A 57,671-nucleotide genomic window follows, 5' to 3' on the forward strand; every position below is an offset into this window, starting at 1 on the left:
AAGATGACTGAAAAGAAACAAGGCAGAAGAAGCGCAAAAGACGCTGAAGAGACGAGATTTTTGATCATGGGTGTTGCCGCGGATATGTTCTGTGAGCATGGTTATGATAGCGTTTCGCTTCGTAACATCAGTGAAAAAGCAGGCGTATCGCATAGCCTTATTCGCCACCACTTTGGCAGCAAAGAAAAAATTTGGCATGCGATAAGTGATTGTTTACACGCTTATTTTCAGTCTTATATTGCTAAGATAGTGGAAGAGTTACCAAAAGGCGTCGCACCAAACATTACTATCTATTTATTTAGTATGCGCCTCTTTAGCAACATGATTCACTCACGAAAACCGATGCAACTTATCACTGACTCTGTTCGTCAAAAAGACAACTTGGTCGATTACTTTATCGACAATGTTGGCGATGTCGAAAAAGAAATCAACATGTTAGCTGAACAATATAACGATGCGAATCCAAAGAACTTGATCAACATTTATGAGATTAAATGGCAAATGATCATGTATGCGCACGGAGCGGTATGCCTAACTCCCTTCATGGAAAGCACTTGGAATGAAGGCGATATGGTCACCTCGCCCGAAGATGCCCTACTTAAGCATTGGCAACTATTCAACTCACAAATGGTAAGTAAGTTTAGAATCGAAGACCAATGGGTGCTAAACCCAATTAGCCTAGATGAGCTAATTTATGAAGTGCCCTGTGTATGGAAGTGCAATCAAGAACATCATTAATCCAGTGTTTTATTTTCCTTGGTCATAAATTGATTTACTTGAAACAAAAATGCGCCGTTACAGAACCAACTGTAACGGCGCATTTTTATATCTATAGATCTTTAAACTGGAGCTTTGTCCAGCTTGTTAGCGACGTGCTTTACCGCGATTTTGGTGAATCTTAAGCTTCGCTTTCATCTTACGTTTTTCTGATGAACGACTTTTACTGCGACCACCGCGATCAGGGGCTACATCTTTTTCTAGGCTTGGTTCAAAGCCCTCTAACCACTCTTGAGGCAAGCGAGTATCAAGTAAGCGTTCAATGTCACCCAATAGGTACGCTTCATCCTGACTCATCAAAGAAATCGCTAAGCCAGTATTACCTGCGCGGCCAGTACGTCCGATTCGGTGAACGTAATCTTCAGCTTTAAATGGCATGTCATAGTTCACAACTTGTTCTAGCTGCTGGATATCAATACCACGAGCTGCCACGTCGGTTGCAATCAACGCTCTCACCTTGCCTGATTTGAAATCATCCAGTGCTTTTTGGCGCGCACCTTGGCTCTTATCACCATTGATTGATGCCGCTTTGATGCCGTCTAACTTAAGCTCTTTAACTAGAGCATCAGTGCCCTGCTTAGTTTTCGTGAACACCAACACTTGTTGCCAGTTTTTTGAGCCAATCAAATAGGCCAACAGTTCACTTTTACGCGATTTATCAACCGGATAAACCATCTGGGTAACGGTGTCAGCGGTGCTGTTTTTTGGCGTAACTTGAATTTCGCTTGGTGACTGCATCATTCGATGTGCAAGCGCTTTAATTTTATTGTCGAACGTCGCAGAGAAGAACAGCGTCTGACGTACGTCGTTCATGCGAGAAAGAATGCGTTTGATGTCAGGCATGAAGCCCATATCTAGCATGCGGTCTGCTTCGTCTAATACCAACACTTCCGTTTGGCTCAACATGATGTTCTTGGTGAACATATGGTCAATAAGACGACCAGGCGTCGCTACAAGAATGTCGGCACCTCCACGTAAGTTATCGGTTTGAACCTTCATGCTAACGCCCCCGTAAGCCACCACAACTTTAATATCGGTGCCTTTCGCATAACTCGTTACGTTATCAAACACCTGTTGTGCCAATTCACGCGTTGGCACTAACACAAGTGCACGAACGAGCTTAGGGTTCGGAATAACATTGTCTTTAGTCTCGATTAACCTTTGAATAATCGGCAAACCAAATGCCGCGGTTTTACCGGTACCCGTTTGCGCACCAGCCAGTACATCTTTGCCTTCCAGTACCAATGGAATAGCTTGTTCTTGAACACTAGTCGGAGCCGTAAAGTTTAGCTCTGATAGCGTTGTAAGAAGTTGCTCAGACAATCCTAGTTGGTTAAAAGATTGGGTAGATTCAGACATAGTATGATGCTCAAAGATTAAATAGGCGCGGATTGTAGCAAACCTGCATTACGCTGTTTACCTTTCCTTGTGATTTTTCTTCATTTGAAGTGCATTAAACTGCTTCGCTTCTTCTAAAACGTTGGGATACAGTTCATTAAAGTGACACTGCAACGTATCATAATGACGTTCGAGGTCGCCGTAACAATTTTTGAGCATCCCTAGCTTGGGCCTTCTCAACGCCATACGTTGCAATACCACCTCTATGGAAGACATGTCTTGATAGCTTTCGAGCCAACGTTGTTCTGCCATCTTTTGATGAATAGTAATGAAGTTCTCAGGCCAGTGAGGCTCTTGATGTTCAAAGATCTGTTGATGACTATCGAAACAAAAATGCTCTAACGTCTGCCGCGAGAACTGAGTCCAATGATTGGCTAAGCAGTGATCCCAAAATACATCCAGTGCAATAGGTGCAAAGCGACGCGTTTGGTCTAAAAAAAGCGATTTTGCCGATCGGGATACATCGTGGCGGTCTGTGTAACTATCCACGAATCGATGAAGTCTTATTCCGTCTGAAAGCGAGGTTGAATAGTGTTTATTAGGGTCGCCTTTAACGAAGTCACCTAACAGATTACCAGCTAAGTTACTTTTACAGTGTTGAGCGATGTGGAGGTGTGCGAGAAAGTTCATTGAACCTCATTAAAGTATCGAGAACTAAGTAACATGGTAAACGTACTCGTTTATCTTCGCGAACTTTAATGAGGATAGTTTTGTTATGACGTGTGAGCGAATGAGATTTGCTCAGTTTAAGAATTGTCTAATTTGAGAACGTTGAACTACAGAAACCTTTAGTTCAGGTAAAACCTAGTTCGAAGACTTAAAAAGTTCTTCTGCTAATTGTTTAACCGCCTGCTCGTAGTCAGATAAATCAATGCCAATTTCCATGGCATCTAACAACTCAAGACTTTCGTCATTAAAAGATTGGTCACTCATAGTGCCCCCTCTATTCCTTGATGCGGACATGATGTCCGATTAACTAGTGCACCATCTTGGACTTATATTATGTCACTTTGATGAACGCACTCTACTCTACCCATTCCATATTTATAGCTTGAAGCTACTCGCGATCATTAGCGCTTGTTTACGCTAAAGGGGTATACGCGAACGACATATGTACTGTCACCTTACACCAAGTACAACAAATTACTCTACAAATTTTGAAGCAGATCATGGTCAAACGTTTGCTTCGGGCATTTGAGTGCTTCCAACCCACCAGTCGTAAAATAAAGTTTACAGTGGGTATTTTTAATTACATTAGACATTGCATTTGGAATTAAACTCAATCAGAATACTTAAAAATCGAGATATTCTTTGGGTTTATGCGCTTAAGCTAGAAGAATTACAATGAAAACACACCCTAACGTAAAGAATTATATACAATGAATAAATCAAAGGTTTTTGGTAGTACTTTGATCATTGCAGGCACCACTATTGGTGCTGGCATGCTCGCTCTTCCACTTGCTTCAGCAGGTATTGGCTTTTCAACCTCACTTTTTCTAATGCTTGGCTTATGGGCTCTAATGGCCTTTACTGCATTGTTAATGGTAGAACTACATCAATTCGCTGATTCTGACGCAACCCTACATACGCTAGCTGACAAAATTTTAGGGACAAAAGGTAAGTGGATCGCTAGCTTTGCAGTTATGTTCCTTTTCTACGCTCTGTGTTCGGCTTATATCGCAGGCGGTGGTGCGCAGTTTAATCAACGTATCTCGGATATTTCAGGCATTGAGCTTAATGGCCAAATCACTACCCTTCTATTCACACTGTTAGTTGCTGGCGTTGTGACGATTGGTACGCACAGTGTTGATAAAGTTAACCGCGTTTTATTCGGACTTAAACTGATTGCGATGGTACTGGTACTCAGCTTCCTAGCACCGAACATCACCTCTCAATACCTAATGAGCATGCCTTTACAGCAAGGGCTGATTGTTGCAGCAATCCCAGTTGTGTTTACCTCTTTTGGCTTCCACGGCAGCATCCCTTCAATTGTTCGATACTTAGATGGTGACGTTCGATCTCTACGTAAGGTCATGATTATTGGCTCTGCACTGCCTTTGGTCATCTATGTTTTCTGGCAGAGTGTGACTCTAGGTGTGATCAGCCAAGAGCAGCTTTTGTCGGATACAAGCTTAGGCGCACTATTAGTCTCATTGTCACAAACCGTTCATCAATCAAACCTTAGCGTGATCGTTGGCGTATTCGCAGACCTTGCACTGCTGACTTCTTTTATTGGTGTGAGCTTGGGGTTATTTGAATTCATGGGGGATTCACTGAGCAAGAAACTAGGCAGTGCAAAACGTGTTAAAACGGCCGCTATCACTTTCTTACCGCCATTAGGTTTTGCCTTGTTTTACCCACAGGGATTCATTACAGCTCTGGGTTACGCAGCCATAGCGCTTTCAGTGCTCGCAATTTTGCTGCCGACAGTGATGGTATACAAGATTCGTTACACGGATTTCTCTGTAGAACCTCAAGGCACAGAAGCGACTTACCAAGTGCTCGGTGGAAGTAAAGCGTTGTTTTTAGTTGGCAGCGTAGGCGTTTTTATCATTGCGATTCAAATCCTTATTTCAGTAGGGCTATTGCCTTCTCTAGGCTAATAAACCCATAGAGAACAAAAATACTTGATAGATATCTCATAAACGATATGTTGGTATCATTAATTTTCACAATTAGTCGATTGGCATCACATTTTTATTGAGGTCGGTTATTTAGAGTCCACGGTAAAGGATTTACCGTGGAGTTTTTATGAAAGAAGTACAATTTCGAACGATAGATAAACTGTTTATTAAAATGTCTATCAACGACAAGTTTTGGGTCATTTTCTTAATCTTTTTTGCCGCTGTGGCAAGCCTCGCTGGCCTCAACTACGTCAACAATATGGAACAAATTGACGCGAGTGCAAAACAGCAGGTTGAATATCAATTGCAAGGCATCTTATCAGCGTCAGATTCCCCAGCTTCCGTTCGTTCAGTTAGCCAACAAACACGTCCTCAAGAAACAACCATATTAAAGAATGGTGCAGTTACAGCAACAGCCATTGCACAAGATGGTAACTACTACTCTCTTACCGTTTCAAATCTTGATACGCAGAATCAAAAGCAGCAAGCACTGTACTCTTTATTACTCAGTTTTTTGTGGTGTGTGCCTTTTGGTCTTTTCTGTTACTGGGTGGCGACTTTTCTAGGCGGTGCACTGTGGGTGCTTTACTCAACTACTCAAAAAATTGGTGATGGCGACTTAACATCACGCCTTGGTTTCCACCCAGGACGTGATGAGTTCGGTACGATTGGTTGTGCACTTGACCGTTCAATGGACACGCTTAGTGAGCTAGTCAACAACGTAAACCACAGTGCCGCGACACTAAGCGAAACATCGGCTTCTTTCGAAGCAGAGATGAAGCGCAGTGAAACACAAATCATGAGCCAGAATGCGTCTCTAGACTCTGTTGCTACTGCCATGGATCAAATGACCGCTTCAGCCAATGAAGTCTCTAACATTTCAGCACGCTCAACAGAACAAACTGAACAAGACGCGCAGCAAATCAACGACAGCCATACGAAAGTTCAACAAGCTATCTCAGAAATCACTACCCTTTCTTCTTTGATTGAGCAAACCTCATCTTCAGTTACTAGCTTGAATGTGAACACTAGCCAAATTAATGAAGTGATCACGACGATCAACGCTATTTCAGAGCAAACTAACTTGCTTGCTTTGAATGCCGCGATTGAAGCCGCTCGTGCGGGCGAACAAGGCCGTGGTTTCGCAGTTGTTGCGGATGAAGTAAGAACATTGGCAAGTCGCACTCAGTCGGCTACGGTTGAAATCCAAGCGATGATTGAACGCTTACAGCAAGAGAGCCAAAATATCGCTAAGATCACCGAGCAAACGGTCGACCAAGCGCAAACAAGCAGCCAACTAATTTCAAACATTGGGGACGATGTAAACTCGATTGCTGACTCAGCTCAAGCGCTAATGGATATGAGTATTCAGATTGCAACCTCAGCGGACGAGCAAAGCAACGTAGCGAACACCATCGCAGCTGAACTTAACGATATTCGCAGTCAATCCGATGTGATTAAAGAAGTGGCTCAAAACTCTTCAAATGGCGTGTCGACACTGACAGACGCATCAGTTTCTTTGTCTAAAACTTTGGCAAGATACCGCACTTAGATTTGAGTGTTCACTTACTGACCAAGTTAAATTAAGCGAAACTAAAAAGGACTCATCATGAGTCCTTTTTTATCGACGTCCGTTAATAGCAACTTTCACTAATAACAACTTCCGTTAATAACAGCTTCCTTTAATAACAACTCCCCTTAATAACAACAAGAAACACATGGTCTTTAACGATGAGATTATCATTACCATGAAGCAAGTCGCAAAGGCGAGATTATCAAGTGTCAAAACTGTCTAATATTCGAGCTTAGGGGTAATCTAATTAAACGGGTCTTTTTTCGCTTACCCTCTTGCTGCAGGTGACACATAATGAATAAAACAGAAACACCAAACACCGACGACATTACATGCCCTTTATGCCAACACGACGAATATCTACTCTCAGAAAGTGGAGAAAAGTTTACTTGTGCATCTTGCGGTTTTCACACTAAACAATTTAGTAAGGTAGTCAGCCTTCAGCTAGGCTCTACCCCACCAAAGCTGCAGGGTTCGGTATTCCACCACTTGAGCAGTGTTTGCCATTAATCCAAACCGAAATCTCTTCCAAACTGTAGATATCCTGAGCCGCTACCTCTGATGAGTCGGCTTCGGGATCTACGACTGATTCATTGATATTTGGGCGCAATCGGAACGATTGAATACCCGCACGAACACCCGCTTCAATTCCTTTTAAAGTATCGTCCACATAGATACACTCATTGGGTAAAAAGCCCATATTCATGGCTGTATACATAATCAGGTCAGGTTCTGGCTTCCAGCTGTTGGCATCAAAAGCTGAAAACACTTTACCTTTAAAGTCATCAAGCATTCCTGTCATGGCCAATGAAGATTCAACCCGAGACTTAGGCGCATTAGAAGCGATACAAAATTCGATATCCTGTCGCTTTAGAAATTCAATGAGCTCGATAGCACCATCCATCGGCTTTAAATGACGTTGGAACAAGGCTTCTAATTCAATACGATATAACGGCTCAAGCGTATCAATCGAGATAGATAGCCCTAAACGTTCTTGTGTATTCATTAAGATGTCGGCTAGCTTTCCACCTTGAAAGTGCGCATAGCAGTCGTTAACGTTTAGCTCCGCCCCAAAGCCGGTGAATACATTCACCAAGGCTTGGCAACAAAGCTTTTCGCTATCGATGAGTGTTCCATCACAATCGAAAATTACACATTTAGTCTGTTCTAACCGCATAGCTCTCTCACTCGCATTGAATTCAAGTTTTATCCTATAGTGTTCTTTCAATGCGTGGGATGATTAAGATAACAGTTTACGGACGCAGGCTTATTTCTCTTCGCGAAATATAGACTTGATCACCTTATGGCTCGACATAAGCAACAGCTTTCATTAAATTAACCCAGAATCTGCCAAACCAAATACTGCAAGGTTTACATAAACGACTTAATTTCAGTGGAAAATATAAATTGCCACGTCCTAGTCGGATTATGGCGAATTGATAAAGAAACCAAGACTTATAGACTATTCAGATAGAGCGAGAGTTAGCTAACAACCGACTCTTCTAATACCTTAACTTCAATCGAAGGTACAGACGCATATTCTACAGTTCCAGTATCGGGATACGAATCTCGGATGGCGACAAACTCGGGCAAGTGTTTCAGTAGCAGTTTGGTTAGTTTAGGGTCAAATTGATAGCCACACTCTCTATCGAACAAATCGACGACCATCTCTAATGGCCATGGCTCTTTGTAGCAGCGGGCACTAAGCAATGCGTCAAATACATCGGCTACCGCAGTAATGCGAGCAAACAAATGAATTTGTTCACCTACCTTACCATTAGGGTATCCAGTGCCATCCCAACGCTCATGATGTTCGTTAGCAATGATTGCTGCGAGGTTGGTAATATCACCCGCTCCGCTCTTCAGTAAATTGTAGCCCGCAGTGGTGTGAAGTTTCATTACATCCCACTCTTGGTCTGTCAATTTACCTGGTTTATCCAAGATAGATTCCGGAACCGAAATCTTACCTACATCATGCATCGGGCTTATGATCTCAATCATCTCGACCTCGCGATGGCTCAAGCCACGATACTTGGCAAGCAATGCGGATAACTTGGCTACACGCTTAACGTGATTACCCGTCTCGCCAGAGCGAGTTTCAATGGCTTCACCCAACACATGAATCATGTCCTTTTGAACATTCAAAGTTTGTTTCTGTAGAGCAAGGATTCGCTTGTTCTTTTTTGCCAACTCTTTCTTTTGGCGCAGGGTAATAAATTGCATCACGATAATCACGCTCAGCCCTGTAATGACCATGATTAAGCCCAACAACAATTGAAAGTTCTTTTGTAAAAAGGAGGAAGGCTCGTTAACAATCACAGATCCTGTCGGCAGTACATTATCACCAATACCAAACTTTTTAAGCGCCGGATAATTGAAAACAAAACGCTTGTTGTCACCGGGAACTAAAGGTGTAGAAAAATTAAGAGGCACATACTTATCCAATGCACTAACGGCCTCTTCGCCCATACTTCGCGAGTGGTTTACATAACCTCCGAGTACATCACCGACTATATTAAACTGCCATAACGCAAACACTGGTGCGGCGCTCGATGCAGATAAGGTTTCCGCGACCTCTTGATAGGTATGATATACACCTTGATCTAACTCAGTATTGTAGTGGCTCAGTAAGACCGCATCGTCAACAGAGACCCCTTTCAAGAACTCACTTGTTTGCTTGAGCGACAAATCGCGTATTTCTACCAAATTAACCGATGGAAAGTCTGCCATAATATGGCTTATATCTTTACGGATTAGTTCAGAAGTGACACTGTAATCATTGATGAAATAGAGGTTCTTTAGATTAGGTCTTAGTTTAGAGATCAGCTTAATATTGACGTCTATCTGATCGTTCTCATAAAGCACAGTCGCTCTATCAGACACCGCATACATATCGGTGCTTATGTCATTGATACCCGCCGCAACAATAGGTGTCGCACGGTCAATCAACGCACTCAGTGATTCAAGGAAATTAGCCGCATTATCGTCAGTCGCAATAACACCATCAAATTTATAACCTGCGTATTTGGCTTGTAAGTAATCGGTGAGAGAGTGGTAGTACTCAGAGCTATGGACGCGCTTTGTATCCAAATACTCGATTGAGAGTTTAACTTCGGTTTGAGATTGGCTGAACGCACTGCCTATCCCTTTCTGAAAGTCAGCAGTCCATTGGTAAGAAGGTTCGTATGAGTGTAAAACTAGGATGCGTTTGATATCCCAGTCGGTAGCAAAACTGACTGTAGAAAAAGCGCTAACACACAATACAGCGATTGATATCAATAGCTTGTACATACAAAACCCTTTATAAAAGATGGGGTATTGTACTTAGATTAACGCTTTCTCAAAGAATCTTTAGTTCTCGACCCACACTTTATCGTGAGAAGCATGATCTTGTGCCCAAAAATCATGTAACTGCTTAGCAAAGCCGTTGATATCTTGACCGTTTTCAATAATCACGTCGGAGATCAACAGAGAGTCTTCCACTTCTGTGACAATAGCACTCGCCACAACATCACCACTTTGAGTACCAATGTATAAAACATGCTCATCAGACAACATAATCTGACTCAAGAACTCGAGCATATGTGCCCTTTCGGTTTCATCGTGATAAACACTGGCTTGGTTAAGTGAAAAAAGTACCGTCAGTTTATGGAAATCGACTTTATGAAGTTCATCAATTTGGGAAGGAATTTGATCTTGAGCGAGGAGTTGGTAATTCTTGGATGGGAGTCTGCTTTGATAAAGTTCTCGACCTAGCAAGCTCTCCTTTGCGGGATAAGCAATGTCGAGTTGGCTAAACAGCCATTGGTTTTTCTTATGCGCGCTTTCAGGTATTTCGTTATTCATTCTTTTAGTACCTAAGATTAGTAACCCCAAATATCACAGTTATTTGGAAGACATATGGTCGGCGTAGGTGCCGAGCTACATGCAGAAAGGATACAGAGCATAACTAACACCAACAAGTACTTTAAATGCTTCATATTTTTCATTCTCTCATAACATCCTTTAAGAACTCGGTGAAAAGCTCTACACTCGTATTCAAGCTTTCAATATCCTTATAGTAAACAGAACTATATAAATAAAAAGGACTTCTTATGAAAAAAGCCTTAATAGCAGCAGGTATCATCACAATGTTAGCAGGCTGTTCGGACAACGAGGTTGGCGACGTCTCTTTGGGATTCTTCACAATGAAGGATATCAAAATGTCATCTTTAGATGATGATAAGATCGAAGGTGTGACTTGTCACATTGCATCAATCGAAGCAAATCTTAGCCTTTCTGATCCAAGCGATAGCTCTATCTCTTGTCGTCAAACGGGCGAAATCACTCCAGAAATGATTGCTAAAATAGACAAAAGTAAATCAGGTGAAGTGGTATTCAAGCAGTCGAAAAGTATCTTCTTTAAAACGATGAAGGTTCGTCGTATCTACGATGCTGAGAATCAATCGCTGCTTTACTTGTCTTACACAACCAAAGAAACAGAAGGCAGTTTCAAACATAGCCTTTCAACCGTTCCGCTATGGGGTACAAAGGCTTACGTAGATCCGGCAACACTCGTTCCAGCCGAATAGTCTCACACGAATGGTCTGAAGCAAGAGTAAGCTGAATCACCTGTACAGACATTGCGCAGGTGATTCAAAATGTAATAAAAATGAAAGAAACAGAAACAAAATGTGATATCATGCGGCAAAATTTTTTCACTGTATTTGTCATATGAAATTTCCTGGACAGCGTAAATCTAAGCACTACTTTCCAACTCACGCCCGTGATCCGTTGGTCAACCAAATTCAACAAACACCTAAGCTTCACCGCGCAACAATTGTCGGTGTGGGTCAAACTATTGTTGATATCGAGGCCCGTGTTGACAACGCGTTCCTAGAAAAATACGAGCTGAGTAAAGGTCACTCACTAGTATTGGAAGAAAGTAAAGCAGATGCGCTGTATGAAGAATTAGTTCAACGCGGTTTGATCACGCATCAATACCCTGGCGATACTATCGGCAATACATTGCACAACTATTCCGTACTTGCAGACAGTAAATCTGTCCTGCTTGGCGTAATGTCTAAGAAGATTGAAGTTGGCTCATTTGGTTACCGCTACCTTTGCCGCACTTCTTCTCGTATGAACTTAAACCACCTACAAACCGTTGATGGTCCAATTGGTCGTTGTTACACGCTCATTACCGAAGATGGCGAACGTACGTTTGCGATCAACGAAGGACACATGAACCAACTACTCCCTGAAAGTATTCCTGAACAGATTTTTGAAAAAGCGTCTGCATTGGTTGTGTCTTCATACTTAATGCGCGGTAAGCCTGAAGATCCGATGCCAAAAGCGGTACAAAAAGCGATTGAATACGCGAAAGCGCACAATGTGCCAGTTGTACTGACGCTTGGTACGAAGTACGTGATCGAAGGTAACGCTGAATGGTGGCAAGAATACCTGAAAGAGAACGTAACCATCGTCGCAATGAACGAAGATGAAGGTGAAGCATTAACGGGTGAAAAAGATCCTTTGCTCGCGGCGAACAAAGCGCTTGAGTGGGTTGACCTAGTTCTCTGCACTGCAGGCCCTGTCGGCTTATACATGGCAGGCTACACTGACGAGCCAGCGAAACGCGAAACAACACTACCGTTATTACCGGGTAACATTCCTGAATTTAACAAATACGAATTCAGCCGTGCGATGCGTAAGCAAGACTGTAAAGACCCAGTCAAAGTGTACTCTCACATCGGCCCTTACTTAGGTGGCCCACTTGAGATTAAAAACACAAACGGTGCTGGTGATGGCGCGCTTTCGGCACTTCTACATGACATGGCAGCGAACAGTTACCATCACGTGAACGTACCGAATTCAGAGAAACACGAGCACGCGTGCTTAACTTACTCGTCACTGTCTCAAATTTGTAAGTACGCAAACCGCGTAAGCTACGAAGTATTGACTCAGCACTCTCCTCGCCTTTCTCGTGCACTACCAGAACGCGAAGATAGCTTAGAAGAAACATACTGGGATCGATAATCAACCATGCCAGGTTGTTAACTCATCAAAGTTGATGACCAGCTAGATTTTCCATTCCTGAAGGGCTGCTATATGCAGCCCTTTTTGTATTCAGTACTAATATAACTGCAGCTGAAGGTAGTCACATCGAATATTTTGCTCGTTTAACATTTGATCTCGCGCAATGACTCTTTAGATCTGTTATCTTCCAGCACATAATTCGTGTGGTTTGCCTTTACTTGGCAAATTTATGCAGTACTATCGCCACGCAAACGTTTACGTACAACCTTTCGGTTCTGATATAAGGATCAAATATGCTGTCTGATATTGATATTTGTCGCTCTACTCCCCTTAAAAACATCAGTGAAGTTGCCAAACAAGCTGGCCTGCAACACAACGAACATCAGCCATTAGGGCAATACAAATCTAAAGTGTCTCTGACATCACTTGAACGCCTCGCCAACCAACAAGATGGTAAATTGGTCGTGGTGACCGCTATCACACCAACGCCTCTTGGCGAAGGCAAAACCGTCACTACTATTGGATTAGCACAAGGCCTCGCAAAGATTAACCAATCTGCGATGGCCTGCATTCGCCAGCCTTCAATGGGCCCAGTTTTTGGTGTTAAAGGTGGCGCAGCCGGTGGTGGTTACTCTCAAGTCGCCCCTATGGAACAGTTAAACTTGCACCTCACCGGTGATATTCATGCTGTGACAGCCGCTAATAACCTCGCCTCTGCAGCCATTGATGCACGCTTGTATCATGAGCAGCGTGAAGGATTAGAAGCCTTTGAAACACGCTCTGGCTTAAAATCATTAGACATCGATCCAAGCAGAATCGTGTGGCGCCGTGTACTCGACCATAATGACCGTGCATTGCGCATGATCACAGTAGGCAAAAACGAAGCAGACAAAACAATTAATGGCCTTGAGCGCGAAGATGGTTTTGATATCTCAGCCGCCTCAGAGCTGATGGCTATTCTCGCTCTTGCCGATGATCTACAAGATCTACGCAAGCGTATCGGCCGTGTCGTACTCGCATACAACAATCAAGGTTCGCCATTAACCGCAGAAGACTTCAACGTCGCGGGCGCTATGACAGTAACGATGAAGGACTCTATTGAACCAACATTGATGCAAACTCTTGAAGGCGTGCCGACACTCATTCACGCGGGACCATTCGCGAACATAGCCCACGGAAACTCTTCGATTATTGCCGACAAGATAGCGTTGAAGTTGAGTGACTTTGTAGTGACCGAAGGTGGCTTCGGCTCTGACATGGGGTTTGAGAAAGCTTGTAACATCAAGGTGAAAGCATCGAACAAGAAACCCGATTGCGCCGTAGTTGTCGCAACATTACGCGGATTAAAGGCCAACTCTGGATTATACGATTTAAGACCAGGCACTCCATTACCTGATTCAATCTTTAATGACGATCAAGACGCGCTCACTGCAGGCTTTGAGAACCTTAAATGGCATATCAACAACGTTAAACAATACCAAGTGCCTACTGTCGTTGCGATCAATCGATTCCCACAAGATTCAGCTCAAGAGCTCGACGCATTGAAACAGATGGTCATCGAATTCGACCCAAGCGTTCGCGTTGAAGTAAGTGAAGCGTTTGGTCAAGGTGGTGAAGGTGCAGTTCAGTTGGCTCACGCCGTGGTAAAAGCATGCCAAACAGAGAGTAAATTTAAGCCTTTGTACTACTCTAAGCAAAGCTTAGAAGAGAAACTGATGGCAGTCGCTGAAGTCGGATACGGCGCAGCAAGTATTTCGCTATCACCACTGGCAAGGAAACAACTGACTGAGTTCAACCAACACGGCTATGGCGACCTATCAGTTTGTTTGGCAAAAACGCCATTATCGATTTCAACAGAAGCTCAAATAAAGGGTGCACCCACTCAGTTTGACGTACCCGTTAGAGAGTTAAAACTGTGTGCTGGTGCCGGCTTCATCTACGCTTTGTGCGGCAACGTAATGACCATGCCAGGTTTACCTGATAAACCGGCTTTCATGTCATTAGATATTGATAGTAATGGAAATATTATCGGCCTAAGCTAGATGCTCTTAGCTAGATAAACGGCAATTAATCGCGATTAATTGGGCTCAAGTTTCAGAGCGGCGTTCTATATTGAGCAATCATTTCCTAACGAAGTGATTGCTCAACAATCAAGCTTGAATGCAAAAAGTTGCAGTAAAATCGTAGTTATATACAAATCTTGTTTTAAGTTCTGGGTTAAGATCACATTAAAAACCCTATAAAATATATAGTATTGCGCTGATTCTTTGAGGACAGTGATGAATACGAGTATAAAAAAACTAATCAGCCAATTTCTATGCACCATATTTGCCCTAGGATTAGTCCCTGCCCTCTACATCAACTCTGAATTTGACCGGGTCGAAGCCCAACACACGTTAAATATTAAGCAATCCAGCCAAAATCAAATTGAATACAGCTTTCATGAGCTCGCAATAATTGTTGAGCAAATCTCCAACTCCGTGCCTTCTATTGCAAATTCTCAAACACTACTGCGTGCGATCGAAGAACCTTCGATTGTTCATAAAGAAGCGCTAGAAGATCTATGGGTGATGTTAGCGCGTGGACAACAATATTATTCTCAACTTCGCTACCTCGACTTAGAAGGTAATGAGGTTTACCGCATTAACTACAACAACAAGAACGCGACGATAGTTCCAGTTAATAAGCTTCAAGATAAGTCGGCTCGTGGTTACTTTAAAACGCTTCAACAATTAAAAATTGGAGACGTAAGCTCAAACGGTATCGATTTAGAGATTGAAAATGGTGAGGTTGTCCATCCTTTGATGCCAGCCCTAAGGATAATGACACCCGTCGCATCAGAAGATCGTATTATTGGTTACTTTATCGCTAACCTGAATATGCTCGAGGTCTACGACCGTCTTCTTTATCAAATAGGTACGTCATCCGCCGTCCCTGTTATTCTTAACAGGACCGGACATATCATCATGGGCCCGGATATCGAAGAATCGTTTGGGCATCTTATTGCATCTCGTTCAGATAAAACCTACGCGAAGCTTTACCCTGAACTTTGGAAAGCCATTCAAGAAAATACCTCTTCTAGCTACTTTGATGGTAAAAACTGGTATTTCCACTCAGATATCAGCCCTAAAATAAAGCAATTTGAAGGACCAATTTATTTGGTTCTTCATGTTGAAAACCAACTGTTCAGCAGCCAGTACCTACAAGAAAAACAAGCCATATTCGTGCAGGTCATCACCTTATCTTTCCTAATTTCTATGATCTCTGCTGGTTTTGTTTTGTGGAACAGTAACCATAAAAAGAACAGCATAGATAGCCAACTGGCCAAAGCAGCAATGAACGGTATGTCTGCACTGGTCATTACCGACAGAAATAACCGAATCATTAAAGTTAACCAAGAATTTACTCGAGTCAGTGGCTACGAACTGGAAGAAGTAAAAGGTCGCCAACCATCGATGTTTGCCTCTGGGCGCTATAATCAGGAGTTCTACATCAAGATGTGGAGCGTAATCCAGAAGAAAGGCATGTGGGAGGGAGAAGTGATAAATCGTCGCAAAGACGGTTCATTGATTACCGAAATACTACGAATCCAAACCATCAAAGATTCGAAAGATGTGATTCAGTTTTACGTCGCTTCTTTTGTCGATATTAGTAAGCACAAAGAACTCGAGAAAAAGCTCAGAAATCTAAGTGAAAAGGACGCATTAGCCGGTTGCTGGAATCGAAGAAAATTTGACCTTGAACTTCGCGACGAATGTTCTCGTGTTAATCGTTACCCTACTCGCGAGCAATCTTGCTTAGCTATCTTGGATATTGACTACTTCAAACGCATTAACGACAGATTTGGGCACGACTACGGTGATCGAGTCATTCAAACAGTCGCTCAAGTACTTCAGCGTGAATGCCGTGAAACAGATTTTGTTGCTCGCATTGGTGGCGAAGAGTTTGGTGTTATTCTTCCTCACACCACAACGGAAGGAGCTGAATACGTTCTCAACAGGCTGAGAATTGCAGTCAGCCTTGAACTCGATAACGTAGTCACTGTGAGTGGCGGCATTACTAACATCACCAATGATCCAGCACTGAACTACAAGTGCGCTGATTTAGCGTTATACGAAGCTAAAGCAGCAGGTAGAAACAATGTATGCTTATTCCTAGACAAAGAAATGAGTGAAATAGCCTAACAAAAGATAGTACAAGCACTCTTGTTAGGCTCTCGATCAACTTGGGGCCGGGTAAAACTCTAACTTGTTCCCTTCTACCACCAGAATGCAATCCATCTTCGCAGCATGAGCGGCTTGTTTACCTAAGTTCGTATCTTCAAACACAACACACTGCTTTGGCTGTAATCCCATACCAAAACACGCATCTAAGAAGGTATCTGGATTGGGTTTGTGATTCTTAACATCTGTTGCTGTCACTAGGATATCGAGCTTGCTCAAGATATCTGTTTTGTCCAACAACTGTTCGGCACTTTTACGTTGGCTGCCCGTTCCAACCGCAATCTTCTTATTACCCAGATGCTCTAACAGCAGAGAGTGAGTACAAGGGATGATCTCTCCTTTGTCTTCAATCGCAGCAAACGACGCCATCTTAAACGTAGAAACCGCTTGTGGATCGAGCGATAAACCGTACTTACTATTCACTTCACCGGCGATCTTATAACTCGGCATGCCACCTAAACTATGCAGCCAAGGCGCTTCAAAATGAAAACCGAATTCTTCAGCCGTTTGCTGCCACGCTTTTACATGTGCTGGCATTGTATCGATCAACGTACCATCCATATCAAAGATTAACCCTTCATACGCCGTTAAATCTATTTTCATCATTACTACCACTGTTTGAGAAAGTTACTGATACCATAACCAATATTCAGTATCATGACCCAATATTACCGTTCAAAATGGATGTTTATGTTACAAATATCTAACTCTGTTTCAATTCAAGACTGGGAAATCCAGTTAACTGCGATCAGAGCACAAGGAGCTGGCGGTCAAAACGTCAATAAAGTATCGAGCGCGATACACTTACGTTTTGACATTAACCACTCCACACTACCTGATTTCTATAAAGAAAGACTGTTAGCGCACAAAGATAGCCGCATCACGAAAGATGGAGTAATTATCATTAAAGCGCAGCAGTATAGAACTCAAGAACAAAACCGTGACGATGCTTTGGTGCGTTTGAAAGAACTGATCTTGGAAGCAACAAAAGTTCAAAAAGTAAGACGAGCAACTAAACCGACGCGTGGCTCTCAGAAAAGACGTTTAGAAGGAAAGAAACAAAGAAGCTCCACCAAGCAACTGCGTGGAAGAGTAGAATAATTTTTGATTTCATCAGTGAACACGTCACCCATCAAACAGCCGTTCTAACTCTATTTGCTTGAACAAAAACGATACCCAACGCTATTTATTCGCAGGGCATTTGTTCGAAGTATTGATTCGAAGCCTATTAGTTCGAACGCTAGGCATGCGCAAGCTAGGTATTCCAAAATAACCTAATGGAACAAAACTCTACTGCTGTTTTTTGACCGACAAAATCAGCTTGATTAACAACATGCGCTCTTCGCTGGTCAGTAAACGACTGACCGCCGCTACATCTTTCGCTGTCGCTTGTGATGCGCCAACAACATCCAGTACTACATCCAAATCGGTAACTTTCAACGTCCTAGTGAGCGAACGATACTGAGACATTTTGATATCAGCTTCACCACGCTCGATTCGTTGGTAGGTTTTTAAGCTCATTCCCGCACTTGAGGCTAATTTTTCCTGGGACAAATTGGCGAGCTTCCTGCGATCAATCAGCGCCATGATTATGGGTTCTTGTGACATAAGCTTATCCTCAATAGACAGTTATGACCTAATTTCAGCAAGAAGCAGACCATATTGACTCGCAACGGTTTACATACGCCATTAAAGGCATATTATTCGATTATTAAAAAACGTTACGTTTCATAAACTTTGACACTTAGATCGGTCGTGAGCGTACAGGCTACTAAACTTGAATATTCAAGTGTTGGGAAATAAGAAAAATTGCAAATTGCGAATAATGAAGACGTCAAATTGGAAATTGCGAATCGTTATACATTGGCATTTCCTTGCATAAAGCACGCTTTAGAATCAGACAATACCCGCAGTCAAATTATCGCGGTACAGCATAGGCTACTCACTTACAAAGAAGTGTTGTTGCACGGGAACATGTTGGAAGACAAGGAATTAAGACAGGCTTTTTCTGCGTTGAACCAAAATGAAAAAGATGTCGCGCAAGGCGGTATTAAAGACATCAACGATGCAATAAAAGAGATGGATGAGATTCTAGAAAGGTACAGTAGAAGAGTGTCCTCTGGTTTGTGCGTCTAGTCTATTAATATCAACGAGAGCACCAAACTCTCAACGGCTTAAACGAATAGAACAAAACAAAAACGGCCAGTCATAGTTGAATGACTGGCCGTTTGTTTAACTAACATGAAGAATCTAACGAGACATCGCTCGTCTAAACCCACCTAGTAACATCAACGCACCTAACAAGCCAAATGATACACTGCCCCCGCTGCCACCAGAGCCAGATGAAGTTCGTGCATTCACATAAGCCGTTCGCTTAGCATCCGTAGAAACAAACTTAGCGGTTTCAGTTCCAGCAATAACACTATCGATCCAAGTCTTATAGTCTAATATTTCAGTGAATACAGATGTCACTTTCACGCCCGAAGTGATGCTACCGCCACCACAAGTTTCAGGTCCAAAACTGGTAATACCAACTTGTCTGTAATCAGCACCATCCTTCCAATACACAGGGCCACCTGAGTCACCCTGGCATGTACCGCCGTATAACCTAGTGAATACACTGTAGTCACCAATAAAACAGATTTGATTATCAGTTAACGCAGAACCATCAGTAAAGGCTGAGGCACAAGTGTTGTTTTCCACGTAGTTAAGTGGCGCTTTCTGTAATATCGTTGTGCCATCAAAATCAGATTTTGTATCACCATGGCCAACAGCAACAAAATCATTAATACCAAAGCGATAATCATCGTTTGACGGACGTTTGACAATATCATTGATAGAATCAACGTTAAGTGCACTTTCTAGCTTAAGAATGGCAACGTCATTACGTAGTAAGTCATTCAAACTATTAGAATAATTATCTGGATAAAATACCTCAAACACACGTGCTTTCTGAACAATATTATTAGGGAATTGAGACGTATCTTCGAGCTGTGGAACTACAGTAGTAAATAACTGCCCTTCTTCATTGCCGTAAATACAGTGTGCTGCCGTCAGTATATGAGTCGGGTCTAAAATGGTCGCGCCGCAATAAGCACCAGTCGAATACACACCATCATAATCAATACGATCAATGAACAAGCTCGCCATCGAAGGAAACTCAGTGACCGAAGCATTGCTACCATTCACAATATAAGGTGTTACACCCGTATTAGGAGTACTTTCGACCGAGTTTTCCGTCGCCAATACACTAGATGTATAAATGAACGGTGCCAGTATCACTAAAACGGCTTTACGAACCGGACTCACTGTATAGTTCACATTCATAGTCAACTCCTTGTAACCACTACGACTTATTTATAAAAATGATGTGTGGCACCATAACACGGCATAGCCCTGAGTATAGTAAGTAATTGTAACGATATAGCCACATATCTCATTTTATAAACGAATTTATAAACAACTTACCTCAGCTCATCATCTTAAGTTTTATACGTTGCGAAAAACAAAAAAGCCTACCGTCAAACATCTTAGTATAAAGAGGTAAACAATAGGCTTTCGTTAGGTTTGGTATTTTCTCTTAGGAGAGATTAGCCACGGTAGTAACGTTGAGGTACGAATGGCATTTTTTCTACTGTCATAGGTAATTTCTTACCACGAACTTCAGCGAATAATTCAGTGCCAATTACCGCTAAGTCAGTACGAACATAAGCCATAGAAACGGGCTTACCAGCGTTAGGACCCGCAGTACCGCTTGTTACTACGCCAATCTTGTTATCTTCAGCATCAAACAATTCAGCGCCTTCACGTACTGGCGCTTTAGTTTGACCAATTAGGCCAACACGCTTACGTTGAACATCTTTAGTCACAAGTTGCTCAAGGATAATATCAGCGCCTGGGAAACCGCCTGCACGTTCACCGTCAGTACGACGAACTTTTTGAATACCCCATAGAAGGCTAGCTTCTACTGGTGTTGTCGTTGTGTCTAGGTCATGACCGTATAGACATAGACCACATTCAAGACGAAGTGAGTCACGAGCACCAAGGCCGATCCACTCTACTTCTGCTTCTGATGTTAGTTTACGAGCAAGTGCTTCAGCGTGATCGTTAGGTACTGAAATCTCGTAGCCATCTTCACCTGTGTAGCCACTGCGGCTCACGATGCACTCTACACCATCGATATCGACTTTTTGAACATCCATGAACAGCATGTCTGCAACACTTGGTTGGAAACGAGCTAAAACTTCAGACGCTTTAGGGCCTTGAAGTGCTAATAGAGCGCGATCATCAATCACTTCCATTTCTACGTCAGCTGGAAGGTGCGCAGTTAGGTGGTCGATATCTTGTGTTTTACAAGCCGCGTTAACAACAACAAACAAGTAATCGCCTAGGTTAGCCACCATCAGGTCATCCATAATGCCACCCTGCTCGTTAGTAAAGAACGCATAGCGCTGCTTACCAGAAGGAAGGTCAATAATATCTACAGGAACCAAAGATTCTAAGACAGCTGCTGCGTTTACGCCATGAAGACGAAGTTGCCCCATGTGAGAAACATCAAAAAGACCGGCAGCATCACGAGTGTGTAAGTGCTCTTTCTTTACACCTAGTGGATACTGAACTGGCATATCGTAGCCAGCGAAAGGAACCATTTTTGCACCCTCTTCAACATGAAGTGCATGCAGTGGTGTTGTTAGTAGGTCTTGATTAGCGTGTTCTTGAGTCATTTTCTTCTCCATGAAGCGTTGCAGGCTGTCCAAAGTCGAGTCTGCCGCTTATATCTCTATTTAGAGTCGCCTCTAACGATAAGTATCATCATTAGTCACCTCAGCATATTCGCGTTAGTCACCTTGACGTCTTAACTTTAGAAACAGTAGATAGTAAAAAGTGATGTCTTTGATATAGGCTTATATCGTTAGCTTGATAAATCAGGTTAGCTGTACAAAAGCTCTACAAGTCACTTTCTAAGAATTCACTTCAGTAAACTTCAATCAACATGAGTAAACCGTGTTCACTATAATAAACAAGCATGAGTCAGTTTTACACCCTTAACAATAGTAAAACAGTTCAAAATGTGACATTTAACAATTTAAAAACAATTTTCTGATACATACAAAAACGCGATATTGATGATTATCACATCAATATCGCGTCTTTTGAACAACGTTAGAAACAAAAGCAAACGGTTGTATTCACTATAAGAAATTCCAACTTTGTTAATTTATTTTGCTGTCACCCACAAAATGAGCGCGTCTTCTGCGCTGGTCGAGATAAGCATGTGACCCATATTGGCATCGTAATACATGCTATCACCTTCACTCATTGGCACAGGTTCATAGAATTCTGAGTAGAACATCACATCACCAGAGATGATCATCAAAAACTCTTCACCGTCGTGACGTACCCAATCGTTATACTCTTCAAAAGTACGCGCTCTCACGCGACTCTTAAAGGGCATCATCTTCTTATTAGACAGCTCTGTTGCAAGCAGTTCATGCTCGTACGTTGGGGTTGGGTGAGGTTTACCTTGACCGGCCTTAGTTAAGTCACGACGCCCTGTTGCGACCTTTTTCCTTGGTGGCTCAAACAGTTGGGGCATATTTATTTGTAAGCCCATCGCTAGCTTTTGCATCGCTTGGAAGGTTGGAGAGATTTGCTCGTTCTCAATTTTGCTGAGCGTAGAGCGAGCTAAACCAGTACGTTGGCTCGCTTCTTCTAACGTAATCCCAAGCTTGCCGCGGATATCTTTAATGCGCTGGCCAAGCCTAAGTGGTTCGATATTCTGGTCTAACGTTTCCTTCGCCAACGTTAAAGATGGGTACTCATCATAAATGTCTTCTGACATAGGTCCCTCATTAAATTCTTGCTTCCTGTCTATTAATTTCATTGTTGCATGAAGCGCTTTGTTGATTAAAGAGCACACACAGAAATAAAGCGTGCTCCCCGTAGCAAAACAAGAAAAGTAGTTTCCTATTGGAAATTTTTGTTGAAAATTGATTTTATCGGAGCTATGTTATCGACTTGTTAGATGAAGAGATGCTACTTCAGCTTGCAGCAAATGATAGATTTAACATTTGTAAGAGCTGTTTTTTACCCGAACTTTTTGGGAAACAATTCGTGCTGCATTGACCCTACAACGATCGCTTAGACGCTGTAAGAGTATATTTATAACGCAATTCACGTTTATCTATACCTATATAGCGCAAACGATACCGATGCAGAAATCAACTTAAGACCTAATGGACTATAAAAACAATCACCATTAGCTTAATGAAAGGTCTCGACAATGAACGCTTACCAAAACCATAGCTTAGACAGTTTTTTCACTACGAACTTATCTGGTACTGATGACGCAGTATTTGCTGGAATCCAAGCAGAGAACACTCGTCAAAACGAACAAATCGAACTTATTGCTTCTGAGAACATCGTTTCTAAAGCAGTAATGCAAGCTCAAGGCACTTGCCTAACCAACAAATACGCAGAAGGCTACCCAGGCCGTCGCTACTACGGTGGTTGTGAGCACGTAGATACCGTTGAAGCTATCGCGATTGAACGTGCTAAACAGCTGTTCAAATGCGAATATGTAAACGTACAGCCTCACTCTGGCGCTCAAGCAAACGGCGCAGTTAAACTTGCCCTACTTCAACCTGGCGACACGATCCTAGGTATGTCTCTTGACGCTGGTGGGCACCTTACACACGGTGCGCGCCCTGCAATGTCTGGTAAGTGGTTCAACGCAGTTCAATATGGCGTAGACCGCGAAACTCTAGAAATCGATTACGAAGCGGTTCGCGCTTTAGCAATCGAAAGCCAACCTAAAATGATTATTGCTGGTGGTAGTGCTATCCCACGTGTTATTGATTTCGCTAAGTTCCGTGAAATTGCTGACGAAGTTGGCGCTATCCTAATGGTTGATATGGCACACATCGCGGGTCTTATCGCGACAGGTGCTCACCCTAGCCCACTACCACACGCACACGTTGTTACAACAACAACGCACAAAACACTTCGTGGCCCACGCGGCGGTATGATTCTTACGAACCACGAAGACATCAACAAAAAAATCAACTCTGCAGTGTTCCCAGGCCTTCAAGGCGGCCCACTAATGCACGTTATCGCGGCTAAAGCAGTGGCGTTTGGCGAAGCACTTGGCCCAGAATTTAATACTTATATTGATTCAGTGATCGACAACGCAAAAGTTCTTGCTGAAGTGTTGCAAACTCGCGGTTGTGACATTGTGACTGGCGGAACAGACACGCACCTAATGTTGGTTGACCTTCGTCCTAAGGGCTTGAAAGGTAACGTAACTGAAGAAGCATTAGAGCGTGCAGGGATCACATGTAACAAAAATGGCATACCATTCGACACAGAGAAGCCTATGATTACTTCGGGTATTCGTTTAGGTACGCCAGCTGGAACCAGTCGTGGTTTTGGCACTGAAGAATTCAAACTTATCGGTGAATGGATCGGCGATGTACTTGATGGCTTAGTTGAAAGCCCTGAAGGCAACGCTGAAGTTGAGCAACGTGTTCGCAAGCAAGTTAAAGAGCTTTGCAAACGCTTCCCTCTTTATCGTTAAACCGTTTTTAAGATTTAAATTAAAACCTCATAAATTTTTGGAGAATAAGCAATGGACAATACACTAAAGTTTGCAGACAGCCACGAGTGGGTAAAAGACAACGGTGACGGTACTGTAACTATCGGTATTTCTGAGCACGCTCAAGAGATGCTAGGTGACGTTGTGTTTGTTGACCTGCCTGACACTGGAGACGAAATCGAAGCTGGCGAAAGCTTCTCTCTAGTTGAATCAGTGAAAGCAGCTTCTGATATCTACGCACCAATCTCTGGCGAAATCGTAGAAATCAACGAAGAATTAGAAGATAGCCCAGAGTTAATTAACGAAGAATCTTATGAAGGTGGTTGGATTGTTAAAGTGAAGATGTCTGATGCGTCTGAACTAAACAACCTTAAAGATGCGGAAGAATACCTAAGCTCTATCGAAGAAGACTAATAGGTTCCTCATTACGATAAAGCTGCTCTTTGGAGCAGCTTAATTTTAGGGGCTAGCTCACGGCTCCAAAGAGAAAGTAGAACATATCATGACTGAATTACTTCAAAGCCAATTACTAAAAGACTTGGGTACTCAAAACGAGTTTGTTGCTCGTCATAACGGCCCAAATAAAGCAGACCAGCAGAAAATGCTTGATGCGATCAACGCGACTAGCTTAGACGCACTGATCGACGAAACGGTTCCTGCACAAATCCGTCTTGAAAAACCAATGACACTTGCTGCGCCACTGAGCGAAATGGACATGCTGACCTCTCTTAAAGAGATCGCTAACCTAAACCAAGTGAAACGTACCTTCATTGGCCAAGGCTACTACAACACATTCACTCCAAACGTTATTCTACGTAACGTTTTAGAGAACCCAGGCTGGTACACAGCTTACACACCATACCAACCAGAGATTTCTCAAGGTCGCCTTGAAGCTCTACTCAATTACCAACAAATGGTAATGGACCTTACCGGTATGGAAATCGCGAACGCATCCCTTCTTGATGAAGCGACAGCGGCTGGCGAAGCAATGACACTGTGTAAGCGTGCTGGCAAAAGCAAGAGCAAAGTATTCTTCGTTGCTGACGATGTTCACCCTCAAACACTAGAAGTTGTTAAAACTCGTGCTGAGTACATCGGCTTTGAAGTAATGGTTGGTGCTCTTGAAACACTTCCAGAGCAAGACGTATTTGGTGCGCTTCTTCAATACCCTAGTTCAACGGGTGAAGTTCGTGACCTAACAGACATCATTGCGAAAGCTCAAGCTAACAAAACACTGGTTACAGTGGCTACTGACCTACTTGCTTCTGCTCTACTTAAGCCTGCTGGCGAAATGGGCGCGGACGTAGTAATCGGTTCAGCGCAACGTTTCGGTGTTCCTATGGGTTACGGCGGTCCACACGCTGCATTCATGGGTACTCGTGAAAAGCATAAGCGTACAATGCCAGGTCGTGTCATCGGTGTATCTATCGATACTCACGGTAACCAAGCGCTACGTATGGCAATGCAAACTCGTGAGCAACACATCCGCCGCGAGAAAGCGACATCGAACATCTGTACAGCTCAAGCACTTCTAGCAAACATGGCGTCTTTCTACGCGGTTTACCACGGTGCAGAAGGCCTACGTACTATTGCTCGTCGTACACACCACATGACAGCTATCCTAGCGGCTGGCCTGACTAAATCGGGTTACGAGCTAACGAACAACAGCTTCTTCGATACCATCACGATCAACTCTGAAGAGAAGACAGATGCACTGTACGCGAAAGCGCAAGCAGCAGACATCAACCTTCGCCTTCTTAAAGGTAAGATCGGTATCAGCTTGGATGAAACAACAACGATCGACGACGTGAACTCACTGTTCGCAATCTTCGACGTGAAAGAAGACGTTCAAGCACTATCTTCTGACATTGCATCAAACGAGTTTGCAGCAATTCCAGAAAACTGCCGTCGTGAATCAGAGTTCCTAACTCACCCAGTATTCAACACGCACCACAGCGAAACGCAAATGATGCGTTACCTAAAACAGCTAGAGAACAAAGACTTCTCACTAACGCACGGCATGATCCCTCTGGGGAGCTGTACGATGAAGCTGAACGCTGCTGCTGAGATGATTCCAGTAACATGGCCTGAGTTTGGTTCTATTCACCCATTCGCACCTCTAGAGCAAGCGGCTGGTTACACGGCACTAGCAAAAGATCTTAAAGAGAAGCTATGTGAAATCACTGGTTACGACGATTTCTCACTACAGCCTAACTCTGGTGCATCTGGTGAATACGCGGGTCTAATCGCGATTCAACGTTACCACGCAAGCCGCGGTGAAGCTCACCGTAACGTTTGTCTGATTCCAAGCTCTGCGCACGGTACTAACCCTGCAACAGCATCAATGGTTTCAATGAAGGTAGTGGTTGTTAAGTGTGATGAAGATGGCAACATCGACATGACAGACCTAGCAGCGAAAATCGAGAAGCACAAAGAAAACCTATCGAGCATCATGATCACTTACCCTTCTACGCACGGCGTATACGAAGAGCAAGTGAAAGAAGTGTGTGAACAAGTACACGCAGCGGGCGGTCAGGTTTACCTAGACGGCGCGAACATGAACGCTCAAGTAGGCCTAACTTCACCTGGCTTCATTGGTTCAGACGTATCTCACTTGAACCTACACAAAACATTCTGTATCCCACACGGTGGCGGCGGTCCAGGTATGGGTCCTATCGGTGTTAAATCGCACCTAGCACCTTTCCTACCAGGTCACATCGAAAACGGTGTACAAGGTTCGGACTACGCGGTATCAGCAGCAGATCTAGGTAGTGCTTCAATCCTACCTATCTCTTGGGCTTACATCGCAATGATGGGCGAACCTGGCCTAACAGACGCAACGAAAGTAGCGATTCTGAACGCGAACTACGTGATGGAGAAACTACGTCCTCACTACCCTGTTCTTTACCGTGGCACTAACGGCCGCGTAGCGCACGAATGTATTATCGATATTCGTCCACTTAAAGAAGACACAGGCATCAGCGAAGAAGATATTGCTAAGCGTCTAATGGACTTCGGTTTCCACGCGCCTACGATGTCTTTCCCAGTAGCTGGCACATTAATGGTAGAGCCAACTGAATCAGAAGATTTAGAAGAACTAGACCGTTTCTGTGAAGCGATGATCGCAATCCGTCACGAAATGACAGCAGTGAAAGCCGGTGAATGGCCACTAGACAACAACCCTCTAGTGAACGCACCGCACACACAAGTTGACCTTTCAGGCGCAGAATGGGATCGCCCTTACTCTCGCGAACTGGCTTGCTTCCCATCAAAAGCAACCAAGAACTCGAAGTACTGGCCAACAGTTAACCGTGTAGACAACGTATACGGCGACCGTAACCTAATCTGCTCTTGCCCAAGCATCGATAACTACGAAGACTAATTTTTGTAGATTTTAGATAAACAAAAGCGAACCACTTGGTTCGCTTTTTTGTTTTTCGGGTTCCAGATTATATGACTAAGAAAGCATTGACCTTACCGTAAGGGAAAGGTTTAAGGTTGAGTGAAACCAACGATGAATTAGGAACTGATTATGGGATGTTGCAATAAAGCGCCAAAAGGTGGAGCCCCTCTTGGCTTGCTTCTAAAAGTAACGCTTGGGATTGGTCTTTTTGTTTTTCTACTGGCTTTGTGGCAGTAGGGCGCAGATACGGCACTAGGTTTGAAGTTACTGATAGATGGATAGCGCCAAATTTATATTGGCGCCATAGTCGTTTGTTATAACACTATGTCAGCAGTTCGCGTTTAACTCTTTGAAACTCTCCACCACGGTTCGGGAATACGAGATAGACACGAAATGCCAAGTTTTCACTTACCATAGGAAAAAATATTTCAATCGCTTGCTTTTCTTCATCAATATTAAAGTGTTGTATCTGTTCTTTATTGAGATACGTTTCACCTCTTGAATTATATGAAAGCCCAATAGTTGCAGCATACCAATCCCCAGATTGATCTTGTACGCCACCATCCTTGACTACAATTTTTATTAGTTTTTTATTCATTTTTTATCCTTTTAATACCAACTCAGTACAAAATTTATCGTTGTGTTATAACGCTAAGCTAAGTAGCGCTTGCGTTGAACTTATCAAGCCCAACAAACTTCAAACCAAAAGCGCCATAGATTATTGCGTCTGCTTAAGCTACTTGTTAGCTTTTGACCTCAGGTACTGACGCAATAAAGACTTGAATAGCCATACTATCTACGCTGAATATCAACGCAACAATAATTGCATACAACCATACCTTCGATTCATCTCGAGCAAAACGTCTTGCTAGTTTAAAGAAAAGGATGCCGTATAAAGCAAAAACGAAAGCCACTACAATCATAACAATAAAGGATACAAGCCTTGGGTAGTCGTAAAGGTATGACTTCATTGTATATGTCAAAACAATAATAAAGAGCCCGACAGTAGCTACATTGGTGTAATGTGCCAATATAGCATCGAATTTAGTTAGTTTTTTATATGGTTCCGGGTCAGTATGCTTAAATACCCACCGCTCCACATTAATACCACCGAATGTTGCTATCAACGCTGAAAAAACTAAAACGGCTAATAATACCAGTAAAACAAAAAGCTTAACTGAACTTAATCCCCAATCGCTGATAAGCAGGTTATTGTTATTTAAAGCTGCACCGCCAAAATAAAGTACCGCTAAAACTATCGACAATAGCTTCCCGCCAATAAGCTTGGCGATATAATCTCTACCATCGTCCTTAGTCATTTATACTTACTCCACATGTATTGAAAAACCTAATAGTTCTTAGACCGAAAAAATCCCGCATCTAAATACAGAATCTTACTCTCTAGTTCCTTATGCCACCAATTGTACTAGCCTTTGTCTTTCCATAACAATCACTTATACCGTTAGCTTAGTGATTAGCGTGGCAAATATAGAATTTATCTTTCTCGAATGATTCCCAATAAATCATTAACTTACGTGCGTTGGAGCTGTGTTTTGACCATCCGAACCTATCCGTATCTCGGAGCAAGTGAAACTCTATAAATCCAAAGCTTGACCCTATACGGTAAGGTGTTTATATTGTCGCCCGCCCAACGGGGCACATCCTAAAATGCACACCGGCCATCCTGCCATCATTCGTGTATTTATATTGGTGTTGTGAACTTCCATGCTAACGAAATTTCGTCCTTTTACTCGTGAATCGGGTGCGCTTATGCATCTTTCGATTCCAATCATTTTGACTCAAATAGCTACCCAAGCAATGGGATTTGTCGATACGACAATGGCTGGCCAAGTAAGCCCTGCCGATCTCGCCGCTATTGCACTTGGCACCAGTCTTTGGATTCCTGTATTGCTGTTACTGCGTGGCGTGATTATGGCATTAACGCCTGTTGTCGCTTACCACCGCGGTTCACGTGACTTCCAGAGTATCTCTGTTGAATTCTTCCAGATGGTTTGGTTGGCATTAATCGCGAGTGTGCTACTTATCGCTTACTTGGTGAGTGCGAAACCGATCTTAGAATGGATTGGGGTAGCCGCTGAGATCATCCCTATCGGCAGCGATTATGCCTTTGCCCTAGCCTTCGGTGTTCCGGGAATTGCCCTGTTCTACACCTTGAATGGCTTCTGTGAGGGTATGAACAACACCAAAGTACCAATGATTATTTCGGTGGTTGGGTTGTTAGTGAATATTCCGGTCAACTACGTACTTATCTACGGTAAGTTCGGCTTCCCTGAAATGGGCGCTGTAGGTTGTGGTTGGGCAACAAGTTTGGTGTATTGGTTAATGTCGGGAATGCTGTATTCCTACATTAAAGGTCACCACCACTACAAAACCATCATCAACTTTTCAGATGCAAAACCAAAAGCTAAAGAAATGCTTCACCTTCTAAGATTAGGTTTACCTATCGGGATGAACATCGCGGTATGTGGCAGTATCTTTGCGGTAATCGCTCTGATGATTGGTCGTATTGGTGCAGAGAACGTGGCAGCCGCACAAATTGCACTTAACATTTCTAGCCTGACTTACGTGATTCCAATGAGTATTTCGTTTGGCATTACGATTCGTGTTGGACATGCATTAGGTGAGAAAGACGAACTAGGCGCAATTGAACGCAGCAAAGTCGGTATTTTGGTTGCAGCTTTGATTTCATTGCTTTCAGTTGCGATGTTCCTTCTGTTCCCTGAGTGGATCATTAGGCTTTACACCACCGACCCTGCAATTAGCGCAACGGCAGCGGTATTGTTGACCTTTACGGCGATGTACCAATTCAGCGATGCATTGCAAACGTCTGCTAACGGTGCATTACGTGGCTATAAAGACACTAAGATCCCAATGATCTTAGCTATCGCTTCATACTGGGGCTTAGCACTACCACTGGGCATGGTATTGGGCTTAACAGACCACATTGTTCCTGCAATGGGTGAAGAAGGCTTTTGGATTGGTATTCTAACGGGCTTGAGCGTTTCAGCGACACTGATGTTAATTCGCTTGCGATACGTGATTAAGAAGCGTGACTTACCACCAGCAGATGCAGCAATAGCAAACTAAGATAAAACATTAAATTAATACAAAAAAGCTCGTTACTACCAATCCGTAATAACGCGCTTTTTTATTGAATTTCTATAAGTCAGTTAATGTGTTTGGGTTAACATTCGTCATTCACTACACGAACTGTACATTCACATCCTTCATCAGGACATTTACTATTATCCACTCGACCGAAAGAATCATAGATAACATAACAACCTGGAGGAAGATTTGCGTCTATAATATTACTTCTGTCGAGGTCCTCGTCACTGAATGAATGAGTGTATCCGATAACAGTGTGACGGTTCCCAACAGCCGACGTTAAGCTGTTGTCTTCAGATAACGTAAGAAAGTCAATCATCTTTAGTTCGTCACCTTCATCACCTTCACTTTCTGGACAAAGCGTTCCCCAATCGACTTCAACTCGGCCAATACCAAAATCGATCACATAGTTACTTTGGTCTGTTGAGCTTGTTGCAGATGGATCTAGTCCAGCAATAATAGCCTTAGAGGTTACTTGTGTGATCACCCCTTCCATCGCACCCGCAACCCCCTCTAGTACCGCTTCTCTTGCTGACTCTTGAATATTGAGGAACCTTGGGGCTGCTGTAACGGCCAATACTCCGAGTATCACGATCACAATGATTAATTCCATTAAAGTAAATCCGTTTTTCTTCATAACACCCACATCAACTGACAACTACAGATACAATTACTGAATGAATTATCAATAACTATACATCGTGATGAGATGCGGAACACCCTATGTGTCGCGTCAAGCCTGCTGTTTAGTCGATTTTTAGACCTTGCGCATGGGAGGATAAAAATTAGCGCCTTACTGTCGCTGTCTTATTTGATCGCGTTGTTCTAAATAGGCCAAATTGTCTCGACATTACACTGCAGATACATTCTTCATTTCTGTTGCACTCTATCGGAGTATCTGCGTCTGCATGTCGCAAAAAAATAGCGCTCATGTATGACATAAGCGCTATTCAATAACTGGAGACTCACACATCTCTTAAAGAGATATGTTGGGCAATCTATATTTTAAATGAGCCGACATAACGATCGAGAACTTGTGACAACTCTGCCAGCTGCTGGCTCGATTGCTCTAACTTCTCGCTTGCGCTCAAACCGTTTTTGACTGAGCTATTAACCGTATCCATATTCATATTAATTTCATTCGCTACCGCTGATTGCTGCTCCGTTGCCGTTGCGACTTGCGTATTAATATCAAGAATAGCCAAAACTTGCGTTGAAATTTTTTCCAAAGCTTGGCGAGCCATTTCAGTTTCAGTCGTACCCTCTTCAATTAGGTTCTTGCTATTACTCATCGAGCTAACAGCGTTCTTAGCTTCGGTTTGAAGTTGGTTGATCATAGTGTCAATTTCATCGGTCGACTGCGCGGTTTTTGTCGCTAGGTTACGAACTTCGTCAGCAACAACCGCAAAGCCTCGACCAGCCTCACCAGCACGCGCAGCTTCAATTGCAGCATTAAGTGCCAGCAAGTTCGTTTGCTCAGAGATACCTCGAATAACATCAAGAATAGTACCGATCGACTGGGTATTATCAGCAAGGCTAACAATGATGTTAGAAGCACTATTCATTTCGGCTTCAAGATTTGCAATCGAATTTGTGGTCTTCTCGATCGTCTTATGACCTTCTTGAGTTTCACTTGCCGCCATGTTTGCCGCGCTTGCAGCACCAGCCGCGCTAGACGCAATTTCATTAACTGTGGCGATCATTTCATTCATAGATGTCACGACCAACATGGTTTGTTCGTTCTGCTCTTGTCCTCTTTGCAATGCTTGCTGTGACTGCTCACGAAGCCCAATAGCGGTGCTATTTAATTCAACACCCGTATTCACTGTTTGAGTAATAATCTCGTGCACCTTGCCAACGAACACATTGAAAGCCGATGAGATTTGAGCAACTTCGTCATTCCCTTTGATAGGCAAGCGTACTGAGAGATCACCATCACCTTCAGAAATATCGTGTAATGTGTTTTTCAATACTAAGAGAGGCTGCATCAGTTTGCTAAGAAGAAGCGATAGAACAACGAGACAAACAACAAAAATGAAAACCATTGAAGCAAGCTGGTAGCTAATAATGCCATTCGTTGCTTGGCTAACCTCTGTGATAGGGATACCGATATCAAAAGTACCGTACAGCTCACCGTTGACGTAGATAGGTGCCATGATGTCAAACACCCACACTTGTTGAACATCAGCGTACCATTTTGAAAACTGTTGTACGCCTTTGGTCGCGCCTTTAACGGTATAGCTATCTTCATAAACTTTATTCAATTTATTTTTGTCGCTGTGAGCAATAGCACTTACGTTGCTATCAATAACAATGGCATAAGTGACATCAGATCGTTGTTTCAGCTCGCCCACCAGCTTTTGTAAATCTTGAACTGGATTGTCCGAATTCTCTAAGATATACCCAGCATTCCCAGCCAAAAATTCAGCTTGAACTTGAGATTTGTTCAATATTATCTCATCAATTTTTTCGCTTGAAATGAAATAAGTTGACGCCATACTCGCAGCGACGGCAATGCCAAACATAATAAAAACGGCAAATAGGATTGTTTTCTTCATTTAGGTTGTCTCGACGCAAGTTTGTTAAAAGTTCTCTAAAGGTTTCAAAAAGCGAAACCAAAGCTCGCACGTTTTATCTCGTGTTAGAGCTCGCCTCTATTCCTTTATCTGTAAAAAGCCCGATAACTTTAGCCAAATCATGCGAAAAACATATGTTAATCACGACTTCTTAACATATGGGCGAATTCAACACGGAACCGGCACTTGGAAATCTGATTAATAAGTAAAGTCGTCGCTTAATCATTACATTTGAATAAAGAGTCGATTTCGCGTATTGAACCAGAGAACTGGCATCTTGTGGAATGTTAGGGCTTGGCGTAAACCGTTTACCTAATAGTGCTTAATATTCTCGCTTCTAGTTGGTGCAATAACACAAAAAAGGCGAACCATTGGGTTCGCCTTTCTACATGAAGAATCGTGTTTATCGATTTATCGCCAAATATGAGCCAGCAGCAATCATTATTCCACCTGCACTTTGATTTAACCTTTTATGTGCACGTGGCGTTTTCAGTAAACTGGCCATTCTGCCCGCGCCCATTGCAATGAGCATTAATCCAGACATCAGAGCAATAGCCGCTAAAACAGAAACCAAGACGATGTCTTGTGAGCGCAAAACAGTCAGGTCGACGAAGGTCGGCAAAAATGAAATATAAAAGAGAATCACTTTAGGGTTTGATGCTGAGATCAAAAAGCCTTGTGCGAAACTGGCGAGTTCTGATTTTTGACTTTGTTTGGCAGCGAGCTCCGCTGAGCCTTGCACTTCCGGTAGGCTCTTAAACATCTTGTAGCCTAAGTAAATCAAATAAGCCGCACCAACGTAGCGAATTACCTCAAAAGCAAACGACCAGTTCTCAGCAATCGTCGCTAGACCAAAACAGGCAAGCGCAAGATAGATAAGATCACTGCATATCATCCCTAACGAGAGAGTGATGCACTTTCGCCAACCGTTAACCATGCCACGAGCTAAAATGGCAAACACGCCAGGCCCCGGAGTAATACCAAATATAAACATGGCAATAAAGAATGTAATCGCACCTTCTAATGACATTGGACTGTCCTTATCTATAACCCAACATAATTGATCATGAACGTATCATGGAGCTTCGATTCGGGTAAAGAACGTTTTTGACTAAGCACGTTTAACACAACTCATGTTTAGAATAAGTGTCACATGTAATTTCCCCGCTAAACCTAAGCCTAAAACTGAAACTGAAACTTAAACTTAAACTTAAACTAAGCGTTTTTCGTTAAGACACAAAAAAGGCAAACCTAATGGCTCGCCTTTGAAAAATATTGATTACAAATCAACGTAACAAGATTAGTTCGCTATTGGTGACAACAACTCTGGGTTTACAACTATGTTTCTCACACCATGCGCGTGATCTTCGTTGAAGTCATTGCCTTCACACCAACTGCCAACCGTCGCAATGTTTACTTTCGCAACTTGCGGTCTCACGCTCCATGTTACTTGGAACGGTGAACCTTGCTCATTGTAACCAGGGCCCGTTGTAGAGCCTGCGTATTGAATCGCTGAGCCCGTATTTTGTGGAATATTTGGAGCTTGGTTTAAACCGTTGACTTTAGAGTGTTTCGCTAATGCTTCGAAGTCGAGAGCTTTGTCGTCATTAACTAATACATAGACTTGAGTTTCAACACGCAATTGTGGATTGGTAATCGCATCGTTAAAACAAGCGCCCAGTGTTTCACCCGGTTCAACTTGTGCTGTCGAGTACACATAATGCACCTCAATAGTATCTCCCGAGTGAAGAGAACCATGATCACTTGGACAAACCTTTTGATCGAATGGATTAAGCTCAGCAGCACTTAACTTACCTGTGTATTTGAAACCACTTTGGAAGCCCTTGCCATCACCATTGCCAGCGTATTGAGTAAACTCACCACCTTTATGCTCAGCATTTTTATGGAAGTGAATATTACATAAGTTCATCGCTGTTGAATCAGGGGCATCCGAAAACAATCTGGTATTTGTTCCTTCTAATGAACCCAAATCTCGTGGGGCTTGCGGGCCAAAACCTTGCCCTTGGGTGTTTTCAGAAAGCTTCGCTCTTTGTTCTGCGATAACACCATCTGAGACAGACTCATGGTTCGCGCTAGATGCATTTGCTTGAGCAGATAACATCACCATCGCGACGCTTAAAAACACACTCTTGTTGTTCATATTTCTTCCCTAGAATATTGATAACTAAACCGAACCTAACAGCAAACATCTTACTATGCTCACATATGAATATAAGAGTTGTCTTTGTAAGATTAGATTTCATTGCTTACTTTCGGATGAGTATTAGAACCCCTGATGCATATAACAAGTCAAACACGTTAAATTCGGCGAGTCCCTTCCAGAACTAATAATTTCCTATTTTCGTTAACCGTCGCTTGACTCAAACGCTCAGATAAGTGAACACGATGATTAGGCGCAACGCTGGCTAGATTTAGAAGATCAAAAAAGGCGAACCACTGGGTTCGCCTTCATCGCTTCATTCTATCTATTAGGTTGGCGTTCTTGGTTAACGGTTTAACCATTACCGGTGGCAAATATCCCAAACGTCATGACGTTCAATGCATCTGTCACGCCCTCTAGTGATTTAATCACGGTCTTAGTCGGTTGGTTATGACGAATAAAATAGCTTCCGATGCCTTTCTCACCGCCACTCTTAGCATCGCTTTCTGTTGTTTCTGTCGCTGCTACTTGAGAAGGTTCCACTGATTCTAGCTCTGCATTGGCGTGAGTTATCGTGTCTTTATTTGAATCAAGGTTAGTGAGTGGTTGATGATTAACGATTGATTCAGGGGAAGAATTAACGCTGGTCTCAGCATTTGTATCCTTTGAAATCTCGAGATTACTCTGTCCCTCTACGCTTTTCGACATAGCGTCTTCGTTGCTCAATGTATTGTCGTCTAGCTGATTATTACTCGTTGAAGAACAAGCTGTTAAGAAAAATAGGCTAACGATGAATATGAGTAAGTTTCTCATCATAGTGATAAAGCACGAATTAATAAAACATCGTTCGATTGTAATTTATTTGGTTAACTACATCCAGCACCAAGCAGCGTAAAAGTGAAATGTCATGTACTTGAAGAGTAAAGAAAAGCGTACGATTGTAGGTCTATAACTAATAATTCGAGACTTCAATCAGGTTGCCATCAGGATCTCGAATATAAACAGAGACAATGTTTCCCGTCGCACCGGTTCGCTGTACTGGCCCCTCTTCTATCATGACGCCTTGCGCTTGGATATGCTCTATTACCTCCGTCATCGGTATATTGGTAACAAAGCAGAGATCTGCACTACCGACCTGCACATGCCTTGCCTTTGGCTCGAACTCGCTACCACTGAGGTGTAAATTGATCTTCTGCGTCCCAAATGACAACGCCAACCTGCCCTCGCCAAATTCGATAGGCTCCATTCCAAGTACCCGTTGGTAAAAATCGACCGTAACTTGTAAATCTTTCACGGTTAACACCAAGTGATCCAAATGACTGATTTCCAATTTAATCATCCTTGTTTCGTCGTTACTGAATGTCGCATGTTAAATGCCGAATAAGCCTAAGCCACATACTCTAATGTTGGACGTGCTAACACAAGATCAGCATACATCTTCACCTCTCACTTTGAACGAATGAAGGGAGCACAGACTGCGCTCCCTTCTCATCAGTTTTAGTTAACTTAAATCACTTTAAGTCGTTCTAGCTAGTAACAAGAACCTTCAAATACCCAGTACCAATAATTGTTGAACGGATCAGCCCCCCAGTTATCCGCAGACGCTGAGAATCTGTTGCCATAATATTGAATTACCGTACCTGCTGGATAATAGTAATTTGGGTTCCACTCTTGAAGGTTATCGCACAAGCCTTGTGGCTCAGGTTCTGGTTGAGGCTCAGGCTGAGGGAATTCAAACTCTGCGCTAACGGCAACGTAAGCATCCATTGAGCTTTGAGCCCCGTCCACCAGCACGTAGATATCCTCACCTTGTATACCACCAAAACCACAATATTCATTGTTATCTGAGTTGGTTGAAGAGCAATCGTAGTCGCTTAGTGACGCAGGTCGACCGATTGCGACATACAAGTCAACGTTACCGTAACCATGGTAAGTCTGAATCCAAGCATCACTTCCTGGTGCATTCTTTAGAACGAACTGTTGCTGCTCATCATCACCACTCACAATTGGTGTTGGCACGTTTATCTCTAGTTCCACGACACCAGGTGTTGGAGTTGGAGGATTAGGGTTCGGATTTGGCTGACCAGAGCCACAGTGTTGTACATCAATACCCACTTCGCTAAACGCAGATTTCACTGCAGAGGTCTCATAACCAAGCTTTTCAGCTGCTTTGCACACCCCGTTGGCACCTTGTTGGAAATCCGAGTTTGGTGTCCAGTAAAGTTGGTTAGCGGTTGCGTAAGCCTTAAACGCTTTTTTGATATCCCAACTGTTGCTCGTTGCGAGGTGGTAGAATGCTTTATTAAAAATCCCCGAACTATGGTGAACATCAATGCCATTGTAATACTGGTTGATGTGACCGATAGACATACCATCTTGACTTGGGTTAATGAAATAACGCATCGCATCACTATGCTTCATTACATGCTCGCCCATCTTCCAATTGAAAGTGCCATTTACATATTCACTAAGCGCCGCAGCAGCCACATCAGAGAACGACTCGTTCATTCCGCCCGACATACCACGATACTCAAGGTTTGAGTTTTGTTCAGTAAAGCCGTGACTCACCTCATGAGCAATCACGTCCCACGTAGCTAGTGGGTACATAGATTGGTTGCCATCACCAAACGTCATTTGGCGGCCATCCCAAAACGCGTTTCCATAGTTAGAACCGTAGTGAACACGCATAGTAAGCTTTTGCTGAATAGGACGCGTGCTCAACCAATCTTGGTACATGTCAAACACACGTTGACCAAAGTAGTGTGCGTCGTTCATTGGCGCATACGCACCGTTCACTGCGCGATAATTATTGACGTTCTTACCGTAATTCCCGTTGCAGCTAAATTGATGAATTTGCCCTGAGCCTTGTTGGTTGTTCATGTTCATAGTCACAACGTTTTGGCTGTCCATCTGGCAATATGAGTTTACTTGGAATCCACCATACTGAGTGTTCGGGCCGAAGTAGTAGCGGCCGCTCTTCTGGTTTCCACCAGGGCCTTCTGCCTCGATGAACGCAATGCCTTCCCATTGGTCAAGTAGCTCGCCAGATTTTGCATCTACAAGAGTAATTGGTCGTGAAGGTCCCATACCTTTTGTTTGTAGGAAATCAACCTTATAAATAAGACGTGCTTGTTGCTGTTCATCAGGCCAAATTCCAAGTTCAGTATTTGGACTGTGAATGGTCGCTGCCGCTACACCTTGATATTGTGATTTTGCAATAGCGAGCGCTTGCTGAGCGTTGATCATTGGCAATGTTGAACCGATATCAGCTTCGATATCCGTTAACACTTGTCCATCTACTGCTTTAGCAATGCCCTTCTGGGAAAGATCAACCACTACCGATTGACCGTAAACCGGAATCCCATAGTGGAGTTGTTTCTTACGGAGGAGTGTTGTTGTACCAGTATCCACACGACTTGCATCTTGGTAAGCAAGTGGTTGGCTTGCAGCGGTAAAACCCTGTGTTGTTTGATTGATTACTGTAGATAAATCGACTTGCGAGTAGTCGACAACATTGGCAGCTTGAGAAGTAAACGCTATCGGAAATAGCATTAGTAAATGTGCACCACGCATACGTCACCTTTATAATTATGTTTTTATAAATTCACCCGCTGGATTAGCGCGCATCTTAACGATAGAAACTCCATATAATTAAATACACATAATTGCATATGTGATATCGATTCAGAACATAGTTCCTAGTGCAATTAAAAATGAGAATGGCACTCAAAAACCAATAATTTCTTATACTTACCAACAACTCAACAAATAGACCTAAAATATGAAGGGGTATCTGATTTTCGATGATATGCACAAATTTCATGCTTCAAATCGTTACGAGATTCAGTATCGATATCGATTTTTAAATAACAACACCAACTCACCCTCACAAGATTCAACTCCCGCAGTCACAAAAGATGGTATCGAGTAAAATAATGATGAGGGTGTGTTGGCGGTGTTTAGGACTTAGTGTTTGGTTTTGTTGAGCGTGTAAGTGACCAAGCTATCGTCCGCTATCTTAAACATCCAAGTATTATCGTTGTCGGTAAACAGATACTCATCCTTTGACGGGGTTCGCGTCAGCTTAGCGATGAACTCGGATAACTGAGGCTCGTATATACGAAAACTCCCTTCAGAGGTGTTGATGTCTAAGTCGTTATTCAATTCAATCTGCGACGTTGAGCTAGGCAAGATATCGGGCAACCAACCTCTATCAAACAAACGATCTTGTTGAGCCAGTTCGTAAGTTGCGTACTCGTCACTGACCACGTCAGAACAGCCCGAGGCTAGAAGTAAGATTGGGAGTAATAATTTGGTTTTCATTTAGTTCCATCATTTGAAGACAAGGCCTCATTCACTCGCCCAGCCATAAAAGCATGAAAAAATCGGCAAACGAGTAACAAGTGCCGTTACAAAAGCGATGTTATAAATTAATCACTATTCCCATTCAACGTAATTGACTTTATTTACATATAAACCACACTTAAACCATTGATAATTTGAATGTTAAGCACCAGCATTTGTGTGCTATAAATAGCCTTGCAATCAGAGTATATTCAGCCCAAACACGCCCTTTATATCAAACAATACATTTGCTGTTCTTTCTCTCGATACCTGCGTGCCTTCGCGTAAAATATCAATTAACTGTGCCTTGTCATCTAACAATTCAGCTCTGCGTGCCCTAATAGGACGAATCATCTCTTGCAGGCACTCTTCCAACACTTTCTTAGTTTGTCCATCGCCTAGCCCACCTCTTTGATAATGCTCTTTTAGCTGACTGACATAGTTAACGTCTTTGTGAAATGCATCAAGATAAGTGAACACGATGTTCCCTTCTACCTTGCCTGGGTCTTCAATTCGTAGATGGTTTGGGTCGGTATACATGGATTTGACTGCAGCTCTGATCTCTTTCTCTGTCGCACCAAGATTAATGGCGTTGCCCATCGATTTAGACATCTTACTTTTACCATCAGTACTAGGTAGGCGAGATGCATTGCTGAGAAGCGGTCTGCATTCATTCAAGATTGGTTTGCCAGCGAGCGAATTCACTTTCCTTACTACCTCATTGGTTTGTTCTAACATCGGTAATTGATCATCGCCAACAGGCACTAAAGTCGCGTTAAAAGCAGTGATGTCTGCCGCCTGTGAGATTGGATAAGTGAGGAAGCCTGCTGGAATTGAACGTCCAAACTCTTTGTTCTGAATCTCGCTTTTGACCGTCGGATTGCGTTCCAAGCGAGCGATAGAAACAAGATTGCTGTAGAACATGGTGAGCTCAGCTAACACCGGCAACTGTGATTGCAAACAAATCGTGGTCTTGGTCGGGTCGATACCCACCGCAAGATAGTCAGCGACTACATTGAGAATGTTGGAAGAAACCTTCGAAGGATTATGGGCGTTGTCGGTAAGCCCTTGCATGTCAGCGACCAATATCGTTTGGTCGTGAATGTGCTGCAAAGAGACTCTTTGTTTAAGTGAACCGACGTAATGACCCAAATGCAAAGGCCCAGTAGCTCTATCACCAGTCAGAATAATTTCAGGTTTGTTGGTATTGTTCTTGCTGCCAGTATGGCCGTTGCTGTCGATATGGCTGTTTGAGTTGGTATTAATGGTGTATCTCCAAGTTAGAAAAGCTACTGGAGATAAAAAGAGGCGACATTTTTTATGACATTCTTAGCTACCGTCCAGCAGCTAAAGAATGTAAGTATTCCGTGCTGCTCTATTGAGAGCACCACCAAAAGAAAATTGAAGTTGAAGCAGAATTAAATTTCATGGTTAAAACCTATCAACAATACAGACGAGCGACAACTGTTATTTACGCGCACCAGGAAAATAGGTCTTAAGATTAACAGGTTATAGGCTTAATCTTTACCGGAACACAGTTCAGTAATTCGGTCACACATGGCTTGATTGACCGTGAAGTGGGTGTTGAGAAATTCTAATTGGGTAAGTGCCGATTCAGCCGTGCGCTCGTAACCTTGGGTAAAGGTTGGTAGCAATTGAGCAAACTTAGGAAAGCGTGTTTCTAGCCTTCTATCCGACATAAATTCATCAACGAATTCAGGCTCAGAATGTTCAGTTTGATCCACAAGATCGATCAAACGATCAAGTGCGTAAGATTGAACGAACCGACTGCCAGACAGCTTTTCGCCTCGGTTATAACGAGACATGCCGACATAAAGATTGGTTAGTGCCTCACCAATGATCCACTCTTGGGAGTTAGTGTGTGCCTCCCCTTTTACTGGTGGAACACAACACTGCGTATCAAATTCAGGTTGCTGCCAAACAATGCGCCCTTCAGCAAATGGAATATGCGCTAACTCATGGGATTCAAACACCGCAAATTCGCAAAAGATTCCGTCAGCGTATAAGACTTTATAGCCATCGACGGTGTTTCTCACCGCGTAGTCGATTGGGTGAATATCAGATAGCCAATGCAAGCAGTCTAAGAAAGACTGCTTATGCCCCGTTTGTACTATCGCGAAAAAATCGACATCTGAATACTGATCAAGTCGCTCCGTTTCAATACCTACGGAGCCCAATCCCAGTAAAGCATGAGCCTTACCCGATGCTTCCAAAGACTCCCCAATCGCATCTAAACGCTGGAGTAATTTTTCTGGTGTATTTATGTGTCTTGTCTGCATCACTTTATCCGTTTGCATTGCTAAATCCCTATCAAGTTGAATGCCACTCAACCTAACTGATAGTTAGAACATCTAAGAAGCCTAATTTATAAAATATGCGTTTCGGATAACGATCTGCGCAAGTTATTGTTTGAATTACGGTGGGAATTGGAGATGAGAAAGAGTGTGTTCAAGCTATAAACACCACTCTTCTCTCCTGACTTATCTGTTTAACAGCTTACATTTATAAACACCCAGTTTATAAACGATCAACTTACAAACGCTTTAGGGCTAAACCGACGATTTTTCCAAGTAAGCGGCCATTTCTTCTTTCGGCACCATGCCTCCGCCAGTCGCCCACACAAGATGCGTTGCATTCGCTAGTGTCGACTCATCAATCTCTAGGCGATCAAGATATTCTCTATTCTGCTCAACATGAATCACACCCGGCATGCCCGCAAGTGCTGAAGGCTCTAATTGAATCCCCTCGGCTTGATTCAGTTCACTTAGCAATTGATACATGCGTTCATCGGTTAATGTGTAATGACCATCAAGCAAGCGCTCCATCGCGCGACCCACAAAGCCAGATGCCCGTCCAACCGCCAAACCATCCGCAGCTGTTAAGTTGTCGATACCCAGATCTTGCACCGCAATCTCATCATGCAATCCCGTATGAACACCCAACAACATGCAAGGTGAATGAGTCGGTTCAGCAAAAATACAATGGACATGATCACCAAAGGCCATCTTCAAGCCAAATGCGACACCACCGGGGCCGCCACCCACACCACATGGCAAGTAAACAAACAATGGATGTTCTTTATCCACTGAAATGTGTTGTTGTTCAAATTGCTGTTTGAGCCTTTGCCCTGCCACCGAGTAGCCAAGGAACAGGGTTTGCGAGTTTTCATCATCTACAAAGAAGCAGCGTGGATCTTGCTCCGCTTCTTTACGTCCTTGTTCTACTGCAACGCCATAGTCTTGTTGATACTCGACCACGTTAACACCGTGCTCTCGCAGTTTACTTTTCTTCCAAGCTCTCGCGTCTGCTGACATATGAACAGACACTGTAAAACCTAGCTTGGCACTCATGATACCGATCGACATGCCTAGGTTACCCGTTGAACCTACTGCAATGCTGTATTGTTGGAAGAAGTTACGAAACTCAGGTTCGAGCAACTTGCTGTAGTCATCGCTCTCACACAGTAATCCCGCTTCAATCGCAAGCTTCTCGGCATGCGTTAGTACTTCATAGATACCACCGCGCGCTTTGATTGAACCTGAAATCGGTAAATGGCTGTCTTTCTTCATCATCAAACGCCCTTTTATTGGCTGCCGATAATGAGCTTCTAATGCTAACTTCATTGCAGGGATATCGATAAGTTCAGATTCGATGATGCCATTCGTCACATGAGTTTCAGGGAATGCCTTCACCAGATAAGGGGCAAACCTTTGTAACCTCAAACTCGCATCATGAATATCTTGCTCGCCCAATCCCACATAAGGTAAACCGCGCTCCAGAGTCGTCACATTTGGGTTAAACCAAACCACTTCTTCCAATGCAATCAATTGTTGAAGTAATGGGAAATTTGAGATGAGTTTATCGATATTCAATTCAGTCATGGGTGACCTTCTCTGGTAAAGCGCGTACTGCGCACATTCAATCATTAGTAAACCTATTTAAACGGTATTTGTGTAATCATTCAATGACCTGTAGGCTAGCTTTTCTTCTCATAAGCAAACAGTAGAACAACCTATGAGCGCCTCTCTTCGTAATAGCATTTTCGTCATGTTAGGGATTCTATTCCTAGCACTTAACCTTCGAGGGCCTTTTACGAGCTTGGCCCCTGTGCTTTCTCAGGTTATGGAAGGCCTCAACCTTACGTCGTCGGCTGCTGGCTTCTTAACAGCTTTGCCACTGTTAACTTTTGCCTTATTTTCACCATTAGTCACCAAGATATCTCAACGAATTGGTCTAGAACCAAGCTTGCTCTTAGGCTTAGTTTTGATCACTACGGGTATTACACTGCGCTCTTTTGGAGCAATTCCGACGTTATACATCGGCACAGTGATGATTGGACTTGGTATCGCGATTGGTAATGTGTTGTTGCCCGTTGTAGTGAAAATTAGCTTCCCTACTCGTATTGCGACAGTGACTTCTTTGTACATTTTTACGATGGGCATCGGTTCGACGTTAGGCTCAAGTTTGATGGTGCCGTTTTCAAATCTAACTTTATTCACGGTCACGGGTTGGCAATTAGCACTGTTAATGAACCTAATATTCCCAATATTAGCTTTGATGATCTGGTTGCCTAAAATCAGAAAGCGTTCTTCTTCAACAACCAATAACAAGCATCAAGAAAAGCCGATTGCGATGAAGAAGATGATCAAGAGTGGCGTTGCATGGCAAGTGACACTAGCTCTTGGGCTTAACTCATTTACCTTCTATTCTTTGGCAGGCTGGCTTCCACAGATCTTGAACGACCTTGGCCACAGCGAAATCGACGCGGGCTATATTTATGGATTTCTACAATTTTCGACTATGGTTCCGGGATTGCTGTTACTGCCGTTCTTAGGTAAAAGCGATAACCAACAATGGCTCATTACGCTTTGTACTTCGAGTGTATTTATTGGATTAATTGGGCTGCTGTATTTGCCTGAGTTTGCGATCTTTTGGGTAGGACTCTTTGGATTAGCCAACTGCTCTACGTTTATTATCGCGCTCTCTTTTGTTGGCCTGAGAACATCGAATAGCAGCCAAGCCGCATCGCTGTCGGGTATGGCGCAAGGAATTGGTTATGCTTTAGCAGCAACAGGCCCAACGCTGGTGGGTAAGCTTCATGCTCAAACCGATTCTTGGAGTGTTCCCATTCTGCTGATCGCATCTGTTGCTTTTGCGTGCACGATTTTTGCGGCACTAGCAGCAAGAGACAAGAAAGTCAGCGTTTAAACGATGAAAGTATGAGTTTGAAGCCGCGACTATTCGCGGCTATTAAACCGCAACGGTCTTAATATACTCGCTAGGTGTCAAACCAAACTTCCCTTTAAAGCGCTGACTAAAACGCCCTTCCGATTGGTAACCGCAAGACTGAGCCAACATCGCCACATTCTGCTGCCCGTTTTGCATCAGATAAAGCGCATGACTCAAGCGAACTTCAGCCAGTACCTCACGATATTGCATACCTTCCAGTTTGAGCTTTCGGATCAGCGTGGCTCGGCTCATCGCAAAGCGCTCCGCCACCGACTCCAATGGATGCTTCTCACCTGGTGCATGTGAAAGATAATGGCTGAGCTTTTGGCTAAACGAAACGTTGGCACTGGCAAACAATCGATGCAATACCCCTTTTTCGGCTAATTGCTGGTATAAGCCCTGCAACCAAAACTGTTGGGTCTCTTTGCTCATTCTCTGTGTATCAAACGAAAACAGCGCGTTGAGTGAGTCTTGTAAGCTTCGGTCCGCTTGTACTGTAGGCAGCCCCAGATCATTCGAGCGTTCCTCACTTAAATCAAGCATCCCTTGAGAAGGTTGGAATTGAAAGCTGAATACTCGCGACAAGAAACGTCCTTTGTGAGGCATATTCTCAAAACTTAATGACGCTGATGCCTCACACAACAGCAGCTCAGAATGTGAGAGTTCTGCCGCTGAATCTTTCCAAAACAGGCGCTTACTGCCTGTAATGATCTGAATGATACTAGGAGATAGAATCCTCACATTACGCAGCTTTTGTAACTGCTCTGCACGAAAGATCGTCACTTGATATTGATGATTCATCTCATCCCCCTTGTTTACTTATTATCAACGACCAGCTATCGCATCAATAACTGGTCGCTTTATTAGCGTGTGTCAATTATTAACGTGTATAAAGCTATTAACGTGTGTAAGTTGTAGTCAGTTTCGCTTTGTCTAAAGCCATGCTGTTCAACGTGAATCCAACCACAGCCGACGGCGTGTTTTCGTCTAGGTTGAGCTTATCCGTTGGCAATGCCCAAACCGTGAACTGGTAGCGGTGCATGCCATCTTTTTCAGGAGGACAAGCGCCACCGAAACCTACCGTTCCATAATCTATGCGGCCTTCTTTGCCACCCACTTTAGAGATGTCGACACCACGAGGTAGCTCGCTTACTGTTGCTGGAATATCAAACGCGACCCAGTGCCAGAAGCCACTTTCAGTCGGAGCATCTGGATCATAAGCCGTGATTGCAAAGCTTTTGGTACCTGCAGGTGCGTCTTTCCACATCAATTGTGGTGATAAGTTATCGCCGTCACAACCCCAACTTGAATATTCAAACGTCTTCGCCATTGGGTGACCTTCTTGAATATCATTACTCGTTAATTCGAATGCCTGAGCCGAGCCAGCTGTTAAGATACTAAGTGCCAATACTGATTTAATGAGTGTTTTCATGGTGGTTCCTCTGATTAGGTATGAGCCCAGTATAGTCCCCTCCATTCGTTCAATAATGACAATAAGTACACAATAATCTAGTTTAATCCATCCAAATGATACTTACTGCATTTCCAATTTATTATTTTAAAACATGACCCACTCGACAATTTGTTGTTAAAGGAACACTTGTTGACATTCAGGTTACAAATCACGTCCAAAACTCTTTAGACTCGCCCCACGACTTTTAACGAGAATGATTGGATGCGTAGGTTTACCTTAGCTCTTTGCTTGATCTTTTGGCTCCCCACTCTAGCTAATGCCCAAAGTTTGCAAGACAAGTGGCAAACCCTGTATCAACTGAGCTGGCAATCATCCCCAGTCCTAGTATCTCAACAAGAGTTGGCTCAGTATCCGAAAGTTCTGCTTCATGAACGTAGCCGCTATCCTGATTTCAACCAATTCAGTTGGGACGACATCGCAGCGTTAGCGTCAATACAAGATCACTGCCGAGCGATTGAAAGCGATAACCCTTCATTACATGACGCCATCGAGTTTGAGCTCGCTTTGTGTCAGCAACAAGCATTGGATTCCATTTGGTTTGCTGCACACTCCAAACGACACCCTGCAGGTGGCAGTTTTGCTGATCGTTATTTGGCAGTTTACCCCGACGTAAGCGAGCAAATACGCCCGTTTTTGAGTATTACCAACCCTCAGCACCCTTTATATACCAAGCTAGAATCGCTAACCGCTCAAGGCAGAGAAGCACTGCTCAGTGGTTACCGAGCTTGGCAACAGGACGATGTGCTTTGGTTAAGTGGCGAACAAGGCTGGAAAGCCATTCCCTTAAATATTTGGCAACCTATTGCAGAGCAGCAAGAGGTGTCTTTGACGGGTGAAACCTGCACTTTTCGTTACAGCAACGTCTGCTTAAGCGAACCTAGCAATGACAATCTGATCATGAAAACGTTAATCTTTACATTGCTGTTAACGTTGCTTTCCGGACTCGGTAGAGTCTTATACCTAAGAACAAAACAACGAAAAGAGAGGCAGTTCGTTTTACAGCTTCTTACTCATGAACTTCGCACGCCCATTACTAGCCTAGGTCTAACCGTCGAAATGTTTAGAAATCGCTACGATGACTTTTCTGATGAAACTCAAAATGCGGTTTGGCGTTTAATATCCGACTATCAAAGGCTCTCTCAGCTCACCGAAAACAGTAAAGTGTATCTAAGTTCGGATCAGTCAGAACCTTTGTTGAAGCAAAACGCTTCATTAGAAGAGTGGCTCGATCATGTATGTGAAAAGCACAATATCGAGTATCAATGTGATTCAAGTGATGCTGAACTTAACCTACCGTATTACTGGCTAACCATCTGCTTAGATAACTTGATTAAGAACGCTAAACAGCACGGTATAGGTGAGGCTTTGGTCAAGGTAGAACTCGCTGATAAGCTCAGGATTGAGGTGCAAGACGAAGGTCACTTCCCTTCTTTTCTGCAACGGTTAGTATCTCGATCAACACCGAATATCAATCACAGACAAGACAACATGGGCATTGGCCTCACAATTGTCGAACACTTGATGAAACAAGCGAATGGCCGCCTCATTATTCTTCGTAACCCAACCCGATGTATTTTGGAAATAGCTTATGAACACCCTACTGCTGATTGAAGACGACCATCTACTTGGACAGGGCCTCGTCAGCTTCTTTGAGTCCAATGGTTACCAATGCCTTTGGGCGAAGGATTCAGAGAGTGCCAGTAAGCAATGGTTCCGAGCCGATCTAGTGATACTGGATCGACAACTCGAAGACGGTGACAGCTTGCGACATTTGCCGAATTGGTTACTGCTCAAAGCCCTACCAGTGATTGTGTTAACGGCTAAAGTGGAAGTCCAGCAACGCGTAGAAGGCTTAATGGCAGGTGCCAAAGATTACGTCACTAAACCTTTCTCGAACGAGGAGTTGCTTGCTCGAGTCATTACCCAACTTCGTCCGTTAGGGGTGAGCCACTTAAATTACGCAAATATCCAAATCAACTTGTCGGAACGAATCGCTTATTTGGATGAAAGCCCGATCACGTTAAAACCTAAAGAGTTCCAGTTATTGGTCTTGTTTGTTCAGAACCAAAGTCGTGTGTTTCATCGTGATGAGTTACTCAATAAGATTTGGGGTTATCAAGCCTTTCCAAGTACCCGAACCGTGGATAATCACATACTGCGCTTGCGCCAGAAGCTGCCAACCCTAAAGATCGAAACACATCGCGGCGTTGGTTACCGCTTAGCTGGGGAATCACAATGAGAGTCACTTCGTTAATCGCATTGATCTGCGCTTTGCCGTTTGCGTGTCACGCCGCTTGGTTTACCAACACGCCATTACAACATACGTATCAATCTCTGCTTGATGAACAACCTCAAGTCGCGTGGCAAGAGCTTCAAATCGCACTCAATCAACAAACACTTGATAGCGAGCTTTGGTTGCCAGTTAAACAAGAGATACTGAGCCAAACTCAATGCGGAACTTCACTAAGACAAGACATTGAGACGAAACATCACATTCAAGTTAGCTTCATTCGACGCTACGGCCTGTCATCGCAAGGTTATCAAATCAAAGTCGCTGCAGAACAACTCAGTGAAGACATGAAAATCCAAACACAACCTATCTCTCTAGTTTCCCCAAGAGGTAAGATCCTTCTCGATGGACAACTCGCTTCTAACAATGAGTATCAAGAGATTGAGACTAGTGAAATGTTTATCAAACCCGAATCTGGTGTTTATCAACTAAAGATAGATTCAAACCACTATCCTATTGTTGTCGCTTTAGACAACAGCAAGCGATGGTTAACACTCGAAAGTAAACTCAGCGCACCACATATCGTGCTCACGCCACCGAAGGTGATCAACAACTGCCCTAACGCCAATGTGAGTTGGCAATGGTTCGATGAGAACTACAACCTGTTAGGCTACAAAGTGCCAATCAAGATAGCGCAAGCACCCGTTCCCACAGAAAGCCCACTAGGGACTAATGCCAAACACTTGAGTGCTTCGGTTGAAATGTTTGAATACCAAGGCGCGATTGAAGTCCAATATGTGCAGCGTGTCGCGGTGCCTTTCTAATGGAATGCATTCAGAAGAAGATGAGAAACTAGGTAATGCAGAAAATAGAGACATATAGGTGACAAAGCACTAGCGCTACTTGGGTGTAATAACCGTACTTACCCTTTACGGAATCTAGATATGCTCAGCGTACGTCACCCACTCAATCTTTCTACTTGTGCCATTGTAGCTTTAACAACAGCTTGTCTGTTTTCATCCAATGCACAAGCGAGCCAAATAACGCTAACCAGTATTAGCACCAGCAGCGTTAGCGGAAATAGCATTAGCGGCAGCAGTATTCGCGACAACGCTAACAGTGCTACCAACAATACCGTCTCTATTTCATCGAATACTTTAGAGATAGATTGGAACGGCTTAAGCGTTAACAGCGGCGCTCTCACCGTTGATAGCCAACCACAGAAAGCGACCAATCTAGTCATTGGTCTTTCCAATAAAACTAACTCAGCAAAGACTGCAACTTGGACCTTAGTACCTAGTGGGATAAACATTGAGGCAGAACTAAATCAAGATCAACTCACGTTTCAGTTCAGCTTCCCTTCAAATATACAGGTGAAACGTAACCAGCCCGTAGAGTTGGCGTGGTTTGATCTTGCAGAACAACAAACTCAGACCCTATTTCTTCCTTTTAGCGAAGGCATGCGTGTACCTACAAATAACAAGCTTTGGGGTAGTTACCTAGTCGACAACCATTCTGGAAGCAACACCACTCAAGACCTGAAGATGCCTTTTTGGACAGCACAACAGAGCGACCACTTCATTAGCTATCAGATGATTAATGCAACCAACAATCAACTGCTCTTTTCAGATGCATCTTCTAATGCATCCTCAAATACAAAGACCAAAATTGATATGAAGGCATCACACCAATTTACGATGCTCAATCAGTCACAGCCTTTTATTGTTCGTATCACCCTCGGAGACTCGTGGTTAGATGGTGCCAAACAATACAGAGATTGGCGCATCAATAATGACCAGTCTGAAACACTTGTAGCAAAGCAAAAGCGCAATCCAGATGTGAGCAAGTTGATCGGCGCGAGCCACGTTTATTTGTTTGGTAAAGATCCATTAAGCGTCCAAGATGTGAGTGACTGGTGGGGATTGAAAGCTTGGTATCTAAAGGGCTCTAAACTCAACGTATCCAAGGAAGCAAAAAGAGAGCTTTCATCACTCTCAAAGGGCAAAGATTGGTTCAGTCAGTACCACAAACAGTTATTGTTAGATTCTATTAGCCAATCGTTGCAGAAGTTACTTCCAGTCGGTACTCCGACACTCGAAAACAACACGATCAAAGCTCAATACGTGGCAGCGCAGAATAAGAAAAATTGGTTGGTTGAACACGCCTCCCCCTACCTAAACTCGTCAGACACTTGGGGACAAGCGTTGTCTTCAGGCATGGTTGCCAATCTAAATAAGGCAGGCTTAAACAAACTTTGGCTCGGATTCGATAATTGGATGCCAGCATTCTATCAACCTAACGCTGTGGGTCTGGCAAAACAGTCCGGATATCTGGTCGGCACCTACGATTCCTACAACACAGCCATTCCTGCGAAGCTGAACGACAGCTGGCTAACCGCTCAATTACCAGAGCCGATGCGTGAGAGTTGTGCCATTGAACTAGCGGATGGCAGCTTAAAAAAAGGGTTTCGAGGTAACGGATTCTACCTCAATCCGAATTGCCATTTAGATGACGTAAAGCAGCGCGCTCAAGACATTATGAAATTCGGCAACTTCAACAGCTTGTTCTTAGATGTTGATGCAACCGCCATGGCACGTGAAGATTACAGCGGCTCTATAGACAGTCATAGCAAGAGTCATAGTTACAGCAATGGCAATACTAACGAATCGGATATGCTTTCAGGCTTCAACAACCGAATGCAGTGGCTAAGCGAGCAACCATCGTTAGTATTAGGCTCTGAAGACGGCAACAGCCTAACAACAAAAGGCATCGTGTTTGCACACGGCTTAGAAACGGTTGGTTTTGGTTGGACAGATAAAGACATGAAAGAGAACCGCCGATCTCCCTATTACTTAGGTCGTTGGTACCCAGACCACAAGCCTGACTTCTTCTTTAAACCCGCCGAGGTTAAAGAGCCCTACAAGTCGCTACTGTTTTCGCCACAATATCGAATTCCGTTATACCAAGCCGTTTTCCATGATGAAGTAATCAATACGCACCATTGGCACTCAGACAGCCTTAAGTTCACTAATGTACAAGCAGAACGTGACTTAACCGCGATGCTGTACAACACACCACCGATGGTTCACTTGACCAGAGATGAAGCTTTATCAAGTTCAAGTCCAAGGATCAAAGCACTCAAACGCTATCAAGATGGCTTTGAACCGATGCACGAACAGTTATGGGATAAACAGTTGGTCGATTTCGACTGGTTAGATAAGAACGGAGATGTTCAACAAACCGAGTTCAGTGACGGGAGTAAGATCATTGCCAACTTCTCCAACAAGACCTTTCGTCACGATAACGTTGATATTGCGGCCCTGTCGGTCAAAGCTATATTGGCGAATGGACAAGTCGTCGATTGGCAGTCAACTTATCATTAGCTTCGATACAGTTGAGACAAAAACGAATAATAGGAAGCCTAAGCACTTATTTACCCGCTAAGGTTTTCCCGTTACTTTTGCTTCCTATCTTGAAAGGCAGTCAGTAGATAGTCGATAAAGACCTTTTTACGTTTCGGCATCAGCTGCCTGTCTGCATACACTAGGCTTACTGAAACTTCTGGCATCTCATATTCAGGTAACAAACGAATCAGCTTACCTGTCTTGAAATGTTCCCGACAAATAAATTCAGGCAGCACTGCTAAGCCAAGCCCATCCACACACGCTGTTAAGCATGCCGTGATGGTATTCACCCGTAACTGACACGGCAGATTGATCAAAATCGACTCACCGCCTTCTAATTGCAAATGCCACTTAGGTAGACGTGCCGCCTTGTTGACGACCTCAATCATTCTGAATGGCGGCTTAAGGTCATCGGGTGAAGAGATTTCACCAAACTGTTCTAAATACTCAGGGCTGGCTACCAATACACGCTTCGATGTTGTGAGGTAGCGAGAAACCAAGCTCGAGTCCACTAACTCACCAATTTGTGCGTAAAGATCGATCCCCTCCGCAATGATGTCGACTTCTCGATTCGACAGTTCTAAGTTCAAAGTCACGTTTGGGTGCTCTTTTAGGAAACTGTGGATGTATGTGGCTAATACTTGATGTCCCAATTCGACAGGCAACACAACATTCAACTGCCCTCGGATCAAATCCTGATTGGCAGAAACCTCTAACTCAGCTTGGTTCATGATCTCTTGCATCTGCATACTCGACTGATAAAAGCGCTCACCCTCTGGCGTTAAAACTAAACTTCGTGTCGAACGAGTGAACAACCTCACACCTAGGTGCTGCTCGAGCTCGTCAAGCTTTCGGCTGACGGTCGACTTGGTCATATTCAATGCTTCAGCTGCGTGCGTGAAACTCCCACAATCAACAACTTGTGTAAAAACAGTCACAGCATTTAAGTCCATCGTACTTCTCCCAAAGCCCTATTAGTAAGATTAATGCAACAGTGTTTCCCTTTTTTCCTATCTTATCAATCAATCGAATTCATTTACAATTCGTTACATCTAAATAAAAACAAAATGAGAAATAAAAAATGACAGAGAACAACAACGCTTCGCAATCAGTAAGCACAAAAAAACGTAAAAAAGCCCCGCTTATTGCTACTGCGATCATGCTGTCATTAGGTCTTGCTGGTGCCGGATATTGGTACGGCTATGGCCAATACTTTGAATCTACCGACAATGCCTACCTACAAGGCGACATCACTAATATAAGCCCGAAGGTGTCTGGCTATATTGTTAAGTCTTACGTGAGTGATAACCAATCGGTTAAACAAGGTGACTTGTTGGTTCAAATTGATGATCGTGATTACCAATCTGCACTTGCTCAGGCGAATGCGCATTTAAGCGTCGTTCAATCAAGCGTACACAACCTTATCGCTCAACAAACGTTACAACGTAGCCAAATAAATCAAGCCGAGAGCCGTGTTGATTCCGCACAAGCTGAATACGAGCGTGCAATCCAACAAGTCGTGCGTTCTCGCAGCTTATTAAAGCGCAACTATGCTTCGCAAGATGAAGTCGACAGCATGGTCGCACAACAAAAAGTCACCCAAGCAGAACTTGAAGAAGCAAAAGCAAACCTCGTCGCAAGTAATGATCAGCTAATCGTGATTGCGAGTGAAATCGAACAAGCAAACGCATCCGTGACTGAAGCTCAAGCACAAAGAGATCAAGCACAACTTAACCTTGATTACACCAAAGTTTACGCGCCAGCAGATGGTGTAATTGGCAAACGCAGCGTGCGAGAAGGTCTGTTGATTCAAGCCGGCGCGCCACTTATGAGTTTGGTACCAAACAACCAAGTGTGGATCGAAGCTAATTTCAAAGAGACACAGTTAAGCGGCATTCATAAAGGTCAATCCGTAGAAGTTGAATTAGATGCCTTCCAGGGACAACCACTTGAAGGCGTGGTAGACAGTTTCTCTCCTGCGACTGGCGCCAAGTTTGCACTACTGCCACCAGAAAACGCGACCGGTAACTTTACTAAAATCGTTCAACGTGTACCGGTGAAAATTACCATTCCAGATCAGCAAGAATTGAAAGGTAGACTGCTTCCTGGTTTATCTGTGGTAGCGACCATCGATAAACGAGGCTAGATCATGAGTAACGCTGGTGTTGTCACCCACACTAATGATGATGGAGTGGTTTCTAGACGCCATTGGATCGCCCTATTTGGCGGTTTGATTGGCGCGTTTATGGCGATCTTGGATATTCAGATCACCAACTCGTCTCTCAAAGACATTCAAGGTGCGCTGTCTGCCACCTTGGATGAAAGTTCGTGGATCTCTACGTCTTATCTAGTCGCAGAGATGATTGCTATTCCACTCAGTGGTTGGCTTTCTAAAGCGCTCGGTAAACGCCGTTATATCACGTGGACGACGGCCATTTTCACCATTTCATCTTTGCTGTGTTCGTTCTCTTGGAATATGACCTCGATGATCGTATTCCGAGCGATGCAAGGCTTCAGTGGTGGCGCTTTAATCCCGCTTGCTTTCTCGTTAGTGATTCAGTTATTGCCTGTTAACAAACGGGCTGTGGGTATGGCACTGTTTGGCGTAACCGCGACCTTTGCTCCATCGATCGGCCCAACATTTGGTGGTTGGCTGACGGAGAACTTTTCATGGCACTATATTTTCTACATCAATATTCCGCCTGCTTTGCTTGTGATCACCATGATCCGATATGGCTTGGATGACGAAAAGCTCGACCTTGGGACGCTGAAAAAAGCGGACTGGTTTGGTATTGCCACCATGGCGTTAGGGCTAGGTTGTTTGGAAGTGGTACTAGAAGAAGGTAACCGTGAAGAGTGGTTCAGTTCGAGCTTTATTATTGGCTTGAGTATCGTGTCGGCGGTGAGTTTGGTTTACTTCGTGATAAACGAACTCCAACACAAAAAGCCATTGGTTAACCTGCGGCTATTGCGGGATGGGCAGTTTGCTATGTCTTGTGTCGCCTATTTGATTTTGGGGATGGCGTTGCTTGGCTCTATCTATGTGCTGCCGATGTATCTCACTCAAATTCAGCAATATAACGCGATGGAAATTGGTGAAGTGCTAATGTGGATGGGTTTCCCACAGCTTCTGATATTTCCAATTGTGCCCAAACTAACACAGATAATTAAGCCTAAGTACTTGGTTACCTTTGGCTTCGCGATGTTCGGTTTCAGTTGTTACGTAAATACACACATGACAATCGATTTTGGTGGGCAACAGCTGATTTTATCTATGGTTCTGCGTGCTATTGGTAGCCCATTTATTATGGTTCCGTTGTCTTTGGTTGCCATGAAAAACATCAGCAAAATAGACACGCCAGACGCATCAACGTTAACCAACGTGATGCGAAACTTAGGGGGCGCTTTCAGCATCGCGATTATCGCTACGCTATTGGATAACAAAACCCGTGAGCACTTGGCACACATCAAGGAGTCGTTACCTTCTGTGAGTCAACTTGGTTGGCAGACGCTTCAGCAACAACAAGCGTTTTTCATTCAGTCAGGAAGTGATGCCGCAACGGCGATGCAACAAGCACAAGCAAGCTTACTTGGTACAATGCAACGTGACGCTGCCATCATGGCTTACAACGATGTGTTCTTAATGATGACGGCGTTCTTGGCTCTAGCGGCAGTATTGATTTTGAACATGCGTGATTAGCGCTAGTTTTTTAGTAAGAAAACAGAGAGGTAAGCTTATCGGCTTACCTCTTTTTTATTTCTAAAACACGGATAACCCCACAAAAATAAGGTAAACGTAACCTGCGTTTTAAGGCTTTCATAAATGTTATCGAATACTCTTTAATTACCAATAGTTTATTGAGTGTTTGTATGTGATATAGACACCTTGACAATGTGCAACCTGACACCTAAATTAAACATAACATTTGGTATTGAGGAAAATGGATTTGACCTTACCAACAGACCTGCGGGTTTTGATTGTCGACGACTCTAAGAGCGCAACAATACTCATTAAGCAGCAACTCTCGAGCTTGGGCATTTCACATGATTGCATCTTTATTGCGACCGATTATCGACAAGCCATCAAGGCGGTCGAGACGCACTCATTTCATGTACTCCTCATTGACTACCACTTAGAGCAATCCTTCACGGGGTTTGAGCTTTTGGGGATCCTCTATCGAAACAGGCTCATCGATCATACAGTCGCCACGATTCTTGTTTCTGGGGATATGCGTCAGGAAACAGTATTGACGGCCCTTTCTGGCGAAGCACATCACTTTGTTTCTAAACCGATCAATACTCAATCTTTAGGCAAGAAGATTCAAAGTGCTGTGTCCGTTTCGAAGAAACTCACCCAACTGAATGACTTATATCCGATCACTAATCTGGAACGATTGACACAAGCGTTAGCGATCTCCCCTAATGGCAATAGCGTTCAGTTTGAAGCGACGTTGATTGAGCACTTAATTGGAGGCAAAGAATGGGATTTGCTTTCAAGCACAATCAACAACTCAAACACGAATATGCACCCGACCAAATTAGTCGCAGAGGCATTAATTCTAGACAGCTTGGGTAAACCGAACCTAGCCATAAAAAAGCTCCACAATTACCTGATTGCTCAACCGTTGTCATTAAACGTTATTGATTGTTTAAGCTGCATTTATGAAAAACATAATATGTTACTGCCCGCACTTAAACTGGCCATAAGAGCGTTTGAAATGACGCCTAGCATCAGTCACCGTGCGATAAGAGCAATCGACTTGGCAGAAAACGTCGACAACACCCTTATGCTTATCAAGCTTGGTGAGATGTACGCGACGCATATATCGTCTGCCGACATTGATATTATTCATTCCATTGACGCTCACTTCAGTTCACTAAAGGCGACCTACCAACGTGAGACACAATTAAAGTACAAACGTATTCTGCTGGAACATGCTAATCAATTCACAGAGTTGGTAAATCTCAAACTTCCGGTAAAACAACAGCAACAAGTTCTGGCCAGCCTTGCCCTATTTCAAAGTAATATTTTACTCATTGAGAACAGCCCTCAAGTTGCTCACAAGAAAGTGATTCGAGCCTCGACACTGTTAGCAAATAACTTTTACAACCAACCCACTCACTTATTGCTTCAATTGCTACCTCTTTTAACTCACTTTGGCGAGTACTCCCTGTACCACTTAGTTGCAGAGTGCCTAAAAGCTCGAGGGGAGACAATAAACCATCAACTCGAATCAAAAGATGTAGACCCTTCTACTTGTGTAAATATCGAAAATTCCGATTCCATCCAAGAACTAAAGGACTACATTCACAATTACCCATATTCAATTGCTGCGAAACTTGACTATATATATGCAGTCCATAAAGCTCATATAGAAGAAAACCTTAGACACGAATACTTGAAACAGCTCGCACAGCTAGAGCTTCCACCAAGATGGAGCCAATGGCTCAGTGATTCATTAAGATCTGGTTTTTCTACTAAGCCGCCCAGCC

The 57,671-nt window shown here is 43.4% G+C and carries 48 protein-coding genes (2 of these 48 cut by a window edge); 21 read left to right on the forward strand and 27 right to left on the reverse strand.

Annotation, left to right across the window (positions count from 1 at the left end; all coding sequences use genetic code 11):
• On the forward strand, positions 1-738 hold the 3' portion of the coding sequence (locus AC3CHU_RS23565) for a TetR/AcrR family transcriptional regulator (RefSeq protein ID WP_114635377.1). It extends 3 nt beyond the left edge of the window; only the last 738 of its 741 coding nucleotides appear in the window; its start codon lies beyond the left edge, outside the window; its stop codon occupies positions 736-738.
• Positions 739-864: 126 nt separating this feature from the next.
• On the opposite strand, the gene AC3CHU_RS23570 is transcribed toward AC3CHU_RS23565, so the two are convergent.
• The 3 genes from AC3CHU_RS23570 to AC3CHU_RS23580 all read right to left on the reverse strand — a co-directional run bounded on the left by AC3CHU_RS23570 (position 865) and on the right by AC3CHU_RS23580 (position 3,108).
• On the reverse strand, positions 865-2,136 hold the full coding sequence (locus AC3CHU_RS23570; protein WP_237298104.1) for a DEAD/DEAH box helicase: 1,272 nt from the start codon (positions 2,134-2,136) through the stop codon (positions 865-867).
• A gap of 57 nt (positions 2,137-2,193) precedes the next feature.
• Complete coding sequence (locus AC3CHU_RS23575) at positions 2,194-2,805, reverse strand: acyl carrier protein phosphodiesterase (RefSeq protein WP_488525820.1); 612 nt, start codon at positions 2,803-2,805, stop codon at positions 2,194-2,196.
• Positions 2,806-2,979: 174 nt separating this feature from the next.
• Entirely contained in the window at positions 2,980-3,108 is a 129-nt protein-coding gene (locus AC3CHU_RS23580; protein WP_004730901.1) for a hypothetical protein, read from the reverse strand.
• 446 nt (positions 3,109-3,554) lie between these two features.
• On the opposite strand from AC3CHU_RS23580, the gene AC3CHU_RS23585 reads away from it, so the two are divergent.
• Complete coding sequence (locus tag AC3CHU_RS23585) at positions 3,555-4,778, forward strand: aromatic amino acid transport family protein (RefSeq protein ID WP_017081132.1); 1,224 nt, start codon at positions 3,555-3,557, stop codon at positions 4,776-4,778.
• Positions 4,779-4,926: 148 nt separating this feature from the next.
• On the forward strand, positions 4,927-6,351 hold the full coding sequence (locus AC3CHU_RS23590) for a methyl-accepting chemotaxis protein (RefSeq protein ID WP_102534164.1): 1,425 nt from the start codon (positions 4,927-4,929) through the stop codon (positions 6,349-6,351).
• Positions 6,352-6,823: 472 nt separating this feature from the next.
• On the opposite strand, the gene AC3CHU_RS23595 is transcribed toward AC3CHU_RS23590, so the two are convergent.
• From AC3CHU_RS23595 to AC3CHU_RS23605, 3 genes are all read right to left on the reverse strand, one after another.
• Entirely contained in the window at positions 6,824-7,549 is a 726-nt protein-coding gene (locus tag AC3CHU_RS23595; protein ID WP_488525821.1) for an HAD-IA family hydrolase, read from the reverse strand.
• Between the two features lie 305 nt (positions 7,550-7,854).
• Entirely contained in the window at positions 7,855-9,663 is a 1,809-nt protein-coding gene (locus tag AC3CHU_RS23600) for an HD domain-containing phosphohydrolase (RefSeq protein WP_488525822.1), read from the reverse strand.
• A gap of 60 nt (positions 9,664-9,723) precedes the next feature.
• Entirely contained in the window at positions 9,724-10,218 is a 495-nt protein-coding gene (locus tag AC3CHU_RS23605) for a hypothetical protein (RefSeq protein ID WP_372290093.1), read from the reverse strand.
• A gap of 248 nt (positions 10,219-10,466) precedes the next feature.
• Here AC3CHU_RS23605 and AC3CHU_RS23610 point away from each other — a divergent pair, with 248 nt between their 5' ends.
• The 4 genes from AC3CHU_RS23610 (at position 10,467) to AC3CHU_RS23625 (ending at position 16,574) form a co-directional block, all read left to right on the forward strand.
• Complete coding sequence (locus AC3CHU_RS23610; protein WP_017079179.1) at positions 10,467-10,943, forward strand: CreA family protein; 477 nt, start codon at positions 10,467-10,469, stop codon at positions 10,941-10,943.
• A 142-nt stretch (positions 10,944-11,085) separates the two neighbouring features.
• On the forward strand, positions 11,086-12,390 hold the full coding sequence (locus AC3CHU_RS23615; protein ID WP_054546914.1) for an inosine/guanosine kinase: 1,305 nt from the start codon (positions 11,086-11,088) through the stop codon (positions 12,388-12,390).
• Positions 12,391-12,683: 293 nt separating this feature from the next.
• Entirely contained in the window at positions 12,684-14,432 is a 1,749-nt protein-coding gene (locus AC3CHU_RS23620) for a formate--tetrahydrofolate ligase (protein WP_488525823.1), read from the forward strand.
• 237 nt (positions 14,433-14,669) lie between these two features.
• On the forward strand, positions 14,670-16,574 hold the full coding sequence (locus tag AC3CHU_RS23625; protein ID WP_488525824.1) for a sensor domain-containing diguanylate cyclase: 1,905 nt from the start codon (positions 14,670-14,672) through the stop codon (positions 16,572-16,574).
• 36 nt (positions 16,575-16,610) lie between these two features.
• On the opposite strand, the gene AC3CHU_RS23630 is transcribed toward AC3CHU_RS23625, so the two are convergent.
• Positions 16,611-17,216: a beta-phosphoglucomutase family hydrolase gene (locus AC3CHU_RS23630; protein WP_171328685.1), complete on the reverse strand. Its 606-nt coding sequence runs from the start codon at positions 17,214-17,216 to the stop codon at positions 16,611-16,613.
• Positions 17,217-17,303: 87 nt separating this feature from the next.
• Here AC3CHU_RS23630 and arfB point away from each other — a divergent pair, with 87 nt between their 5' ends.
• A complete protein-coding gene (gene arfB, locus AC3CHU_RS23635; protein WP_171328535.1) occupies positions 17,304-17,714 on the forward strand; it encodes an alternative ribosome rescue aminoacyl-tRNA hydrolase ArfB in 411 nt (136 codons plus the stop codon).
• Positions 17,715-17,903: 189 nt separating this feature from the next.
• Here the strand turns inward: arfB and AC3CHU_RS23640 are convergent, their stop codons facing one another.
• Positions 17,904-18,221: a helix-turn-helix transcriptional regulator gene (locus AC3CHU_RS23640; RefSeq protein WP_171328533.1), complete on the reverse strand. Its 318-nt coding sequence runs from the start codon at positions 18,219-18,221 to the stop codon at positions 17,904-17,906.
• 201 nt (positions 18,222-18,422) lie between these two features.
• On the opposite strand from AC3CHU_RS23640, the gene AC3CHU_RS23645 reads away from it, so the two are divergent.
• The gene (locus AC3CHU_RS23645) at positions 18,423-18,749 is read left to right on the forward strand and encodes a hypothetical protein (RefSeq protein ID WP_488525825.1); all 327 of its coding nucleotides are present in this window, start codon (positions 18,423-18,425) and stop codon (positions 18,747-18,749) included.
• A gap of 114 nt (positions 18,750-18,863) precedes the next feature.
• Here the strand turns inward: AC3CHU_RS23645 and AC3CHU_RS23650 are convergent, their stop codons facing one another.
• From AC3CHU_RS23650 to AC3CHU_RS23660, 3 genes are all read right to left on the reverse strand, one after another.
• Positions 18,864-19,940: a S1 family peptidase gene (locus AC3CHU_RS23650; protein ID WP_488525826.1), complete on the reverse strand. Its 1,077-nt coding sequence runs from the start codon at positions 19,938-19,940 to the stop codon at positions 18,864-18,866.
• A 263-nt stretch (positions 19,941-20,203) separates the two neighbouring features.
• A complete protein-coding gene (gene gcvT, locus AC3CHU_RS23655; protein ID WP_488525827.1) occupies positions 20,204-21,337 on the reverse strand; it encodes a glycine cleavage system aminomethyltransferase GcvT in 1,134 nt (377 codons plus the stop codon).
• A 494-nt stretch (positions 21,338-21,831) separates the two neighbouring features.
• On the reverse strand, positions 21,832-22,455 hold the full coding sequence (locus AC3CHU_RS23660) for a helix-turn-helix domain-containing protein (RefSeq protein ID WP_017082298.1): 624 nt from the start codon (positions 22,453-22,455) through the stop codon (positions 21,832-21,834).
• 441 nt (positions 22,456-22,896) lie between these two features.
• Here AC3CHU_RS23660 and AC3CHU_RS23665 point away from each other — a divergent pair, with 441 nt between their 5' ends.
• The 3 genes from AC3CHU_RS23665 to gcvP all read left to right on the forward strand — a co-directional run bounded on the left by AC3CHU_RS23665 (position 22,897) and on the right by gcvP (position 27,589).
• Positions 22,897-24,189 carry a serine hydroxymethyltransferase gene (locus AC3CHU_RS23665; RefSeq protein WP_017105928.1) on the forward strand — a complete coding sequence of 431 codons (1,293 nt, stop codon included), beginning with the start codon at positions 22,897-22,899 and terminating at the stop codon, positions 24,187-24,189.
• 51 nt (positions 24,190-24,240) lie between these two features.
• Entirely contained in the window at positions 24,241-24,621 is a 381-nt protein-coding gene (gene gcvH / locus AC3CHU_RS23670) for a glycine cleavage system protein GcvH (RefSeq protein ID WP_004730871.1), read from the forward strand.
• Positions 24,622-24,709: 88 nt separating this feature from the next.
• Complete coding sequence (gene gcvP, locus AC3CHU_RS23675; RefSeq protein WP_488525828.1) at positions 24,710-27,589, forward strand: aminomethyl-transferring glycine dehydrogenase; 2,880 nt, start codon at positions 24,710-24,712, stop codon at positions 27,587-27,589.
• Between the two features lie 343 nt (positions 27,590-27,932).
• Here gcvP and AC3CHU_RS23680 read toward each other — a convergent pair whose 3' ends face one another.
• Entirely contained in the window at positions 27,933-28,208 is a 276-nt protein-coding gene (locus tag AC3CHU_RS23680; protein ID WP_102555074.1) for a hypothetical protein, read from the reverse strand.
• Between the two features lie 145 nt (positions 28,209-28,353).
• Complete coding sequence (locus AC3CHU_RS23685) at positions 28,354-28,929, reverse strand: hypothetical protein (RefSeq protein WP_114635396.1); 576 nt, start codon at positions 28,927-28,929, stop codon at positions 28,354-28,356.
• 406 nt (positions 28,930-29,335) lie between these two features.
• Here AC3CHU_RS23685 and AC3CHU_RS23690 point away from each other — a divergent pair, with 406 nt between their 5' ends.
• Complete coding sequence (locus AC3CHU_RS23690) at positions 29,336-30,718, forward strand: MATE family efflux transporter (RefSeq protein ID WP_488525829.1); 1,383 nt, start codon at positions 29,336-29,338, stop codon at positions 30,716-30,718.
• A gap of 97 nt (positions 30,719-30,815) precedes the next feature.
• On the opposite strand, the gene AC3CHU_RS23695 is transcribed toward AC3CHU_RS23690, so the two are convergent.
• The 11 genes from AC3CHU_RS23695 to dsdA all read right to left on the reverse strand — a co-directional run bounded on the left by AC3CHU_RS23695 (position 30,816) and on the right by dsdA (position 43,722).
• On the reverse strand, positions 30,816-31,376 hold the full coding sequence (locus AC3CHU_RS23695; RefSeq protein WP_171310558.1) for a type II secretion system protein: 561 nt from the start codon (positions 31,374-31,376) through the stop codon (positions 30,816-30,818).
• Positions 31,377-31,737: 361 nt separating this feature from the next.
• Positions 31,738-33,264 carry a methyl-accepting chemotaxis protein gene (locus AC3CHU_RS23700; protein WP_488526332.1) on the reverse strand — a complete coding sequence of 509 codons (1,527 nt, stop codon included), beginning with the start codon at positions 33,262-33,264 and terminating at the stop codon, positions 31,738-31,740.
• 454 nt (positions 33,265-33,718) lie between these two features.
• Positions 33,719-34,345 (reverse strand): LysE family translocator, encoded by a 627-nt coding sequence (locus AC3CHU_RS23705; RefSeq protein WP_488525830.1) that lies wholly within the window; start codon positions 34,343-34,345, stop codon positions 33,719-33,721.
• 270 nt (positions 34,346-34,615) lie between these two features.
• Positions 34,616-35,476 (reverse strand): delta-class carbonic anhydrase, encoded by an 861-nt coding sequence (locus tag AC3CHU_RS23710; RefSeq protein WP_488525831.1) that lies wholly within the window; start codon positions 35,474-35,476, stop codon positions 34,616-34,618.
• A 354-nt stretch (positions 35,477-35,830) separates the two neighbouring features.
• Positions 35,831-36,292: a hypothetical protein gene (locus AC3CHU_RS23715; protein ID WP_488525832.1), complete on the reverse strand. Its 462-nt coding sequence runs from the start codon at positions 36,290-36,292 to the stop codon at positions 35,831-35,833.
• Positions 36,293-36,428: 136 nt separating this feature from the next.
• Positions 36,429-36,806 carry a VOC family protein gene (locus AC3CHU_RS23720; protein ID WP_488526333.1) on the reverse strand — a complete coding sequence of 126 codons (378 nt, stop codon included), beginning with the start codon at positions 36,804-36,806 and terminating at the stop codon, positions 36,429-36,431.
• A 200-nt stretch (positions 36,807-37,006) separates the two neighbouring features.
• Complete coding sequence (locus tag AC3CHU_RS23725) at positions 37,007-39,049, reverse strand: M4 family metallopeptidase (RefSeq protein WP_488525833.1); 2,043 nt, start codon at positions 39,047-39,049, stop codon at positions 37,007-37,009.
• 393 nt (positions 39,050-39,442) lie between these two features.
• Entirely contained in the window at positions 39,443-39,799 is a 357-nt protein-coding gene (locus AC3CHU_RS23730) for a YbbD-related protein (protein WP_488525834.1), read from the reverse strand.
• Between the two features lie 222 nt (positions 39,800-40,021).
• Positions 40,022-41,086 carry a tryptophan--tRNA ligase gene (gene trpS, locus AC3CHU_RS23735; protein WP_488526334.1) on the reverse strand — a complete coding sequence of 355 codons (1,065 nt, stop codon included), beginning with the start codon at positions 41,084-41,086 and terminating at the stop codon, positions 40,022-40,024.
• Positions 41,087-41,337: 251 nt separating this feature from the next.
• Positions 41,338-42,138, reverse strand: a complete 801-nt coding sequence (locus tag AC3CHU_RS23740; RefSeq protein ID WP_488525835.1) for a hypothetical protein — start codon at positions 42,136-42,138, stop codon at positions 41,338-41,340.
• A gap of 252 nt (positions 42,139-42,390) precedes the next feature.
• A complete protein-coding gene (gene dsdA, locus AC3CHU_RS23745) occupies positions 42,391-43,722 on the reverse strand; it encodes a D-serine ammonia-lyase (RefSeq protein WP_488525836.1) in 1,332 nt (443 codons plus the stop codon).
• 133 nt (positions 43,723-43,855) lie between these two features.
• On the opposite strand from dsdA, the gene AC3CHU_RS23750 reads away from it, so the two are divergent.
• On the forward strand, positions 43,856-45,049 hold the full coding sequence (locus AC3CHU_RS23750) for an MFS transporter (protein ID WP_488525837.1): 1,194 nt from the start codon (positions 43,856-43,858) through the stop codon (positions 45,047-45,049).
• 42 nt (positions 45,050-45,091) lie between these two features.
• Here AC3CHU_RS23750 and AC3CHU_RS23755 read toward each other — a convergent pair whose 3' ends face one another.
• On the reverse strand, positions 45,092-45,871 hold the full coding sequence (locus AC3CHU_RS23755) for a helix-turn-helix transcriptional regulator (protein ID WP_488525838.1): 780 nt from the start codon (positions 45,869-45,871) through the stop codon (positions 45,092-45,094).
• A 97-nt stretch (positions 45,872-45,968) separates the two neighbouring features.
• Complete coding sequence (locus AC3CHU_RS23760) at positions 45,969-46,502, reverse strand: YbhB/YbcL family Raf kinase inhibitor-like protein (RefSeq protein WP_102566618.1); 534 nt, start codon at positions 46,500-46,502, stop codon at positions 45,969-45,971.
• 243 nt (positions 46,503-46,745) lie between these two features.
• On the opposite strand from AC3CHU_RS23760, the gene AC3CHU_RS23765 reads away from it, so the two are divergent.
• The 4 genes from AC3CHU_RS23765 (at position 46,746) to AC3CHU_RS23780 (ending at position 52,157) form a co-directional block, all read left to right on the forward strand.
• On the forward strand, positions 46,746-48,155 hold the full coding sequence (locus AC3CHU_RS23765; protein ID WP_488525839.1) for an ATP-binding protein: 1,410 nt from the start codon (positions 46,746-46,748) through the stop codon (positions 48,153-48,155).
• Positions 48,133-48,783, forward strand: coding sequence for a response regulator transcription factor (locus tag AC3CHU_RS23770; RefSeq protein WP_488525840.1), 651 nt, complete (start codon positions 48,133-48,135; stop codon positions 48,781-48,783). The genes AC3CHU_RS23765 and AC3CHU_RS23770 overlap by 23 nt, the downstream gene beginning before the upstream one ends.
• Positions 48,780-49,598: a DUF2861 family protein gene (locus AC3CHU_RS23775; RefSeq protein WP_488525841.1), complete on the forward strand. Its 819-nt coding sequence runs from the start codon at positions 48,780-48,782 to the stop codon at positions 49,596-49,598. The genes AC3CHU_RS23770 and AC3CHU_RS23775 overlap by 4 nt, the downstream gene beginning before the upstream one ends.
• A 120-nt stretch (positions 49,599-49,718) precedes the next feature.
• Positions 49,719-52,157 carry a glycoside hydrolase gene (locus AC3CHU_RS23780; RefSeq protein WP_488525842.1) on the forward strand — a complete coding sequence of 813 codons (2,439 nt, stop codon included), beginning with the start codon at positions 49,719-49,721 and terminating at the stop codon, positions 52,155-52,157.
• A gap of 71 nt (positions 52,158-52,228) precedes the next feature.
• Here the strand turns inward: AC3CHU_RS23780 and AC3CHU_RS23785 are convergent, their stop codons facing one another.
• Entirely contained in the window at positions 52,229-53,131 is a 903-nt protein-coding gene (locus AC3CHU_RS23785; protein ID WP_488525843.1) for a LysR family transcriptional regulator, read from the reverse strand.
• Positions 53,132-53,259: 128 nt separating this feature from the next.
• Here AC3CHU_RS23785 and AC3CHU_RS23790 point away from each other — a divergent pair, with 128 nt between their 5' ends.
• The 3 genes from AC3CHU_RS23790 to AC3CHU_RS23800 form a co-directional block, all read left to right on the forward strand.
• Positions 53,260-54,324 carry an HlyD family secretion protein gene (locus AC3CHU_RS23790; RefSeq protein ID WP_488525844.1) on the forward strand — a complete coding sequence of 355 codons (1,065 nt, stop codon included), beginning with the start codon at positions 53,260-53,262 and terminating at the stop codon, positions 54,322-54,324.
• A gap of 3 nt (positions 54,325-54,327) precedes the next feature.
• On the forward strand, positions 54,328-55,878 hold the full coding sequence (locus AC3CHU_RS23795) for a DHA2 family efflux MFS transporter permease subunit (RefSeq protein ID WP_488525845.1): 1,551 nt from the start codon (positions 54,328-54,330) through the stop codon (positions 55,876-55,878).
• Between the two features lie 241 nt (positions 55,879-56,119).
• Positions 56,120-57,671, forward strand: the 5' portion of a protein-coding gene (locus AC3CHU_RS23800) for a response regulator (RefSeq protein ID WP_488525846.1). It continues 38 nt past the right edge of the window; 1,552 of the gene's 1,590 nt are visible here — the first part of the coding sequence; its start codon is at positions 56,120-56,122; the stop codon falls past the right edge of the window.

It is taken from the genome of Vibrio sp. QJM3NY_39, assembly GCF_057785895.1.

Excerpts from the sequence above, each read along its gene's own strand:
- AC3CHU_RS23570 (WP_237298104.1), bottom strand. The coding sequence starts at position 2,136 with ATGTCTGAATCTACCCAATCTTTTAACCAACTAGGATTGTCTGAGCAA.
- AC3CHU_RS23575 (WP_488525820.1), bottom strand. The coding sequence starts at position 2,805 with ATGAACTTTCTCGCACACCTCCACATCGCTCAACACTGTAAAAGTAAC.
- AC3CHU_RS23580 (WP_004730901.1), bottom strand. The coding sequence starts at position 3,108 with ATGAGTGACCAATCTTTTAATGACGAAAGTCTTGAGTTGTTAGATGCC.
- AC3CHU_RS23585 (WP_017081132.1), top strand. The coding sequence starts at position 3,555 with ATGAATAAATCAAAGGTTTTTGGTAGTACTTTGATCATTGCAGGCACC.
- AC3CHU_RS23590 (WP_102534164.1), top strand. The coding sequence starts at position 4,927 with ATGAAAGAAGTACAATTTCGAACGATAGATAAACTGTTTATTAAAATG.
- AC3CHU_RS23595 (WP_488525821.1), bottom strand. The coding sequence starts at position 7,549 with ATGCGGTTAGAACAGACTAAATGTGTAATTTTCGATTGTGATGGAACA.
- AC3CHU_RS23600 (WP_488525822.1), bottom strand. The coding sequence starts at position 9,663 with ATGTACAAGCTATTGATATCAATCGCTGTATTGTGTGTTAGCGCTTTT.
- AC3CHU_RS23605 (WP_372290093.1), bottom strand. The coding sequence starts at position 10,218 with ATGAATAACGAAATACCTGAAAGCGCGCATAAGAAAAACCAATGGCTG.
- AC3CHU_RS23610 (WP_017079179.1), top strand. The coding sequence starts at position 10,467 with ATGAAAAAAGCCTTAATAGCAGCAGGTATCATCACAATGTTAGCAGGC.
- AC3CHU_RS23615 (WP_054546914.1), top strand. The coding sequence starts at position 11,086 with ATGAAATTTCCTGGACAGCGTAAATCTAAGCACTACTTTCCAACTCAC.
- AC3CHU_RS23620 (WP_488525823.1), top strand. The coding sequence starts at position 12,684 with ATGCTGTCTGATATTGATATTTGTCGCTCTACTCCCCTTAAAAACATC.
- AC3CHU_RS23625 (WP_488525824.1), top strand. The coding sequence starts at position 14,670 with ATGAATACGAGTATAAAAAAACTAATCAGCCAATTTCTATGCACCATA.
- AC3CHU_RS23630 (WP_171328685.1), bottom strand. The coding sequence starts at position 17,216 with ATGAAAATAGATTTAACGGCGTATGAAGGGTTAATCTTTGATATGGAT.
- arfB (WP_171328535.1), top strand. The coding sequence starts at position 17,304 with ATGTTACAAATATCTAACTCTGTTTCAATTCAAGACTGGGAAATCCAG.
- AC3CHU_RS23640 (WP_171328533.1), bottom strand. The coding sequence starts at position 18,221 with ATGTCACAAGAACCCATAATCATGGCGCTGATTGATCGCAGGAAGCTC.
- AC3CHU_RS23650 (WP_488525826.1), bottom strand. The coding sequence starts at position 19,940 with ATGAATGTGAACTATACAGTGAGTCCGGTTCGTAAAGCCGTTTTAGTG.
- gcvT (WP_488525827.1), bottom strand. The coding sequence starts at position 21,337 with ATGACTCAAGAACACGCTAATCAAGACCTACTAACAACACCACTGCAT.
- AC3CHU_RS23660 (WP_017082298.1), bottom strand. The coding sequence starts at position 22,455 with ATGTCAGAAGACATTTATGATGAGTACCCATCTTTAACGTTGGCGAAG.
- AC3CHU_RS23665 (WP_017105928.1), top strand. The coding sequence starts at position 22,897 with ATGAACGCTTACCAAAACCATAGCTTAGACAGTTTTTTCACTACGAAC.
- gcvH (WP_004730871.1), top strand. The coding sequence starts at position 24,241 with ATGGACAATACACTAAAGTTTGCAGACAGCCACGAGTGGGTAAAAGAC.
- gcvP (WP_488525828.1), top strand. The coding sequence starts at position 24,710 with ATGACTGAATTACTTCAAAGCCAATTACTAAAAGACTTGGGTACTCAA.
- AC3CHU_RS23680 (WP_102555074.1), bottom strand. The coding sequence starts at position 28,208 with ATGAATAAAAAACTAATAAAAATTGTAGTCAAGGATGGTGGCGTACAA.
- AC3CHU_RS23685 (WP_114635396.1), bottom strand. The coding sequence starts at position 28,929 with ATGACTAAGGACGATGGTAGAGATTATATCGCCAAGCTTATTGGCGGG.
- AC3CHU_RS23690 (WP_488525829.1), top strand. The coding sequence starts at position 29,336 with ATGCTAACGAAATTTCGTCCTTTTACTCGTGAATCGGGTGCGCTTATG.
- AC3CHU_RS23695 (WP_171310558.1), bottom strand. The coding sequence starts at position 31,376 with ATGAAGAAAAACGGATTTACTTTAATGGAATTAATCATTGTGATCGTG.
- AC3CHU_RS23700 (WP_488526332.1), bottom strand. The coding sequence starts at position 33,264 with ATGTTTGGCATTGCCGTCGCTGCGAGTATGGCGTCAACTTATTTCATT.
- AC3CHU_RS23705 (WP_488525830.1), bottom strand. The coding sequence starts at position 34,345 with ATGTCATTAGAAGGTGCGATTACATTCTTTATTGCCATGTTTATATTT.
- AC3CHU_RS23710 (WP_488525831.1), bottom strand. The coding sequence starts at position 35,476 with ATGAACAACAAGAGTGTGTTTTTAAGCGTCGCGATGGTGATGTTATCT.
- AC3CHU_RS23715 (WP_488525832.1), bottom strand. The coding sequence starts at position 36,292 with ATGATGAGAAACTTACTCATATTCATCGTTAGCCTATTTTTCTTAACA.
- AC3CHU_RS23725 (WP_488525833.1), bottom strand. The coding sequence starts at position 39,049 with ATGCGTGGTGCACATTTACTAATGCTATTTCCGATAGCGTTTACTTCT.
- AC3CHU_RS23730 (WP_488525834.1), bottom strand. The coding sequence starts at position 39,799 with ATGAAAACCAAATTATTACTCCCAATCTTACTTCTAGCCTCGGGCTGT.
- AC3CHU_RS23740 (WP_488525835.1), bottom strand. The coding sequence starts at position 42,138 with ATGCAAACGGATAAAGTGATGCAGACAAGACACATAAATACACCAGAA.
- dsdA (WP_488525836.1), bottom strand. The coding sequence starts at position 43,722 with ATGACTGAATTGAATATCGATAAACTCATCTCAAATTTCCCATTACTT.
- AC3CHU_RS23750 (WP_488525837.1), top strand. The coding sequence starts at position 43,856 with ATGAGCGCCTCTCTTCGTAATAGCATTTTCGTCATGTTAGGGATTCTA.
- AC3CHU_RS23755 (WP_488525838.1), bottom strand. The coding sequence starts at position 45,871 with ATGAATCATCAATATCAAGTGACGATCTTTCGTGCAGAGCAGTTACAA.
- AC3CHU_RS23760 (WP_102566618.1), bottom strand. The coding sequence starts at position 46,502 with ATGAAAACACTCATTAAATCAGTATTGGCACTTAGTATCTTAACAGCT.
- AC3CHU_RS23765 (WP_488525839.1), top strand. The coding sequence starts at position 46,746 with ATGCGTAGGTTTACCTTAGCTCTTTGCTTGATCTTTTGGCTCCCCACT.
- AC3CHU_RS23770 (WP_488525840.1), top strand. The coding sequence starts at position 48,133 with ATGAACACCCTACTGCTGATTGAAGACGACCATCTACTTGGACAGGGC.
- AC3CHU_RS23775 (WP_488525841.1), top strand. The coding sequence starts at position 48,780 with ATGAGAGTCACTTCGTTAATCGCATTGATCTGCGCTTTGCCGTTTGCG.
- AC3CHU_RS23780 (WP_488525842.1), top strand. The coding sequence starts at position 49,719 with ATGCTCAGCGTACGTCACCCACTCAATCTTTCTACTTGTGCCATTGTA.
- AC3CHU_RS23785 (WP_488525843.1), bottom strand. The coding sequence starts at position 53,131 with ATGGACTTAAATGCTGTGACTGTTTTTACACAAGTTGTTGATTGTGGG.
- AC3CHU_RS23790 (WP_488525844.1), top strand. The coding sequence starts at position 53,260 with ATGACAGAGAACAACAACGCTTCGCAATCAGTAAGCACAAAAAAACGT.
- AC3CHU_RS23795 (WP_488525845.1), top strand. The coding sequence starts at position 54,328 with ATGAGTAACGCTGGTGTTGTCACCCACACTAATGATGATGGAGTGGTT.